Source organism: Ruegeria sp. ABM4_193 (assembly GCF_056158705.1).
In genome coordinates, this window is record NZ_JBSWTT010000003.1 from 403,193 (window position 1) to 460,863 (window position 57,671).

Genomic DNA, 57,671 nt, shown 5'->3' on the forward strand with positions numbered 1-57,671 from the left:
GGTATCCACGCGTCCCAGTTGGTCCGCAATCTGGGCAAAGGCCTTGTGTGCGGCATCCGCAGTGCGGATGTCACCGGCGGCCCAAGCGGTCTTCAACCCAGTCACACGCGCTTTGGCCAGTGCGGCCTCTGCCGACTGACCATTCACATCAATGATGCCGATCGCAGCCGCTCCGTTTTCAACGGCCATATCTGCCAGCAACAAACCAAGCCCCGCCCCACCGCCGACAATCACAACAGACAAGCCGTCCATCCTAGTCTTCCTTTTTCGCAAAACCGCCGCCACCGACAAATTGGGCCGTCGGTAGAATATCAAAGCGTGTCACATCCACGCGTGCAGGCATCTTCAGCACGGACAACAGCATCTCGGCCACTTCTTCGGGTTGCACAGCATCAAACGCCGAATACATTTCGGCGCGCTCAGAGTCGTTCAGCGCGTCGCGATACAAATTGGTCTCGACCCGGCCCGCGACAATCTCGGTCACACGCACGCCCGACCCCGAAACGTCGCAACGCAATGCCGCGGCAAAGCTGGAGATCGCCGCTTTGGACGCGCCATAGACCGCCATGTTTGGGAATGGTGCATGACCCGCCGTCGAGCCGGTGAAGAAAATGTGGCCCCGCTGCCGTGTGATCATACCCGGCAGAACCATGCGCGTGGTGGCAATCGCCGCGCTCAGATTTACTTCCAGAGTGGTGTCGATATCCGACTGCTCCATCTTGTCAAAGCCCACGACCGGAGGGATCACACCGGCATTGTTGACCAAGACATCAATCTGCTCGCCCTCCAAGGCGGTCGCCAGGGCTTCGCGGTCCGTAAGGTCAAGCGCCAAGGGTTGCACGCCAGCGGTAGCCTGCATCTGGTCAAGCGTTGTCGCGCTGCGCCCCAGCGCAATGACCCGGTATCCTGCGTCGGCCAAGGCAAAGGTGATAGCCTTGCCAATACCGCTGGTGGCACCTGTCACAAGGGCGGTTTGAGTGGGTTGGCTCATATTCTTGATACCCTTTACCTGGTGCCGTTTTAATTACGAAAGCATCTTCAACTGAATACCTGACTTCCCGCACTGGACGGGTTTCACAAGATGCCAATTGCCACTGGCAGAACTTTGGCCGAAAAGCCTGGCATCATTACATCAAGATTTTCGGCGTATTGGTAATTTATTCTTGTGCATCCACCCCGGGTAAAACGACCCCCGGGTTCAGACGGTTGTCCGGACCCAACGCGTGCTTGCGGTCGCTGAAATCGGGCTGCCCGACCGGGAGGGGGAGGTTGAACTGAGTATTCCCATCGCCCAAATGCCCGAACGGATTCATCCAAACGCCCGGCAGGATCGCGGTCAGCCTTGGTTCCATTGCCTTGATAAGCCCGCCCCACTCAGCCAAGGGAACCGAGATGTCGTGTTTGATCTGCGGGCCTTCCAGCCGTTGTCCTTCGGGCATTTCTTCGCGCAGATGCCACATTACTGCCCGCTGCGCATCGTTGGCCGCGACTGCCCCTTCGACGATCAGATCAGCCTCAAAAACCACTCCAAGTGCGGTTTCCAACATGCCCGACAGGTCGATACCGGATGCCGAGGTTGCAAGCTCGATCAGCACATAGGCTTCAGCCTGTTCGGACAGAGGATAGTCAGGCCCAGAGACGTTGCGCAACAGCATCTCAAGCCCGGTATCACAGAAGAATTCGATTGCCGCAATGAACTCACCCAGATCACGCCGCAGCGACACGCCAAGGCGCACCAGTGTCTCGTAATCCTGAACCGCCAACAGCGCCGTGGCTTGCGAAACAGGCGCAGGATAGAGGCGCAGTGCGGCGCGTGTCACGATACCCAACGTACCTTCTGACCCGCTGAACAGACGACGCAGTTGATACCCTGCAAAAGGTCTTAAACAGACCTTTTCCCGCAGTAGCACAGAGCAAATCACATGCATGGATATCGCCTTCGATACCACCGATGGCCAAAGCGAGATCTCTGTTTCGTTTATAACATGCTTCGGCTAGCGTGGATTTTGCCAAAGAATATCTGACGCAGGATCGCGGATGAAACGTTCGCTCAGAACCAAGTTAAGCAGCTTCAGCCCCGAGGTCGTAGCCCGTATAGAGCCACTTGGATTCGACCGGAACCGCGCCAGGCGCGCTCTTCCTCCGCTGCAGACATTGGTCGCCTTCGAGGCCGCCGCACGGCTGCAAAGCTTTACGCTTGCTGCATCCGAGTTGAACCTGACCCAGCCAGCGATCAGCCAGCAAGTCAAGCTGCTGGAAGAGCGGTTAAGAGTTGCGCTGTTCAAACGCCGCAACAATCAGATCATTCTGACCGAACAGGGTGAGCATTTTGCGGAATCCGTCTGTGAATTTCTGGACGGCCTCGCGGAAAGCGTACAGGATCTTGCATTGGAAACCGGGCGCACAACGTTGACGGTCAGCTTGCTGCCCTCTTTCGCGGCGACATGGTTCGCTTCGCGATCCCATCGGTTTGCGCAGGACAATCCGTCGATTGACCTTATCGCCCTGTCCACCATAGCAAGGACCGGGTTCGGTCAGGAAGAAACTGATATCGCCATCCGCTGGGGCCCCGGTGGGGCTGAAGATCTGTATGAGGAATTTCTGTTCGGTGAAAATCATCTGCTTGTGGCATCAGCGGACATCGCCGAAGCCGTAAAAGACATATCGCATGTGGATGACTTAAGCACGTTTCCAACATTTTTTGACACCAGTTTCAGCCTCTGGCGCGACGTAATTAAAAAGAACGGCGGAACACCGGAGAAATTCGAAACCGGCTGCTTTTTCGGCGACAGCAGTGCCACCTTGAACGCCATTGTCTTTGGTCGGGGTGTAGGCGTTGTTCGCGACGTGATTGCGCAGCACCTTCTGGACCGCGGCGATCTGGTCGAATCGCCCTTTGCATCGGTGGCTGGTCAATTCTCTTACTTCTTTGTCCGTCCGCAAGGTCGTGTCGGCCAACCCCGCGTTCAGGCCATGCTGAATTGGCTGCGAGAAGAAAGTAAAGCGCATAAGTAATTCTTTGGCTGCTCCTAAGGATTCACAATTTGGCGGCTGACGCAGTTTCAGTGAAACTCCCATCATCGGACATTCTATGAATTACCGAAGTAGGCTGAGGCACGCCGCGTGGTAAAACCAGAGCTGACCAAAAGAACGCACCGCCATCCGGCGAGGATCGTTGCCGGTTACGTGATGCAGAAGGCCAAGACACAGTTGGCAGCGTTCAATAGCCCTGCAAACGGCAGCCCTGGACACGCATAAACGACACACAGCAGGTAAGAGCCATGAAAGACGATCCCCTTCTCAGACCCTTCCAGCTCAAGCATTTGGAAATCCGCAATCGTATCATGTCGACGGCGCACGAACCGGCCTATACCGACGACGGGATGCCCAAGGATCGTTATCGCCTGTATCACGCGGAAAAAGCCAAGGGCGGCATCGGGCTGACCATGATCGGCGGCTCAGCTGTGGTTGCACCTGACAGCCCGCCCGGATTTGGCAACATCATGCTTTACCGCGACGAGGTGGTGAAGTGGATGAGTGAACTTGCGGATGACGTGCACAACAACGGTGCCAAGGTCATGATCCAGATCACCCATCTGGGACGTCGCAACCACTGGAACAAGAAAGACTGGCTGACACCTGTCGCTCCGTCACATATCAAGGAAGCCACGCACCGCGCCTATCCCAAAGCGATGGAAGACTGGGATATGGATCGCATCGTCGCCGCCTATGCGGATGCAGCCGAACGGGTCAAAGAGGCTGGCCTCGATGGCCTGGAGTTCGAATGTTACGGCCACCTGATCGACCAGTTCTGGTCGCCGGCAACCAACAAACGTAACGATGAATACGGCGGGTCGCTGGAAAACCGGATGCGCTTTGGCATGCGTGTGTTCGAAGCTGTGCGTGAACGTGTTGGCCCTGATTTCCTCGTCGGTGCGCGTCTGACCTGTGACGAGACGTTCGAGGGCGGTTTTGATGAGACCGAAGGCAACCGGATCGCGTTGAAACTGGCCGAAAGCGGGCTCTTTGATTTCTTCAACGTCATCCGCGGGCATGTGGACACCCACGAGGGCGTCTCGCACGTGATCCCAAATATGGGTGCAAAATCCGCACCGCATCTGGAGTTTTCCGCCCGCGTGCGCGCCAATACCGGCCTGCCTGTTTTCCACGCGGCGCGTATTCAAGACGTGGCCACCGCCCGCTATGCGATCGAAGCTGACAAGCTGGACATGGTGGGCATGACCCGCCCCCACATCGCCGACCCGCATATCGTGAACAAGCTGCGGGCCGGCCTTGAAGACCAGATCCGTCCCTGCGTTGGCATGGGCTATTGCATTGATGAAATCTACGCAGGTCAGGCGGTCTGTATCCACAACGCCGCAACGGGGCGCGAGAAAAGCATCCCCCACATCCTGAAACCGGCTGAACATAAGAAAAAGGTCGTCATCATTGGTGCAGGACCCGGCGGTCTTGAGGCGGCGCGTGTCGCGGGCGAGCGCGGGCATGAGGTTATCGTGATGGAAGCCGCCGCTCAGGCCGGGGGTCAAATCCTGCTGACGGCCGCCCTGCAACGGCATAAGGAAGTGCTGGGCATCGTCGACTGGCGTCTGGCCGAATGCGAACGGTTGGGGGTGGAATTCCGCTATAACTGCTTTGCCGAGGCCGCAGATGTTGTCGCAGAAAACCCGGATATAGTGATCGTTGCGACCGGCGGAATCCCGACGGCAGACTTCTTGAAAACGGGCGACACCCTCGCGACGACGTCCTGGGACATCCTGTCAGGCGCGGTTCCTGTCGAACAGGATGTGATCCTGTTCGACGACAGTGGGACCCACGCGGGAATGACGGCCTCGGAATTTATCGCGAAGCAGGGTGCCAACCTGCACTACTTCACGCCCGAACGCACGATGGCGCCTGAGGTCGGTGGCACCAATTACCCCGCATACCTCAAGGCATTTAGCGAACATGACGTGCGCGTGTCGCTCAACCTTAAACTCGAGGCGATCGAGCGCAGCGGCAATCGACTGGTCGGGACATTCTTTGACGAATACGCCAAAACCCGAAAGAGCTTTGAAGCCAGTCAAATCGTTGTCGAAGCCGGTGCAGCGCCGTTCGATGATTTGTATTTCGAGCTCAAACCGCAGTCATCTAACCTGGGCGAATTGGATCAGGATGCTTTGATCCGGTTTGCACCGCAAACCCTGACTACGAATCCTGAAGGATCGTACCAACTGTTCCGCATCGGCGACGCCGTCGCCAGCCGCAACATTCACGCCGCAGTCATGGATGCGGTACGTCTGATGATGCACAGCTGAACGACACAACGCCATCCGTAGCAATCAGGCCGCATCCTTCATCTTGGTCGGATTCAAGAAGAAATTTTTTAAAGCGGCCATCGAAGCTTCAATGTCGTGAACGGCCTTTTCTTTGACCGGGCCATACCCGCGTACTTCGTTTGGCAGTTTGGCCTGATCAATGGCGGGCGCACTGTTCTGATCTGTCACGTTCTTAGCAATAAACATAAGCAGCTCTGCATACTCGCGCGCCAGCCGACGTTCCATTTTGCGTTCTTCGGTATAACGAAAGGGATCAAGGGCGGTCCCGCGCAGGACCTTTCCTTTCGGCAAAACACGCACGACCTTTTGCATCCACGGACCAAACTGCTTTTTCCTGGGGCGCCCGTGTTCGTCATGTCCACCATTCAGGATGGGAGGCACCATGTGATAGTTCAGCTTGTAGTCACCTGAAAACTGATCTGCTATTTTCTGATCGAAACTGCCATCGGTGTGTAGTCTGGCGACTTTGTATTCGTAAAATTGATAATCAGTTTCTAACTGACAGTGAAAATCGCCGGGCCCCGGCTTTGACAATTGGGGTCCGGCGTTAAACTGTGACTTATCTTAGGTCTACCTGACGGGACCTGCGCAATCTCATCGATTGTCCAAAATCACGTCTTTGTAGATCCAAAGGTTATCGGTCAGGTTGGCTCCTGTCGTGTCGCCAAAGATAACTGTATGCGCGCCATTTCCATCATCAACCCAGATAACATCAACGTCTGGGAAACGTGCGCTCCACTTCGGGTTGAACACGGGATAAGGCTGCGCAGAAGATAGATTACTTTGACTAGGAGACGCCTTGGGCGACAACTCGAAGCTGCGGTCAGTCAAGTTGTTGGTATGCTGAGTATTGGTGATCTTGCCGGGCTGGTTGAATGCCTGGGAAATTGACGAGCGGACATCGTGTGTGCGCCAGTGGTTTTCATGAGCACGCGACGGTCCGGCCATGGACATTCCAACACTTGCAACAAGTGCGACTACAGTAGCGGATGCAATGATAGCCTTTTTCATCTTTTTGATCCCTTTCCTTGGTGCGTTCTTGATACGCTGTGAGTGCACTCAACTTGGCGAACTGTCGGCTGGGTTTATTGTGCGGGCACGTCAAGGTTTTGGGAAAAGGCTTCAAATAGGCGCCCTTTGGATCTGCCTGTCGCGATGAGCTAGCCTCAATGGCTTTGATACAAACATTCGGCTGGTAACAACGTCAGATGCTGCGAGTTCAAAGCCTTCGCCGAGATGGCACAATTCTTGATGAGAGATTCAAGCGCATTCGCAATTTATGCCAGCGAGAGCCCGGCTCCTTTTACGGTCTGAATGACCGTGGCGCAGCGAATTATACTGCGCGGATAGCCGAAGTCTTCAGCCGGCTTGATAAGCCATTTTAGTCAGACGTGACGACAGTCCTGACGATGGTCACGAGCAGACATCAGTCAATTAGCATTTCGGAAAGTTCACCTGCTCCTTTTTGCAGGATGTTCAGAAAAGACAGCAGACTGTTGACGTCGTGACGTTGGGTTGGAGCATGCACCGAAAGTGTGCCCACCAATCTGCCTTGTCCATCACGAATGGGCACAGCGATGGCCGTCATTCCGGCCATGAATTCCTCATCATCTGTCGCGTAACCCCTTTCAGAGATTCCGCGGATTTCGTCGCGTAGTGCTTTAGGGTCCGTTAGGGATCGTTCGCTCTGGGGTTGCAAATTGCCTGCAGAGAGAAATCCATCCAACGTCTTCTGACGCAGAGTAGACAGGTACATCTTGCCGCTAGCTGTGCAATGGAAGGGCACCTGAGTACCGATCGGCAATTGGATGCGTAGCGGCCATTTCGTTTCGACCCGGTCGAGGTAGATCATTCCTTCCCGGTCCGGGATGGCTAAGTTGCAAGTCTCACCAACGTGTTCGGCGACACTGCGCAAGATTGCCAATCGCGCCGTGCGCAGGTGTTCGGAGGACATGGTATTGACCGAAAGCAACCGCAGCCGGTGCCCAGGGCCGTATGAGCGGCCATCCAGATCTCGCTGCAGGAAACCTTCGGCCTCAGCTGTTTGGAGCAGACGGTGAACTGTGGGCTTCGCCAGCCCCAAAGTCTCGATCAGGTCTGCTGGTTTGATGGCGACCCCACGCCGCGCCACTTCCTCAAGGATAAGAAGAAGGCGCAGGTTGGTCGGGATCTGAGTTTCTTTGTCTTGGGTTTCCGTCTCGGCCATCCCGCAACATTCTAGTTATTTGGCAGCAGGATCAAGGCCAGATCGGGCACAAGCGACACCAAGATCCATACCGACAGCAAAGCCGCCAAATAGGGCACAGTGTATCGCAAGAGGCGGAAATAGGGCACACCCGTCACGCCTGATGCCACATAGAGGTTCAAACCGTAAGGTGGCGTGATGAAGCCAATAGATGCGCCCACAAGGAAGATCACCGAGAAATGGATCGGGTCTATTCCAACCGAGGCCGCGATTGGCGCGAGTATCGGCGCAAGGATGATCGTCACTGGCAGGCTTTCCAGCACCATGCCTGAAAAGAAGACAATCACCATCGAGGTAAACAGAACCGCGTGATAGCCGCCCATTGAGGTTACAAAGTTCCCAATGGTTTCTTGTGCCCCCAGCAGAGAAAGGATTTGCTGCATCACCACTGAAATTGCGATCAGCGGTGCAAGGATGCCTGTGATCTGGGCTGACCGGATCACAATTGAGGGGATTTCAGGGATCGTAAAACCTTCGACCACGAACATCTCGGCATAGGTTTTTTCGGTTGGTGAAATGTTGTTGCGAGCGCCCATCAAGCGATTGATCGGATAGCTGACCAAGCCTGCAATCACGCAAAATCCAACAGTCACACCCGCCGCTTCGGTGGGTGAGAATTTACCGGTATAGATGCCCCACAAAACCAAACCGATGGCAAAGAAGCCAAGCCAAGCGCCGAACGCGGTTTTCAACACCCGATTCAGTTGCAGCGGGATCAGATACCCCCAGCCATTCATGCGGCAGATGATCCAGCAGGCGAATTGCATCCCCATGACCATCAGCGCGCCGGGCAGGATTCCCGCAACGAACAGCTCCGAAATCGGCAGGTTCATCAGGAACCCATAGACAATGAAAATAATCGACGGCGGAATGATAATCCCCACCGTGCCCCCCGCCGCCGCCGTGGCCGCGCTGAACCGCTCATCATAACCGCCTTTGACCATCTCCGGGTGCAACATGGAACCAATGGTGGCGGTCGTGGCCGAGTTCGAGCCCGAGATAGCGGCGAACAACCCGCACGCCCCCAGCGAGGCCATCGCCAACCCGCCGCGTATCCAACCCAAACAGGCATAGGCGAAGTCGCTGAGCCTCCGGGCGATACCGGATTTGTTGATCAGGTCTCCGGTCAGGATGAACAGTGGCATCGCCAGCAGGGCGAAACCCTTGTTGAAGACGTTCAACAGCTCGGCACCCATATTGTCGAGCGTCAAGCCAAGGACAAACGAACAACCGATGACCCAGTAGCCGATGACCAGCAGAACCGGCACGCCCAGCATGAATAGAAATGTGACCCCAAGCGAGATCAGTGTGACCATGGTTCCATCTGTCATCAGTCTGCTCCGATCACGGCCTGTTTGATGAGCGGCTCACCTGTTTTCCAATTGTGCAGATCATCCGCGAGATTTTGAAACACGCGCCCTACCATCAAGAAGAAAGACAGTGGTGCAGCCAGAAGAAACCACCACTGCATGACGTTGTCGGTACCCAGTACGATCTGGAAATTTGACGCGGACAGGGCGACCAGTCGGGACGTGGTGACAATGACGATCACAGCGAAGATAAACCACAAAACTGCATCAAGCATCAGGCAAGCGAGTTGCCCTGCCCGCGGCATTGCGGTGCGGAATTCGCTAAAGCTCAAGTGCGTACGAAGGCGTACGTTGTAAGATGCGCCAAACCACGCCATGACCATAAACAGCAATGGCGGAATGGTCGTCGACCATGGTTCTTGATCATTGAACACGAAGCGGTCGATCACACCCCAGAAGATGATCAGTGCAATGGCAAGATAGGAATAAACCATCACTGATCGTTCCAAATGACGTTCTATGAAGGGCACCTTTCTATAGACCAACATGACCAGAAAACCGCCAAGCGCCGAGACGACTGCACCAAAAACCCAAGCAGCGTCAGATTCCAGAGCGGATTGAATCTCGAACGAATCCTGGCTGAGAAAGGCGCTGAAGATCGCGCCTATGTCTGCCCATAACGACATGTACCCCGTCCTCCCAGTCGGTGTGTTTTTGGAACCGGCCCGTTTGGGGCCGGTTCACATCAGCTTATCAGGCTTGGCCCATCCACCAACGGCGCGGCTCTACGTTTTCTGGCAGGGTGTCAGCCGGAATTTCACGCGCGATGTCGTAGATTTCCTGATACGTATCGATGCCGCCCGCCCATTTGTTCAGGCGTTCACGCCACTGCGCCCAAGGTTCAGGGTTATAGTTCGGTGCGCACATCTCTTCGGCCAGTTTGATCTGATCGTCCGGCAGGAAGGCCGGGCGGACACCGTTTTCGGCAAAGATCGTGTTGGGAAGCTGCGGCTCCGAGAAGCCAACAGTGTTCAACAACGCGGCCTCATTCGCACCTTGGATCAACGCCTGAGTGAAGTAGGAAGACTCCATCACTGCGTCCTGCAACTCGCCCCCGAGGCCGTCGAAGACCTTGGCCGACATCGACGTATGCTCGGTGCCACAGAAGAACTTCAGGTTCACCGACTGCGAAACCACCGGTGCCATATTGGCGTAAGCCACGGCGGAGGCCCAAGTTTCAGCCCCGTCAATCAGACCGGTTTTCAGCGCATCCAGCGTCTCTTCCCAGGCCACCGGAACCGGGTTCAGGTTCAGCAACTGCATTGCGATCCGGCCCAACTGCGTGCCGGTCACGCGGTTCTTGGTGCCGAACAACTCTTCCAGCTTGGTCACCGTAGGCTTATCGGCAAAGGTTGAGCCCATTTGCAGGCCACGCAGTTCGCAATGGGTAAAGAGGAACTTCAGCCCATGCCGTTTCTCCAGGGGTTCGCGGAGAATGCGTTGGCTCGCAGGGCTGTAGAAGAAATGGTACTGCGCCGCACGGCTTGGGAACATATAGGCGTAGTCCAGCACGTTCAGGTAAGGCGCGCCACCAGCCGAGTTTTGGGTCGAAGCAGCGTATATATCGACAATTCCCTGCTGGGTTTTCTCAACACAGCTGAGCTGTCCACAGATCTGATTGTCGCCGATAAACTCGATCCGAATCTCACCATCTGTTCGTTCTTCCAGATCGCGCGCAAACTCGATAGCTCCGGCGCGTTCGATCAGAAGGTTGCGAGTATTAAAGCCTGAAGCGCCAAACTTCAGCGTGTGTTTGGGCTCTTTCGAAAACCGTTTTTCGTACGTGGATTCAGCTGCTTGCGCCAGGTTTGCCAAGCTCATCGCCCCACCGAACCCGCCTGCTGCCAGCAGAGTCGAACTCATGCCGTAACGACCTGCCACGCGGAAGAAATCCCGCCGCGAAATCCCACTCAGTTTCTTACCGATCTCCATTGCTTACCTCCCTGATCGCAATTATTGAGACTTTTTGTATCAAAAAATGCTAGTATAATTCGATCAACTTGCATAGAGTTTTTTTCAGCGACATTGGGAGGAGGCAGTCATGGAGGTGGATTATGCGGTTGTTGGCGCGGGGTCGTCGGGCTGTGTTATCGCCAATCGGCTAAGCGCTGATCCCAACTCGACTGTTGCACTGCTAGAAGCAGGTGGCCGCGATACCAACCCGTGGATTCACATCCCCGTTGGCTACTTCAAGACTATGCACAACCCCTCGGTCGACTGGTGTTACCGCACCGAGCCTGACCCGGGTCTGAACGGTCGATCCATCGATTGGCCGCGCGGCAAGGTGCTGGGTGGGTCGTCCTCTCTGAACGGGTTGCTCTACGTGCGCGGGCAGAAAGAGGACTATGACCGCTGGCGGCAGATGGGAAACGAGGGCTGGGGCTGGGACGATGTGCTACCGCTGTTCAAACGCTGCGAAGATCAGGAACGCGGCGAGGATGAGTTTCACGGTGTGGGCGGGCCGCTTTCGGTGTCCAACATGCGCATTCAGCGACCGATCTGCGACGCCTGGGTCGCGGCGGCGCAAGCGGCAGGTTATCCGTTCAACCCAGATTACAATGGGGCCGAGCAAGAAGGCGTCGGCTATTTCCAACTGACAACCCGCAATGGCCGCCGGTGTAGTGCTGCCGTTGCCTATCTGAAACCCATTCGGGGTCGACAAAACCTGAACATCATCACGAACGCTCTGGTCACGCGCGTGGTTCTGGAAGGCAAAAAGGCAACCGGTCTGGTTTACCGGGATCGTTCCGGCGTTGAGAAGACCTTGACAGTCCGACGTGAAATCATCCTGTCCGGCGGAGCGATTAACTCGCCACAGATCCTGATGCTTTCAGGGATCGGAGACCCAGACCACCTAAAGGAAAATGGCATCGAGCCGCTACACGCCCTGACAGGTGTCGGAAAAGGGCTACAGGACCATTTGCAGGCCCGGCTCGTGTTCAAATGCAATGAGCCGACGCTGAATGATGAAGTCCGCAGCCTTTTTAATCAGGCGCGCATCGCCCTGAAATACGCACTGTTCCGTGCAGGTCCTATGACCATGGCCGCCAGCCTTGCCACCGGTTTCATGAAAACACGTCAGGATGTAGAAACTCCCGATATCCAGTTTCACGTCCAGCCTTGGTCCGCTGACAGCCCCGGCGAGGGCGTTCATCCGTTTTCTGCCTTCACCATGTCGGTCTGCCAACTGCGCCCGGAAAGCCGGGGAGAGCTTTGTCTGAACGGTCCGGATCCGACTAAACATCTCAAAATAAAACCGAACTATCTGTCCACTGAAACGGATTGCCGAACCATTGTTGACGGGGTGAACATCGCGCGCAGAATAGCCAAACAGAATCCTTTAGCCTCGAAAATATCAGAGGAGTTTCGGCCAACAGCTCAGCTGAGTTCCGACGACTACGAAGGCACGCTGGACTGGGTAAGGTCAAACACCGCATCAATCTATCATCCTACCGGCACTTGCGCGATGGGAAGCACCGAAGCATCAGTCGTAGATGCAAAACTAAAAGTACACGGCATAGCCAACTTACGTGTGGCCGACTGCTCGATCATGCCGGAAATCGTCAGTGGTAACACCAATGCGCCGGCCATCATGATCGGCGAAAAGGCCAGTGATTTGATAAGAGCGGATGCCTGAATCAACAACAAGGGTTGGGGTGTTTGATCCCTCGGCGGGATCGTGTTCTTTTCTCTTTGGGAAAGAAGGAAGACCGACGTTCAGTCTCAAATTATTGTCTTCAGCCGCCTCTGCTTTGGCTGGGATTAAACTTGTCAACGTGATCCGAAATGGTCAATTCGCACCCAGAGATCCGCCGTTTGTGCAGTTCTCTAAATTGGCAGTGTAGTTGATCCGTACAGTGACATCTTTCAGTTGCGTGATCCGGTCCAGCGTCGGACTTGAGTTGAACGACGACGACGCGGGCTTTCCTGCCTTTGGCTTTCATTTCCTCAACGTCCGCTTGCCAACTGGTAATTATCGTACTAATTCCCGGCTACGCCCCGCAAGGACGCCGGGCGATGGAGATTTTATGTCTACGATTGCGGCCCGCCGCTAAGGTCCAACTCATTGGACCGACTTGAACCAAAAGACGTCCGCGCGAGATGCCGGATGCCTTTTCGGCTGACATAAAACCACGAGACAATCCATTGAATATCTCAAAACACGAACAGCGTGTTTTGCACGTTCTGGCGCAAGGTGGAGCCATCCACTTTGAGCGCATGACGAACGGCAAAGTACGCGTAGTTTCCTGCTTTACACGCGACGGCCATGTTTTGGCTGATTGCTCGCTGAAGCTGTTTAACCGTCTGAAGAAACGGCGGTTCATTAAATCTGAAAACGGACAGCCCTATCGCGCCACAAGGCTCGGCATTCGTTCCGTGAACCCCCAGTACGACAATCGATAAGGACACACAGAAAATGACAAACCCAATCATCAAACCAACTTCAACCGATGATATTGCGGGGCTTCAGGCCGTGCTGGATGGGACAGAGCTTTTCCCGAGCGAGATGCTTGCGGAAATGCTGGCCCCTTACTTGAGAGGAGAAACAGAGGCCTTCTGGCTGACTTGCCACATCAACGGAGAAGCTGTGGGCCTGTGCTACACGGTTCCAGAAGATCTGGCCGATGGCACATGGAACATGCTCGCTCTTGCGGTGCGCCCAGATTTGCAAGGTAAACGGCTTGGGGCGGCGTTAGTACGCGCCGCCGAGCAGCACCTAAAAGACAAGGGTCAACGCATCTTGATCGTAGACACGTCTGGCACTGACGACTTCGCATTAACGCGCAAGTTCTACACTCAAAATGGCTATGAAGAAGAAGCACGTATCCGAGATTTCTGGGCTGAAGGCGATGACAAGGTGATATTCCGAAAAGCCCTCTAGAAAGCACAGCCCTCCGCCATCCTTGTGGCAGGGGGCACTTTACAACCGACATTCGCTACGATGCTACACGTTGGTTGGTCTGGACTCACTGCCGATCTCGGAGACAGCGCAACATCCTGCGATATCCCAGCTCGTCAACATCGGGGCTGCACATTTCAACACGCCAATTTGCGTGGATCGTGCGTGACTAAGTCACATCTATAGGTTTGGAGGCAAGCGCATATGGCACACATTCAATGCGGTGGGCTAAGGTTAACCTAGTTTACAACAAGACCAGAAACCTTCGGGCTGTTCAGTTCTTTCTTGGCCAAACCAAGATGGACAGCCCTGTCCGATACCCGAGTGCGAAATTCGAGGATGCACTTGCCATAACAGAGGCCATCGAAATCTGATTTCTTCAAGCCGCATTCGCTGGCGGCCCGAACCGGACATTGAACATGTGTTGTGTATTCTGCCGCACAGCTGATTGATGCAGGCTCTAGCTGCACCAGCAAACCGCACTCCAAAATCATCCCATGTTGTTCAAACCTGTCCTGGAAGCCATAGAACGATGGCAGGGAAGGCAACGAGCAGCGCGATGGTTGCGGCATCCGCCAGAAAGAAAGGCGTTACACCTTTGAAAACATCCTGAACGCTTAGGTCATCACGCACACCAGCCACTACAAAGCAATTCAGCCCAATGGGTGGGGTGATCAGGCAAAACTCGGCCATTTTGACCACCAGAATACCAAACCAAATAGCACACATAGGCCCGGACATACCAAAGGTGCTATCAGCTGCGCTTACGGCTTCTCCACCATTCAACGCCATGACGGCGGGGTAAACTACCGGCAACGTCAGCAGCAGCATGCCTATCGCATCCATGAACATGCCCAGTACAGCGTAAGCCAGAAGAATACAGATCAGGATGAGCATCGGAGACATCTCAAGCGAGGTGATCCAGTCGGAGAATGCACTTGGCAGTTCGGCAAAACCAAGAAAACGAACGTAAACCAAAACGCCCCAGATGATCGTGAAAATCATGACGCTCAGCTTGGCGGTTTCCAACAGCGCGTCTTTGAGTTCGGACCAGCGCATGCCCTGATACAGCGCCATCAGGAACACCACGAAGGCTCCGATTGCGCCGCCTTCGGTTGGTGTACCCCAGGCATCGCCGCCGAACGGGTTGTAGACAAAGAAAATGATGGTGACGACGACAATCACGATGGGCAATGCAGGCGGCAACGAGAGGAGGCGTTCCTTCCATGTAAATCCGGTGACTGCGGGACCAAATCCTTTGATCACGACGGCCATGCCGATGATCAGCAATCCATAAATCACCGCCGAGAACATGCCGGGAATAAATCCAGCCAAAAGCAGTTTGCCCACATCCTGCTCAACGATAATCGCGTAGATGACCAGAATGGCCGAAGGCGGGATTAGAGAGGCGAGCGTACCGCCTGCAGCAACGACACCTGCAGCAAAACGCTTGTCATAGCCGATCTTCAGCATCTCGGGGATGGCAATACGGGCGAACACAGCAGAAGTGGCGACCGAGGCCCCGGATACCGCCGCGAACCCAGCGGTTGCGAAAACGGTCGAAACCGCCAGCCCGCCAGGGACCCATGCCAGCCAACGTTTTGCGGCTTCGAACAATGCTTTGGTCAGGCCCGCGTAATAGGCGAGGTAGCCAATCAGGATGAAGGTCGGGATCAGACTCAACGCCTGGCTTGAAATCTTGGAGTGCGGCACCTGCCCCGCTGTTTTGACGGCCACAGTAACAGCCTTGCCGAACCGCGCCGGGTCGTACCCAAACTTGGCCCAGAAGATCCAGATCAGACCAACCATGCCAGCGGACGCGGCGGCAAAAGCCACGCGCATCCCCAACACCACAAGAACAAGCATACCGCCCGAGACGATCAGACCAATATCAATGGGTTCCATCAGATTTAACCTCAGTTGTCGTGGCCCGAGACGTGCTCGGCTTCCATCGCAGCTTGAGTGGCTGCATCGGCTATGAGCGGGACGGCAATAGGGGCCTGATCGGGGTGCCTGATCGCGCGACCATAGGCCCAGAGCTGCAGAGCAAGCCTCAGGCAAAGCACGCTGAAGGCGACGGGGGCCAACAGCTTTGCAGGCCATAGCGGGATACCTATGTCGATTGAGCTGTCGCGGCTCCAGAGTGGAGCACCAAAGTCAAAGCTGCGTGCGAAATGCGCCCAGCTCCCCCAAATCAACAGGACGATCAGCGCCAGAATGACAGCGGTCGTGATGAACTCGACGACATAGAGCATTCGGCCTTTAAGCGCTCCGACAACCATGTCCATTCGGATGTGGCCGCCATCACGCTGCGCATAGGAAATCCCCATGAAGGCGATTAACGGCATGGCCTGCTCGATCCAGTCTACGTAACCGGGAAGTGGCGCATTGGCGAAATTCCGACCACCAACGGAGACTACGGCCATGACCATCAGCGAAAAAACCGCAAGACCGCTGATCAGAGCCAGAAAGCTTTCCAGTTTGTAGAGGCGTTGATCGAGAATGCTCAGACGGCTGTCATCAGACAGCACCAGGGATGACCCGGCCATCGTTGTACTCCGCTGTCAGGGGAAAAGGCACCCGACGCCAGCTTGGCCGACGCCGGGGTGTGAGTGGATTAGCTGCCGTTTGCGATCTTCCCAGTCACAAGGTCGTAAAGCTCTTGTGCTGGTAGGCCACGCTCGGTGTTTTCTGCAATCCAGGCCTCGGCGGCGGGGGCGGCAGCGGCGTCTTTGAACGCTGCGATTTCTTCATCGCTGAAAGTGACCCGTTCTATGCCGCGTTGATCCAGCTCAGGGCCCCACGCTTCCATCGTTTTTGTCTGGTAGTGGCTCACGTAGTGATCCAGTGCCTCTTCCACCGATCCCAGCAGCGCTTCGCGGTGTTCGTCAGATAGGTCTTCCAGCGCCAGCGTGTTCACCACGACTGGGCAGTTGACGGTGCCGGGGTTGAGGTTCGTCGTCCACCACGTGCCATTCTCAATGGTGCCGAACGACATATGCGCGTGTGGTGCAAAGCTGACCGCTTTGACGATACCGCTGTTCATTGCCTGACGCACTTCGGATGCGGACATCGAGGTCGGAACGGCCCCAACCGTCTCCATCGCCTTGCCGATACCACCTGTCGCCCGTACGCTCAGACCTTCAAAATCGGTCAGAGATTTCGGCGCTTCGCCAACACCAACGAGGTTGTACTGCGGCAGTGGCGAAGGCATCAGCAGAGTCGCGTCCCAACGGGCCAGATCCTCGACAACGGCCGGATGTTGATAAACGGCCATCGACAGGTCGACTTCCTGTTCAAGGGATGTCACGCCCAGAAACGGCAGTTCCAGAACAGTGATCGAGGGATTCTTGTCGCGGTGATAGCCCGCGCAGAACTGGGCCATTTCAAAAGCGCCAATCGAAATCCCATCAAGGTTTTCTTTGTTTTTCGACAAGCCACCATAGCTGATGTTGAGTGTGAACTCACCGCCCGTCTTTTCGTTTACCAGTTCGGCAAGTTTCTCGACGTGTTCAGTAAAGGCACGACGCTTGCCCCACAGGGAAACGTTCCATTCGACAGCCAGTGCTTCGGATGCAACGGTCAGCGACAGGGCAGCAATGGCTGCCCGGTTCAGATGTTTGCGCATAGTGGCTCCTCCCAGATCACGCAATTCGTTTGGGTGGAGTATTCAGGAGGCGCAGCAGCCTGACTATGAAGGAAAGTGCGGGCAGAATTCAGGATACCCTGCGGGATTCCGCAGGGTGGTTTCACTTACAACAAAGATTCTTTGTCGAGACCGAGTTTGACGATCTTTTCGTTAAGTGTCCGACGCCCAATCCCAAGCGCTTCGGCGGCGGCATCCATGCGGCCTTTGTGCGCCTTGATGGCTTTGCCGATGAGCTCGCGTTCAAACGCAGCCACTGCTTCGCGCAATGTATCCGGGACATCGTCAATATGCTGGTCGCTTTGGATCGCCTTCGCCACCGACCCTGCTCCGCGTCGCGCCGTCAAAATACGCCGCTCGCAGACATGGCGCAGCTCACGCACATTTCCAGGCCAGTCATGTGCAAGCAAGGCAGCCAAGTCGTCCTGATCGAGTTCTGGCGCGTCTATCTCATAAACCTGCGCGTATTCGTTCAAGAAATGCGTTGCCAACAGAACCAGATCATCCCGTCGTTGTCGTAGCGGAGGTAAGGACAGAACGACAGTATTCAATCGAAACAACAGGTCCTGACGCAGGCGGCCTTCCTCAGCTGCCAGCACAACATCTTCGTTGGTTGCCGACACGACTCTGAAGCTGACCGGCACCGGCGACACTGCGCCCACCGGCAGCACCTGCTGTTCTTCGATTACCCTTAGTAGCTTGGCCTGCACCGCCGGTGGGCACGAGCAGATTTCATCCAGAAACAAGGTCCCACCTGATGCCGCCACAAGCCTTCCGTCGGATTCACCCGCGACGCCGAACATCTCCGCTTCAAACGTATCAGCCGACAATGCGGCGCAATTCAACGCCAGAAAGGGTGCCTCGGGCGAGCGGCCCAAATCATGTAAAGCATGAGCTACCAGCTCTTTCCCGGTGCCCGTATCCCCCTTCAACAAAACCGCAACCGATGTATCTGCAAGATCAAGCACGTCTTGTCGCAAGTCTGTAATGGTGTCTGTTTGGCCCAGTAGGATGCGGTCAAGACCCGACAGTTTGAACAGCCGGTCTTTGAGGCGGGCATTACTTCTTCGCATCCGGTTCTGTTCAGCCGCGTGCCTTAGCACCGTAAGCAATCGTCGTGGTTCATAAGGCTTTTCGATGAACCCATACGCCCCGTCCTGTATGGCCTGAACAGCCATCGGGATGTCGCCATGCGCCGAAATCAATACCACCGGAGGCGCCACGTCCCTGTCCAGATTGGCCAGCAATTCGAGACCCGACATGCCGGGCATACGCACATCGGACAAAACGACATCGGGCGAGGCATTGGCCAAATGTTCCGTCACCTGTGTCGCACGTGGCAAGGCGCTGACTGCCCAGTCGGCGGCTTCGAGCAACTCGACAAGGGACTGTCGCATTGCTTTGTCATCGTCAACGACCAGAACTTTGAAGGGTTGCTGCTGGGTCATGCGTCCGTTTCTTCATTAATTGAGGCTATTGGGAAACTGACACGGAAAATTGTTCCGCCGCCATCACGATTTCGGGCCGTCATTGTACCATCGTGATCTTTGACAATGCTGGTGGAAATGGCCAGTCCCAAGCCCATGCCTCTCCCGCTCTCTCTTGTGGTTACAAATGGCTCTTGCAACTCAGCCAGCGTTGCCTCACCCAACCCATGACCGTTGTCCTGAATTTCCAACACGACCTCATCATCAAGCGCCTTGACGGCGATATGGATTTCAGGCGCGTCCGCGTCATCCATGGCGTCTATGGCATTGCGTAAGAGGTTCGTGATGACCTGTTCGATCCTTAGGGCACTGCCCCGGATAAAGACCGGATCGGTCGGCGCATCAATTGAGACTTTCACCTTGCCCTGCTCGATGTTTGGCGCAACCAGAGCCAATGCAGCGTTAACCGACGTGCAGAAGTCTACGTCGTCGAACGCCTCGCTCTCTGAGCGCGCGAAGAACCGCAATTGGCGCGTGATCGCCTCCATCCTGTCCACGAGGCTTCCGATTTTTTGCGGCAGCTTGCTCTCCCCGGAAGATGAGATCTCTTCTGCCACCAGGTGATTGCGCATCGCAGCGATGGGTTGGCCCAGCTCATGTGTGACCGACGCGGATAGTTGACCCAGAGCCGCCAGTCGGCTTGCGCGCTCCAACTCGCTTTGGGTGCGTTTGAGACTCCGCTCGGCTGTCTTGCGGTCGTCGATTTCAACGGCAAGCCTTTCATTTGCCTCGCGCAACTTCACTTCTTCCTCTTCGGACCGCACCAAAGCCGCGCTTACGCGTCTTGCGCGTTGTATCTGGATGAAGATAAATGCGAGCCCCGCCAAAAGGACAAAAACTGCAGTTACAAGCCAACTGCGCGCGACGGCCTGGTCGTCACTTGCGAAATAGTGCAGCGACCAGCCATGCGGCAGGTCCGTAGCCGCAAGGTGCAGACGCTTGGCCCCCGCAATTCTGGCCTGATACCCCGGCAACTCGGCCCAATCCATTGGATCTAAGTCTTGCCCCGGAAACTGCCTTGCGTTTCGGATCCGGTCTTTCTGCTGGTCCGACAGTGGCGTCAACACACGGTATTGCCAATCCGAGTTTGAAGACAGCAAAACAACACCGTCCTCATTGGCCAATAGCACCTGTTCGCCCGAGTTTTTCCAACTGTCCTGAAGGTCCGAGAAATCTATCTTGATCGCTATGACGCCGGTTGAAACCCCTCGGTCGTTACGCACTGCGTTCGCAATGAAGTAACCCGGCAAACCCGTTGTGGCCCCGATGGCGTAGAAGCGGCCCTGTTCACCAGAAATGGCAGTTTGGAAATACGGTCGGAAAGCGTAGTTCTGTCCAACAAAGCTCCCAACGTCGCGGAAGTTCGAAGCGGCAATGGTGATGCCGTCTTCGTTCATCAGATAGATAGCATCCAGCCCCGCCTGCGCCGCAAAATCTTCGAGCCTTCGGTTCAAAGTACCAGTGCCGTCCCCTTCGGCTGTTCCAATCACAAAGGAATCCTGTGACAGCACATATGTGAGGTGGGAAAATCGTTCGAGTTCGCTGTTTACCGAGCTTTGATAGAGAGAGAGCCGGCCCTGAGCCTTAGAAAGCTCCTCTGAAACGAAGTACTGGTAAGAAACCAAATAAAGGCCAATGCTGGCGGCAATGGCTACCAATATTCCTACAATATACGAAGTTGATCGCATTGAATGCCCATGAACTGTGACCGCATAGGATCACAGTAGGTTTTAGCCGTCCATCCGGTTCTGTCGCAATTCTCATTGAAGGATGAGGAATTGACGCCAGCCGTGTTCGCTCCACTTTCGTCGAAGACAATTTTCCGTAACAAACCGTTCGCCTCAAACGCACGCGTGAAGAACTGGGTCGCAGCCGCTTTTTTCCCGCACTTGGATGGGATGAAACGCGAAGCGCCAACTACAAGACCGGCGTATCGGTTCACCCCTCGGATCAGCTTTGCGTGATCGGTAGTGTCGCAAACTTTTGGGACGACCAAAGCCAGCGATATGCTGGACGCAGTTATCCTGCGATCTCAGCAAACATCCGAAAGCCGGAAGTCGTATCACTAGAGAATTGCCGCTTCCGGATCATGTTGGCGACCTCGATGCCGTCCAAAGTGGCGGAAGCGGATTCGAACGACTTAAACCCACACATGTGCCGAACACGCCGCTTTATGAACCGATGATCTTGTTCGATCATGTTATTCAAAAATTTGGACCTGATCGTCTGTACTTTGGCTGGGCAGCCGAACCGCTTCAGGATCCTGTTCACTTCTCGAATGCCAGCTGCATTTGCTCCACTTTTGTCGATGACGATTTTGTTTGGGATCCCGTTTGACGACAGTGCTTTGGCAAAGAACCTGGTTGCTGCTGGACGATTTCGTCGCTCAGACAGCATGAAATCTAGGGTGTTTCCCGCTTTGTCGACTGCTCGATAAAGATACATCCACTTGCCGCGCACACGGAGATAGGTTTCGTCCATGCGCCAGGAACTCAGCGTTGGTCGCTTCTTCGATTGCGCGCTCGCGGCGATCATCGACGAATACTTAACGACCCACCTGTTGAGAGTGGCGTGGTCCACCTGCACGCCGCGTTCGGCCATGATCTCTTCCAAATCACGATACGACACTGTGTACCGCAAATAGAAATACACAGCGTAAAGAACTGCATCCTTGGGAAAGTGGCAGCCTTTCAGAGAGATCATACTTAAAACCTGTTCGAAAACTATTCGACGGGAACAGACTGCGAAACCTGAGTGCTCGTCAATCTCAGTTCAAAGTTTGCGACACAACCTCTTGATGCGATTGTACAACGAGACGTTCGCGATGTAGCCCAGATCGAACAGCTCGCAATCATGCCAAAACTACTGGCAGTTCTGGCAGAGCATTCTGGTCAACTGGTCAATTACTCAGGGATCGGTGCTGCCATAGGTCTGAATCACGTAACCACTCAGAAATACGTGCGGGTGTTTGAAAACCTTTTTCTCGTGCACAGTTTGCAGCCGTGGTTCACCAATCGCCTGAAGCGGCTGACCAAGTCCCCCAAGTTGCACTTCCTGGATGCAGGCCTTTTGGCGGCCATGCGCAGCATTACGCCGGACACCGTCAAAAAGGACAAGACACCCTTCGGGTCGATCCTCGAAACATTTGTGTTCAGCGAGTTGCGCAAGATTGCCACCTGGAGCGAGCAAAGATGCACGTTCTCGCATTTCCGCGACAAAGACAGAAACGAGGTGGATATCGTTCTTGAAAACAGGCGTGGCGAGATCGTTGGGATTGAGGTGAAGTCATCTGCAACAGTTACCTCCAGCGACTTTTCCGGGATGCATAGATTGGCACAGGCTTGCGGTGACAAATTCATCCAGGGGTTCGTCCTCTACGACCACGATCAGGTTGTACCCTTCGCGGACAACATGTTCGCAGCTCCAATTTCCAGCCTTTGGGCAACGAGTTGATGGACGCGCAAAGCCAAGGAAAGGCAGGGGCCTAGACCATCAATTTCTCTGATTTCGACAGGAAAAATTCAGCACAAAGGGTGGAAAGCAGGCATTCGCTGCGCTTTGTGCCAATGACCGCTGTGCGGACATTGCTGCCCTTGACAGGAAGAGCCTAAATGTCGGCTAACCGCGGTCTCTCTAGGCTGGGCGTATTCCATTCAATGGCGGACATCTGCTTTTCTGACCTTTCTCGATTTTGCAGATGACAAAGCTCCGTCGCTGCTGGTATCTGAATAAAGGCGTGCGCATCACAAATTGGAGAACCGTCAATGAACTGCGCAGGTTGGCTCATTGGCTGAGAATGGGCACTGGCACCCCAAGACTTATCCGGTCACGCAATTGCTCATTCGGAGTTGAGAATGTCAGGTTTCGCACAGACAACCCCATCGGTTCTTGGAAACGCGAACGCACCTTGGGTGTTGGACGGTAGAGCGGTCGCCGAAAACCTCGGCGTGAACCCTGAGACGGGATTGAATCCGGACGAGGTGGCCAAGCGGCTTTCAACACACGGTCCAAACCGCTTGGAAGAGACTGCAACAGTTCCGCCATGGAAGATGCTCCTGCGGCAATTCGCAAGCCCGCTGCTGATCATCCTGATAGCAGGTGCTCTTGTGTCGGCCTATACGGGGCATTGGGTTGATGCGATTGCGATATTCGCGATCGCCGTCTTTAACGCCTTCATCTCCTTCTGGCAGGAATATAAGGCCGAGCAGTCCTTGGCAGCCCTGCGGGAGATGTCTGCACCGCAGGCCTTCGTGCGCCGCGGCGGCGAGATCGTCGAGGTACCGGCGGCGGATCTCGTGCCGGGCGATATTCTGCGAGTAAAAGCCGGTGACATTCTGGCCGCCGACATTCGCTTTGTCACCGCCAGCCGGATGCAGGTCGACGAGGCCGCGTTGACGGGAGAATCCGAACCGGTCGACAAACATGCCGATCCGATCGAGGACGAAGACGTCGTTTTGGCCGATCGTCTGAATATGGGCTTCATGAGCACGCAGGTCACTGGCGGCGCTGGTGAAGGCATTGTCGTGGGCACCGGAATGGAGACCGAGGTCGGTCACATCGCTGCCCTCATGTCCTCTGCGAAAGAGCCAAAGACCCCGCTGCAACTCAAGATCGAGGGCCTTTCCAAGGTGCTGATCATGGCGGCCCTGATCGTGGTCGCCATAGTGATCGGCATTGGCGTGGTCAATGGAATGGATGCGGCTGAGATGCTGAACACGGCAATCTCGCTGTCGGTCGCGGCGATCCCGGAGGGCCTGCCGACAGTAGTCACCATCGTTCTGACGCTGGGATCACAAAACATGGTTGCCAGCAACGCCTTGGCGCGACGGCTTTCCTCTGTAGAAACGCTCGGCGCGACCTCGGTGATCTGTTCAGACAAGACCGGCACGCTCACGCAGAACCAAATGCAGGTGATGCAATGCTGGGCCGGTGGCAAGGACTGGGAAGTGACCGGCGAGGGGTTCGATCCGCATGGCGAGTTCCGTTCCGAAGACGGCAGCGTGGCCGAGATCGAGGCCGAAACGGATCTTCGGCAGATGCTGGCCGTCTCCGCCTATTGCAACGATGCGCGTATGGTCGAGGCTGACGGGCGCCCGGCGATCCAGGGCAACCCGACTGAGGGCGCTCTGGTCGTGGCCGCGGCCAAGGTCGGGATATCCCGCGAGAAGTTGACAGAAGCGCGGGTCGAGGCGCTTCAGCAATTCCCCTTCGATTCAACGCGCAAGATGATGTCTGTCTTCGCTCGATTGCCGGATGGGCGCACTGTACTCGGCGCCAAGGGGGCGCCTGATGTGATCCTGTCAAGGGCGAGCCATGTCCGCATGGCCGGGGAAACGCTTGAGATCTCCCCGGCTTTGCGGGAAGAGATCGAGGCGGTGATCGACAGTTTCGGCGAGAAGGCGCTCCGGACCCTCGCCGTGGCTTATCGGGAGGTGGCAGAAGAGGATCTGGACCATGCCGATCCCGAGCAGCGGATCGTACTGCTTGGCATTCACGGCATCATGGACCCGCCGCGCAGCGAAGTACCCATCGCCGTTTCGGAGGCAACCGGGGCCGGCATCCGAACGGTGATGATCACCGGCGACCACGCCGTGACCGCCCAAGCGATTGCGGAACAGATCGGCATTCGCACCAGCGACGCGCAGACGGTTCATACCGGGGTCGAGCTCGACCAGATGAGCGATCAGGATTTGAAAGAGATGGTGCAGCACGCGGCCGTCTTTGCCCGGGTGACCCCGGAGCACAAGCTGCGCATCGTCAATGCCATGCAGGAGAATGGCGAGGTGGCGGCAATGACCGGGGATGGCGTCAACGACGCGCCCGCTCTGCGAGCGGCGGATATTGGTGTCGCCATGGGCATCACCGGCACGCAGGTCGCCAAGGACAGCGCTGCCCTCGTGCTGCTCGATGACAATTTCTCCACCATCGTGACGGCAGTCCGCGAAGGCAGGCGCATCTTCGACAATCTGTTGAAATTCATTCGGCAGGCGCTCACCGCCAACGTGGCCGAGGTCTCAACGATCCTGTTCGCCTTCCTACTGATGGGAGCAGACCCGCTCCTGCCGATCACACCGCTGATGATCCTCTGGGTGAATCTTGTATCGGATGGGCTACCGGCTCTGACACTCGGCTTCGAGAAAGCGGAACCCGACCTGATGCAGCGCCCACCGCGCCCGCGCGACGATAATCTGTTCGGCGGCGGAATGAAGGAGCGGATCCTGATCCGGGGAACGCTGCTCGGCCTGCTGACCTTTTATGTCTTCCAGGAGTTTCTCGAACGAGGCGCCTCCTTGGAACACGCCCAGACAGCAGCGTTCATGACACTGATCTTTGCCCAGATCTGGCATATTTTCGACGCCCGATCGACCTCCACGCTCTACCGCAAGTCGCCGCTCGGCAACCGCACCTTGCTTGGAGCGGTGAGCATTTCCATATTGCTGTCTCTTCTCGCCATTTACACCGGCGCTGGACATTTCGTGCTTGGAACAGTTTCCCTGCCTCTGTCGCATTTGCTCGGAGTGTTCTTCATCGCCGCACTGCCCACGCTTCTGTTGTCTGCGCTGAAGGAAATGTTCGGACTGAAATGGCTCTGACGCTACCTTTGCTTAGAACGGCACTGAAGGTGCTAGAATGGACATCCTGAAGCACCCATTCGTTGTCAACTTCTTGGCAGAGGGTCTGCATTGTGCCTGGCCAGCATTCCGCCCACAAGGATGTCAGAGGAAGTTAAATTTTATGGCCTGATAACCCATACGCACGATCTAGTGACGCGCGGCGCGCAGTGTCGACCCCGGTGTCCCATAGAAGGCATTACAATCAACAAAGCCTATTCTTCGGGCCTAGTGAAACTGTGTTTCCCCCGCCTCTAGCGATACCGTCGTACCTTTTTCACCGCGAACGGCTGCAGGAACGTCAGCAAGCGCGCAAATAATGGCCCGACCGCCCGAGGATCGCACAAAGTCTTGTGCGGACTGCACCTTGGGACCCATTGATCCAGCGGGGAAGTCGTACTCATCCAACGCGTCGGGGGTGATCGACCGAATACCTTTTTGGTCAGGCGTTCCCCAGTTCAGGAACACGGCTTCTGCATCTGTAGCGATGACAAAGAAATCTGCGCCAAGGTTCTGCGCCAGTAGGCACGAGGCGAAATCCTTGTCGATGACGGCTTCGACCCCGACCAGTTTCCGTTCTGCGCCTGCCTGGTACATCGTCGGGATGCCGCCTCCGCCAGCAGCGATCACGGTCGCGCCCTTATCCAGGATCCAACGGATCGGTTCGACCTGAAAGATACGTTTCGGGCGGGGCGAGGGCACCACGCGCCGCCAGTACTCGCCATCCGGTTTCACCGTCCAGCCCTTGTCAGCCGCCTCTTTCTTGGCGTCCGCTTCGGAATAAACCTGCCCGATGAACTTGGTCGGATTGTCAAAGGCCGGGTCGCTCGGATCGACCTCGATCATGGTCAAGAGGGTGGCGATGTGATGCTCAAAAGGCAGGATGTTCCCAAGCTCCTGCTCGATCATGTAGCCAATCATCCCCATCGTCTCGCCCACCAGCACGTCCAGCGGGTATTCCTCGACATCCGTATACATGATCTCTTGCAGGGCCAGCATCCCGACCTGCGGACCATTGCCATGAGTGATGACGGTTTCGTGCGCTTCGCAGAGCGGGGCGAGGGCTTCGGCGGCAATCTTTGCGTTCTTGCGCTGATTGTCCGCCGTCATCGCCTCCCCCCGTTTGAGAAGCGCGTTGCCGCCAAGTGCTACAACAACGCGTCCCATGGATCAGGCTCCCAATGTCGCGACGAGGATCGCTTTGATCGTGTGCATCCGGTTTTCGGCTTGCTCGAACGCGATATTCATATCACTTTCGAAAACCTCCTCGGTGACTTCCATCTCGGTGATGCCAAACTGTTCGTGAATGTCCTGACCGACCTTGGTCTCCAGATTGTGGAAGGCGGGCAGGCAGTGCATGAACTTGACGGCTGGATTGCCGGTTTTCTTCATCAGATCCATGTTGACCTGATAAGGGCTCAGCAGCTTGATCCGCTCAGCCCAGACTTCTTTAGGCTCACCCATCGACACCCAGACATCGGTATGAATGAAATCCGCGCCCTCTACGGCCGAGGTATCGTCCGTGATGGTCACACGTGCGCCGGTCTTTTCAGCCCGCTCTATCGCCAATTCGCGCACATCGTCATGGGGCTGGGTTTCTTTCGGCGAAATCATCCGCACGTCGCAGCCCATGATCGCGCCCAACATCAGCAGCGAGTTGCCCATGTTCGACCGACAATCGCCCGAGTATGCATAAACAATGTCCTTGCGGGGTTTGTCGGCGTGCTCGATCATGGTCTGCATATCGGCAAGCATCTGGGTCGGATGCCAGTCATCCGTCAGGCCGTTATAGACCGGAACACCGGCATATTCAGACAGCGTCTCAACCATGTCCTGACCCGCACCGCGGAATTCGATCCCGTCGAACATGCGGCCCAAAACGCGCGCAGTGTCTTTCATCGACTCTTTGTGCCCGATCTGCGATCCCGACGGATCGAGATAGGTGATGTTTGCACCCTGATCGTAGGCGGCCACTTCAAATGCACAGCGGGTACGGGTCGACGTTTTCTCGAAGATCAGGCAAATGTTCTTGCCGGTCAGCGAGGGCTGTTCGGCGCGGGCATATTTCGCGCGTTTCAGGTCACGGGCCAGATCCAGCAGGTACAGCATTTCACGCTGGCTGAAATCGGCAATTTTCAGATAGCTACGGCCTTTTAGATTGAATGCCATTTTGTCTCTCCCTAACAAAAAATCAGTGGGCGCAAGGGCGCGCGCCCTTGGTAAATTCAATAGGCGGGGTCGCGGTCGATCGGGCAGGTCATGCAGTGGCCACCGCCGCGGCCGCGACCAAGTTCCTGGCCTGAGATTTCGATCACATCGACACCAGCTGCGCGCATCTTGCCGTTCGTAAACGTGTTGCGCGCATAGCCGACGACCACGCCGGGCGAGAGGGCGACGACGTTATTCCCGTCATCCCATTGTTCGCGCTCGGCCTGGAATTCGTTGCCACCGGTCGAGATGACTTCCAGCGAGTTCAGCCCAAGGGCCTCTTTGTAGACGTCGAACAGGTGCCCTTTTTCAACGTGGATATCCAAATCTCCACGGTCACCCGGACGGATCGAGATGCAGGTGATCTGGTCCGCAACTTCCGAGAATGCAGTAACTTTGTCATGGTCAAGGCAAGTGAAGACGGTATCCAGATGCATGGCCGCGCGGCTTTTTGGCATGGCACAGGCGACGACACGTTCGGCGCCGCCCTTCGTGAACAGCGCTTCCGCAACCTGAGCGACGGCCTGCCGGGTTGTGCGCTCGCCCATACCTATGAAGACAGTGCCGTTGCCCACCGGTTGAACGTCGCCACCCTCAACCGAAGCGAGGCCGAAATCGTCGTCGCTATCGCCCCACCAGAACTCGAACTCGGCGTCCTTGAACATCTTATGGTGGCGATACACCGTACGCATGATCAGGGTTTCTGGCTTACGAGCAGGCCAGAACATCGGGTTCGTCGTCACGCCATCGAAAATCCAGCAAGAGGGGTCGCGCTGGAACTGCGCGTTGGGGATGGCGGGAAGGATGAAGTCGCCCAGAGAAACCAGATCACCGAACTGTTCGTCGATCATACCCTTGGGCAGGTCTGCAAAGATGATGCCGCCAAGCATATGGCGAGCAAGCAGCTTGGCATCCATCTCGTCCAACCAGGCACGCATTTCTACGGAAAAGCCCAGGCCGACCATGTTGGGCGTGATCAGACGGTCCAGCAGGAAGGCGCGCGCTGCGGGGTCGTCTGCGATAGCTTGGGCGAGCAGATCCTGAATATCGTAGACCTCGACCCCGCGTTCCCGCATCAGGGAACAGAATTCTGCGTGGTCCTTGCGGGCCTGCTCGACCCAGATCACGTCATCGAACAAAAGCTCTTCGCAGTTTCGTGGTGTCAGACGATCATGCGCCAGTGAAGGGCGCGAGACGATCACCTTGTTGAGCTTTCCGATCTCGGAATGAACACCGAGCTTCATTGCAACTCTCCTTTCGAACTATCGGTTTTCTGAATGTCTTCAATATCATTGTCCTGACTCCAGCGGACCCAGACATGGATTGGCACGCCCATAAGCAACAGGACCGAGCCAACCAAAACGGTTTCAGCGCCTGAGCCGATGAAGGCCCAGACCGAATAAATGAACCCAAGTGCGCCCAGCACGACGACCTTGGCCAATTCCGGGCCGTGCAGGACCTGCCCGCCTTTCAGCCGGATCATAATCTCCGCCACAGAGCAGATGGCATAAGGCAACAGGCTGGCGACAACGGCGAGCAGAATGACAAAGTTGAATGCGGCGACCAGCCCTTGCGCATAGTTCATGATGATCAGAACCGAAGCCAGCGCATTTGACAGGATTAACGCATTGGCTGGCGTTCCAAATTTGGATTTTTGGCCCAAGGCTGCAGGGAAGACGCGATCCAAGGCAGCACCGTAAGGGACCTGGCCACTGAGCAGTGTAAAGCCGTTCAAAGTGCCAAAGGTCGAAATCACCGCACCCACTGCAACAAGGACACCACCAACGGGACCAAACATCACCTCACCGACGGCTGCCAGAGGTGCGGCGGAAACAGCGAGCAACTCGGCAGGAATGACGCCCATCGAAACGGCGGTTACCGAGATATAGACGCTTGCCGCGATAATCACGCCGATCACGGTGGCGCGTGGAATGGTCTTTTCCGGCTCGATAACATCACCAGAGGGAACTGTTGCAGATTCAAGGCCCAAGTAAGCCCAAAGCGTCAGAGCAGCCGCGGCGGAAATCGCCGTAAACGCCGTGGTGCCGCTTTGATTGACCGGAACATAGTTCTCAGTGTTGATCCAGAAGATACCCAATATGCCAATCAATATCAGCGGAGCGAGCTTGAGCACGGTGGTCACGATCTGAACCAAACCAGCCCCTTCGACCCCTCGGATGTTAACCAAGGTGAGCGTCCAGATTGCAACCAACGCGGTCGATAGGCCGTACATTGGCACTTCGATGATAATCGGGAACAGGAATCCCAGATATCCCACCAACGCGACAGCAACAGCTGCGTTACCAGTCCAAAGTGCGATCCAGTACCCCCAGGCAATTATGAAGCCTGCAAAGTCTCCGAATGCTTCTTGCGAATAGGCATAGGGGCCACCGGGTTTCGAAACGACGCGAGACAGCCTTCCGAAAATGATCGCGAGAACAAGCGCCCCTGCCGAAGTCAGAATCCACCCACCTATTGCGATTGGCCCGTACGGTGCAAGTGACGCTGGTAGAAGGAACACTCCCGACCCGATCATGTTTCCGACAACCAAAGCGATACAGGCCGTCAGCCCTAGCGCACCCGATGTCGAAGTCGTCTCTGGAGCGGAGCGATCGGTCATTGCGACGGCTCAGTTCGATGTTGTGTCTGAAGTCTCGGTTGTGGGCCCGTCGATCCCCGGATCAGTTATGGCCCCAACGGTAAGTGCGGCGCAGATGATCACGGCCAGAATTACGAGCAGCGGGAAAACAAAACGTAGCCACCGGTCATAGGAGACACGGCCAATGGCTAGCCCACCCATGACGACGGCAAATGTCGGGTTGAACAGGTTCACCCATCCGTTTGCTGACTGGTACGCAGTAACCACAAGGTCACGACCGACGCCTGCAAAGTCTGCCAGTGGCGCCATGATCGGCATCGAAAGCGTGGCCAGCCCAGACGAGGACGGCACCAGGAATGACATCAAGATCTGAATGCCAAACATCGCGTTGATAAAGGCGAACTCGCTCAGCCCCGAGACAAACCCCTCGGCTCCGGCGAGGATTGTGTCGGTGATTTTGCCCGCGTCCATAATCACGACCACGCCGCGCGCGACGCCAATGATCAGGGCAACGCCCAGCAAATCGCGCGCTCCGTCGACGAAGGTTTCCACAAAAGTCCCTTCGTCCATTCTAGACCCTTCATCCGTTTTCCCGACCCACCAAACGATGATGGACATCACCAGGAAGAGACCGGACATTTCCGCCATCCACCACCCCAGCGCGACAACACCATAGATCATAATGGCGAAGGTAATCCCGAAAAGAACCAGAATGATCGAACGCGTCTTGGTCATCTCGGGGAACGTATCATTGCCTTCCAAACCCTTTAGGAAATGCGCCCGGTTTTCCTCGGCCTGATCGGCCACCACGGACAATGACGGGTCGGCTTTCACGCGTGATGCGTATCGCATGACGAATGCGATGCCTGCAGCAAGACAAAGAATAAGGATAATGAACCTAAGAACGATCCCGTTCGTGAACGGAATACCCGCACCTTGCGAGGCAACAACTGTTGCAAATGCGTTGAAGGTTGAGCCCAGGGTCCCAATGCCTGCGCCAAGCATGATCACCGCGACCCCGGTCAAGGAGTCGTACCCTGCCCGAATAAAGACCGGAATAATCAGAGCGTAGAACGCCAGGGATTCTTCCGCCATGCCATAGCTTGTCCCGCCAAAGGCAAAGGCGACCATCAGGATTGGGATCATCAGGATTTCCCGCCCGGCCAACCTGTGCAGCAACCAACCGATGCCGGCGTCGATAGCTCCTGTCTTGGTGACAACCATCAGGAAACCGCCGATGACTAAAACAAACAAAGCGACATCAATCGCCGCGCTGGATGAACTTCCCAGAAGACCGGGATCGTACATACCTGCAATCGGGGCAAGGATAACTGCCGTAAGTCCTTGGGGGTTCGGCTCGACTTCGTGGTAGGTGCCCGGGACAGGCGCTTCGCTGCCCAGAGCTTCGTTCATCTGACGGTCGTACTCACCGGCCGGAATAACCCATGTAAGGGCGGCCACGACGGCAATCAGTATGAACAGAATGGTAAAGGCGGTAGGAAATTTGAACTTGGACATATGAAACTCGCGCTGGGTGAAGCTGAGAAACTGGGCAGTTAAACATTTGAATATTTATGTCTCAACTTAGTACTAACGCGGTGACTTGTCACTTTCGTAAAACGTGAGGTTGTCGAACACATTGAACAATGTCTGCCATGGGCTCTGAGCGGCCATTCGCTGCGCTTTATTCGAAAGACCGCTCTGCGGACAGAGCTGACATTTACCCCAGCTAGACAAACGACAGCTTTGCCAACTTGGGCCCAATCCGGTCGCGTTTGCCCAGGTCACAGTTCTTAACCGCAAGCTGGCATTAAATGTGTCACCGGAGCCAAAGGGCTCCAGTAAGGTGAGTTTAGAATTGAGGCCAGTTTCTCAGTTACCAGCAGCGCCCCATCTTGCGTCGATGTTGTCCCATTCGGGAATCTGGCGGATCACCTCGAACGGATCAAAGGGCAGATCATCGGGATTGATCCTTGGCTCACCGGCTGCGGCCACTTCAGGCCTTGCATCTTCGATATTGCGCAACGGATAATCTCGGTTCTGGCCTTGGTTCGGATACTTCGCCGTCCAGATTTCGTGGCGCAATTTCATTTGCAGGAACATGCCTTTTGCCGGGAACATGGGCAGCATCTGGCCGCTCACTTCTCGCTGATCGTTGTACAGGTCGTAAAATTCTGGGCCTGAGAGACCGAGTTTACCGCCAACGAGGTGACGCTTGTACCGGCCTTTCACCAGCGCGGCGAGGACATTACCTGTGTAGATGAACGCATAATCCCGTCGGCTGTGAGTATCGCCATTAAGAATCAAGGACGTCTGATCCACGCCGTCAATGATCCGGTCTGTCGGTATATGCTGTGTTGCACCGCCGAGCCGGGCAAATGTCGTGAAAAGATCGGTCTGGTGGATGATGTCACCCACGACCTGACCCGGCTCGATCACACTCGGCCACCAGGCGATGGCAGGCACCCGCACACCACCTTCGGTGTAGTCGCCCTTACCCCCAGTGTAGAGCGTTTCCGTCATTCCAGCAGGGCCGTTGTGCACCATTGGCCCATTGTCCGCCATGAGGACAAAAAGAGTGTTTTCGGCAATGCCCAGACGCTCCAGCTCGTCAGTCAGGCGACCGATACGTGCGTCCATCCGCACAAGAGCCTATTGCAGGAAGCCACCGCTGGCTGTGACACGATCCGGAAATCCTTGGAACGAGGTAAGTTGGGGCCACCACGCGACATAGAATGGCTGCTCGCCATCTGCATGGCGTTGAACGAAATCGATGGTGGCGTTTTCGAATTCATCCTCCAAAGCCATGTAGCCATCATGGTCCGTTGGAGGTGTGCCGAACTCGCGAACGGGCCCGTCTTTCTTGCCTTCCAAAGCCCAGACATAGCCCGTCGGGCGCCAGCTAGGGTCGATGTCGTAGGGGTCGTCGCCGAACATGTCAGGGAACATGACAGCACTGGTCAGCGCACCCAATTGCGCGTTTGGAACATAAAGGCTCGGCACCTGATTGTAGGGTGTCCAAATGGCTTCGTCGAAACCTTGCTTGTTGAGGTAGCTTGATTCCACGTCTCCCAGGTGCGACTTGCCAAAAAATGCAGTGGCGTAGCCAGCTTTTGACAAGACCTCAGCCATCGTGACTTCATCTTCGGCCAGACCGCCATATTCATAGGGGAAGCCGACGTTGTACATGCCGTTACGCACAGCGTGCCTGCCCGTCATCACCGCTGCACGGCTTGGGGTACAGGAAGGCTCGGTGTACATGCGCATCATGTTCATGCCTTGATCGGCGAGGCGGTTCATGACCGGCGTCTCGAAGCCCCGAACTTTCTGGATTTCCGGAATACCGATTTCGCCGACCGGCGTGTCGTCCCACATAACGTGGATGATGTTGGGCGGCTTTCCAAATTTCTCACGAAGCTCCGCCAGTTTCGCGTCAATCTCGACGTCCTCCGTCATCCACTTCTCACCATGCTGAGCGGCAAGCACGTAGTATTCTGCGTCATGAATGATGGTGGGCTCTTGAGCGGAGACAGGCAGCGGCCAAACGCCAAGTATGATGGCTGCACTCGCGGCGAGCCAACTGTGTCGTGCGATATGTGTTTTCTGTTTCACAATGTTTCCTCAGGATGGTGCGTTTTGATCGGAGAAGACGGCGGTGGGTTTCAAAGCCCCGCATTTTTGGGTGGGCGGCTTGAACTTCGTTTCAGGCGGCGTTCAATCTCTCGTCGCACGTCATCGAAGCTTGAGATCAGATCTGTTGTGGCCTGATCGATGGAGCCGAATTTCTGCGACATCTCAGTCAACAGAAGTTCCAGGTGATCGCAAAGTTCGCCAAATCCCGCATCGGTTTTACGCAGATGCTCTATGACAGACGCATCTTGCGGAAAGATCGAATTTATGAGGTGGCCTTCTGGCATAGGTGAACCCAAGTCACGAACAACAAGACGAAAATGGCGAATGTGTTGGATGCGCGACTAGGTTTGTTATAGTAATTTTACGGCGTGTAACGGTGTTTGAGCCCGGCAGTTTGGGCGGAAGACTGAAGGTTTCACTGACATAGGCGCGAGGGGGCCACTATGAACGAGAAGGTGACGCGCTCCGTTGATGATGGCCAAGTCAAACAAGCGCTTCAGTCGATCCTGGAAAGCAGTACATTCGAGGACGTTCACCGGCTCAGGGATTTTCTTGAGTACATTGTCGCCGAGGCCCTGAAGGACCGTCGTACAAAGATCCGGGCAAAGATCATCGCTGCGGATGTCTACAAACGTCAGCCATCCGAAGGCGGTGATACAGAAGCAATCGTCCGTGTCGATGCAGGCAGACTGAGGAGGCGCCTGGAAATTTACTACGCCTACGAAGGCTTGTCAGATCCGGTTATGATTTCGATCCCCAAGGGCGGCTACAGCCCAGTCTTCAATCCGAACACACCTGTCGAAAGTTCGCCGAAGACGACGCCAGGTTCGAAGTCGGCCCCGTTTTCGCGTCTCAGCGTAGTCGCGTTTGTTGCAATAGGCTTTGTTGCTTTTGGAGGCGGTTGGCTTGCAAACGATGGACGCGGTGGCGTCGAAGAAACACCGCCGGCGGCTGAGAATTCCACAGATTTTGATCCTAGTGCCGAAATCAGGCTCTCTATCAGTCAAGTCTCGTCGGCCTCGCTTCTGGCAAGAACATTTGTTGAAGAAGCGCGTCAACTAACATTTCCGTCCATAGACCCAGCCAGACCAAAGGCCGCAGAGACACTGTGTAAACGAGCGAAGGAAATGGCGCCGGACCTCGCAACAGGTCATTCCTGCGATGCTTTCGTACAAGCGTTTTTTGCGTTCTTACTCCCACCAGGCCAGGAAAAAGAGACCCGACTGAAAAACGCCCGCGTAGATGCTGACGCCGCACTGCGGATCGATCCGGCAGACCCTTTCTCACTTATGGCAGATGCTTGGACACAATTCGCGGAAGGTAAGAGACAAGGCGCCGTTGAGAAGGCCGCTACGGCGGTGAGCCTCAATCCCGACGAAGCCTTTTTGCGCAACTTCTATGGAATGATGATGACATTTGAAGGTCGTGGCGTCGATATACTCTCGTCCAGCTTGCCGAACCTAAACGGCAAGGAAGCCGACGAGTTGTTCCACCCGTTTATTTTGGCGGTATCAAAACTTCAGGCGCAGGATCATGAGGGTGTCCTCGACGCGGTCGGCGAAGCCATTGCACTGGAGGGCCGTACAAGCCGACTGATCACATCAGTACAGATTGCTGCTCTCGAAAACAACGGAGACGCCGCAGAGGCCGAAAAACTCGCGCAGATCTTGCATGACACGTGGAAAATTCGCGACGTTCGAGGCCCTCTGCGACGCCTGTTCACGAAAACCTCTGATGTCGACGCGATTGCCGGGCCTGTTGAAGCAGTTTTCGCTCGCATCGGCTTGCAAACGACGAATAACAAATGATTGCCCACTGAAACCTGACGTTCATCCAACGCGCAGAATCGGTGGGTTTGGGCTCGAAACAGCCATTCGCTACAGCTTGCATGAATGTCCGCTCTGCGGACGAAGCTGCCTTCCAGATTGTTCTCATGAACGGCAGCTTTCCTTAGTTGCGTCATCGGTTTCTGCCGAGGAAGTCGACGAGCAATCCAGAGATCTTTTCCGGCTGATCTTCCATTGAGAAATGACCACAGTTTTCCAGCACATGCAGTTCTGACCCTGGAATTGCCGCGTGTAATTTGTGCGCCCAGTCCACGACCTGCCATGCGTCATCTGCACCCCAAATCAGTTGTACTGGGTTTTGACTAAGTTCGCCGTAGCGCGGGACCATCTCGTCTGTGTGCTTCGGATCATATTGCATCACTTGGTGCTGAAAGAAGCTGCCCTGTCCGACTGGGCCGCAAATGAAATCGAGGTAGGTTTCCATCGACGTCTCCGCCAAGCGCTCCTTGTTTTGAACCGTCGAGTTGAGCCAGTTGCGAAAGTGTTCTCTGTGGTCTGTATCGGGCGCTTTGATCAGCTTTTCCAAACCGGCCTGCATCTGCTCGCGCGTGCGTTTGGATGGCCAACTGTCATAGCTTACTACGTCAATCATGGTCAAACTGCGCAGCCGTTTCGGCGACTGAATGCCGAACCTCTGGGCAACGCCGCCGCCGATATCGTGTGCGATGAAGTGGAAGTCTTTAAGGCCCCAAACATCCAGCAACCCCTCAAGGATCGGCACTTGGCCCGTGACGGACGTATCAATGCTCGGGTCTTGCGGGCACTCTGACAGGCCATAACCGAGCAGGTCATACAAATGTACTTTGTAGCCAGCTTCGACAAGCGTTGGCAGTACGTTCCGCCAAATATACGAGGAAGACGGTGTGCCATGCAGGAGAACCACGGGCTCACCCTCTCCGTGTACACCATGTGTAATACGGGTACCGTTGATGAGAACATGTTGGTCGACGAGGTGGGTCATGAGGGGAACTCCAATTTTTTTCTTTCGCAAGTCCTAGCGCTTTGATACTTGATCAAGCAAATGAATGATTGTCATGTAGCGATAGAAATTCCGAATGGCTGAGCGTTTGGACATCGAAGGTTTGCGCGCCTTGGTCGCGATCTCGACCCATGGCGGTGTAACGCGCGCCGCCGAGCATTTAGCGCTGTCTCAACCTGCAGTGAGCCACAAAATCAAGCGGCTTGAGACTGTTCTAGACTGTGAACTCCTAGCACGCCGCGCCGGTGGGCCATTGTTCACCGAGGCCGGTACACGCCTGTTAGAGTATGCGCACCGGATGATGGATTTGCATGACGAAGCGCTCGCCGCTCTTGGAAAGAAGCCTTTGGCTGGCACCATTAAATTGGGCATGACCGAAGATACAACGGGCGGTGACGTTGCGCGCATCCTTGGCCGCTTTACACGTCTGCACCCAGAGACCACGGTCAGCACGCGGGTCGCGCAAAGCCTAACACTGTCTGATTGGCTTATCGCGGGTGAAATCGACATCGCGGTTATACAGGTCATGAGAGACGAAGTCCGGAGCGATGACCTTGTACTGTATGAGGACCGGCTGCACTGGATCAAGTCTTATGATCTATCACTGAATCTTAACGCATCCGTTCCATTCCTCGCGTTCGATCAAAACTGCTTCTACAAGCACTGGGCACAATCGCAGAACTCAAGAACGGGTCATCAATTTGAAGCAGTTTTAGAATGCCCGAGCGTATCAGGTATCCTTTCGGCAACGCGCGCGGGGCTCGGTATAGCCCTAATGAATGGCTTGCACTTGCCCCAAGACTTGGAAGTTATCGAAGATGTGTTCCCGGAGCCTCCTGCGATTGCATACGTTGCGCGCTCTAACCCCAAAAGGCGTAGTGACGCCGCCCGCGCACTGCTCAGCGAAATCGCGGCCGAGGTGGGACGCCCGTCGACCCTGCGCGTAGCGTAATTGGGAAAGCGGAACTTCGCGCGAAACGCAGCATATGGGAGGTATGGGCTCTATACGGTCATCCTTGTGTTTTGCTCAGATGACGGCTATCGGTTTCTGTTGCGAGCATAAACAAGCGTGCTCGGAATATGTTTGGTACTTATGACTCTGTGACGACTGCTGTCGGCGTATAGTGTCGGTGGACATTGCCATACAACTATAGACACTTGGTCAAGTATTGGATCTCTGTTTTGCCCATCTTTTGCGTTGTGCTTCAGCGATCCGCTCTCGACCTTGCTTGGATGTCGGGCCGGTTGACAAGCCGCCATGGTATCGACACCGGCGTTTTCCTGGTGCCACGGGTAGCTGACAACTCGATCCTTTGCTCGATTTTGCGCCACAGCGAGCTCGTATATGCGTTGGAAGTGGTTGCCCCTCATTGTCCAAGCCAATGTTCTGCAGATCCTGACATTGGCCACCAGTACATTCGGAGCACGTTTTTTCTCTGCCGCGCCCAGTAACTGTCCGAAAGGGGCAAATTTGACAGCTCGGTGTCTCATCCCTAGCGAACTCTTCCTGGAGTGATAACAACACCTCGCGAAGCATTTGGGTCAAACTCAAAAACACCTCCAAATGTAAGCAATTCTAAGCATCCACCTAAGACCCCATGGACTTTCAAAGCGTCGTTAAACGCGGGCGGCATCAAATTGGACGAGCCGCCTAGGGGCCTGCTGGCAAAAGGAATAGGTCGATTGCACTATCTGCTGCCTAAGCGTGTCTTGGTGACCGGCTGGAAGCACCATGCAAAGTAGCTTTTCGTTCAGCTAAGTTCAGGAACACTCTATCAAAGTACTGCCAAGACATTATTGCTCCATCGCCTTTTCTGGCTATCACATCGTTTACGTTTGAAACGATTTGCTCATAGCTAAGTTCAAGCGCACACCACCGCTCTACCGTGCGTTTTGCCGCGTCGCTATCAAGTGCATCAGCGAGTGTATACGCACCCTTGCTCTGGACGAGATTTCTGAGAGCTGCGATCAGACGGTCAAATTCCAAGGTGAGTTCATTTTTTTCAACGTGACTCGGCAAATCTGCCACGCTGAGCGTGCTCGTAGCCTGATTAGACAGATCACAATGCACATCGTTTGCTTGCTCCAAGATTGCTTTCGGTTTTGCTCTGTCGTTTCGGCAGGAGTTTGCGAACTTGCCATTTTCGGATTTCGCTTGGAAATGATTGATCGCGTTTTCCGCGAGAGCGACCATTATTCCGTCATCTGTCGCTTTCACTTTTCCAGTCTTGATGAGCGACGATAGCAGACGCGCCAGCGACTTTTTAGATTTGCCAAGGCCGACACGATACGCAAGCCTTTCCTCGTCATGCTCCAATGAGTCCTGCGCCTCACAATTCTCGACAAGAAACGAGAATAGCAATCCGCGCTCTTCAAGCGTCAAATCCTGTATTGTTCGGCGCATATCTTGGATTGAAAGTTGGGCGAAAATCATTTGTCCAGCCATGGAGGCTCCATACAAGGTTGGCTGACCGTGTGCTAAAGAGCGTCCACCGTGAGGATACTGGTCAGTTGATATTAGAAAAGCGGAGGAAGACATATAGCCGCTCGCAAGCGTTGCTGGCCGGTTTGTTACCGGTTGGCTTTGGCTTCAGCGATGACAGCAAGGATTTCGGAACGAGGCCACCGAGAAGATCCACCAAGTTTGATTGGCTTGGGAACCGACCCATCCGCGATACGGCGCCAGAAGCTCGGCACGCTGATTGCAAGCAGCTCTGCGGCTTCCGCCACCTTAAGCAATGGATCGATTTCGGTATGAATTGAGTTGGCTTCAGCGTTCATATGACTAGATGCCTCGTTTTGATGAGCGTTGAGTCATCTAGAGGCGATCTAAGATCATGCGGGGAGGGGAGAAAAAATTTCTCCCCCCAAACTTGGCTTTTAGGCTACGCTGATCAGAGCCTTTTCTTGAACGCTCAATTTCGTGACTTTTCCTTTAAAAGTGGGAGTAAAATGCTCCGGAACGCGCCACGGGTTCCATTTCAAACTTCCTTGCGCAGAGACCCAGTCTAAAAGTTCCTCTAAGGCTTTGGCTTTCGAAAGGAACTCGTCGAATTTCTTCGGGTCATTTTCAAAGGTCTGAAACCTTGGACCGTCTGATCGATAAGCGGCTTCAAGGTGGCAAGTATTGCGAAACCGGCTGAAAGCCTTTCTCACTTGTTCAGAGACCGAGCTTTCCAATCTGGCGCCTTGTTCCTCCAGCAATGGTCGTGTAATCAGCTTAACCGCTTTGCCCAAAGTTGGCGTTACGCCGTTGAGATAGAGTCGCGCGATCTCGCGCACCACCATTGCAGCGTATCTACGCTCGGACATGTTAGATCTTACGAACTTTCTTTCGATTATTGCGTCCAAAGGGTTCAATTCAATGCTACTGTTATCCGAGATTTCTGACATGTGCCGGTAGGCCTCCCAAATGGTGCTCTCTTTTTCGTCGTCTGGAGCGCCCATTCGAACCAAAACAAAGAGATCTGGGCGAGAGATCCATTCGCCGTTTCCGTTGTACAAGGGAAGATAACGACGATCCTGATTCATGCAGTGGCCAATTTTATGATTGTATCTGTATTGTCAGTGAGGTGGGACGCCCAGCGCTCCAGCAGCACACGACGTTGGTCGAGAAAGTCGGTTCGCCGATAGGCGCGTTCGACAGAACTGCCCACAACGTGACCAAGCATGGTTTCTGCAACTTCGTGACGCGCATTGGTTGCCTCTGCCAACCACACGCGGAGACTTGAACGAAATCCGTGCGGACGGGCGCTCATGCCACGACGCTCCATCAATCGCGACATCGTAGCGTCCGAGATCACCCCTTTCCGAATACTCGGAAACAGATAGCCGTCGCGAGCATGTCGCCGCGCGTCTCCAAGGACATGAAGCGCTTCATTCGAAAGCGGAACACGGAACTCAACGGTAGCGCCCTCGCGCCCTTTCATCTGTTCCGCCGGAATAGTCCAGATATCACCGTCAATCTGCTCTTCCCTCAAATACCGTATTGGCCGTGACCGTACTCCGGTCAAAATTAGAAGTTTCAGAGCGAGGTGGGTGACTGTACCTTCGTCCAAGCTTTTGTAGAACTCAGGCACTTCACTCCATGCAAGCGACGGAATGTTGGTGGTGGCCTTACGTGGTTTGCCAAGCAATGCACGTGCCTTCCTGGGGGCCTGCAAGTCAACATCAATGCCCAGCGCGGCTGCATGCTTCAGACAAATAGATGTCCGTGTCAACGCCTTCCGAGCAGTCTCGGCTTTCTCATGCCAGATAGGCGCAAGGCAATCCCGCAGATCGATCTGAGTAATTTCAGCAACCGGCACATGACCAAGTTTGGGTATGACGTGTAACTCCAGCGGGCTAAACCAACGCCCCGCCTTTCCGCCACCCCGCAACTCAGACTTCCGCGCTTCAAACGCGTCCCGAGCGATGTCTCTAAACAGATGCAAATTGCGCTGGGCTTCCACACGCCGCTTTTGCCTCTCTCTAATCGGGTCTCGGCCTTCTCGCAATTCGCGTCGTGCTGCGTCAGCTGTTTCCCGGGCTTCCGCCAAGCCAACATCCGGCCACCGCCCGAGGCCCATTTCCCGTCGCTTACCGAAAACCGTCAGTCTAAGAACCCATTTACCGCTTTTGGAATCTGCCTTCACAAGCCAGAGCCCTGCGCCATCGCAGTGCTTTCCGCTCTCCAATGCAAGAACGCCGCGCGCGCTCAATTTGTTCTTCGCCATATAGCGCTCCACCAGCCCACCTATTGGTCCACCCCTAGGTATGGTATGTGCTGCCGTTAGTCGAGATCAATTGAGACCGAGTGAAGGAGATAAGTTAAGCTTTTCCAGACATTTAATCTCTGCATGAGATTTTCTGAGATACCTAGGTATAGGGTTTCAATGCCCTCCAGCAGCACCATTCCCAAAAAAGCAAAAAATTTGACGGTGCTGAGCGCGGTGAAACCTGTGTTTTCCTGCAGGCTCACGACCTCTCATGAGAGATCCGAAGATCGAAATTAAGGCAAAGATTAAGGAATGTGGGCACAAGAAACTCATCGATGACAAGTTCTGGTAATAGTTATGCCAATATCGCTATCTATTACTGCATCATCCTGTCGATCTGTTGACTAGTCCGGTTTTAATGAGGGGGTATCTCGGCAGGGTTAGGGGGATGCCCGCTCTGGTCCGTTTTGGACCGGGTAAGTGCGGCATCCCCTGCCGTATCGAACAGCAGAATTCTTACGTAAACGGTACTCAGTCAATCTTGTTGCGCTGCTCGTGCGGTGTGACGCCAAAGCTGGACCGGTACACACGCGAAAAATGGCCGGGGTTTTCGAACCCGCAGGCAATTGCGATCTCAGTGACCGAGGCCTCGGTTTGCAGCAGCAGCTTCTGAGCCCGCTCCAACCGCATCTCCATAAAATACTTCTTGGGTGACGTATTCAGATACTTCCCGAACAACCTTTCAAGCTGCCGAGTGGAAATTCCAAGCTCTTCGGCAATGAAGGACGGCGAGACGGGGGTTTCTATACTGTCCTGCATGATGTTGATCGCCTTGGCGAGATGCGCGTTACGCATGCCATTGCGTGATTGCAGCGATACCCGCTGTTTCGCCGTTGCATTGCGCACCGCATTGTAAACCATCTGATCGGCCACATCGATTGCCAGCTCTTCGCCATGGTCACGCTCGATCAGGTGAAGCATCAAATCTGCCGTCGCAGTACCACCGGACGCGGTAATGTGCTTTTCGTCAGCCACAAACACGCTGCGGACCAGATTAACTTCGGGAAACGCTTCCATGAAAGCGTCATGGTATTCCCAGTGGATCGCAGCCTGCATACCGTCCAAAAAACCGGCCTCGGCCAACACCCAGGCACCTGAGCAAAGAGCCCCGATCGGTGTGCCGCGGGCGCGTTCGCGTCGCAGGGTAGCCAGCAAAGGGCGCGTGACATGCTTGCGCATATGGATACCCGACAGAACAAAAAGCTGGTCACATTTGGTCAGGCTTTCCAGCCCGGAGTGCACCAATGTGACTGATCCGTTGGAACACACCGCTTGTTCGCCCTGCTCGGACACGAAGTTCCAGCTATAAAGGTCTTCCCCGCTTACAAGGTTTGCAATGCGCAGCGGTTCGACCGCGCATGAGAATGCGAGGTGCGAGAACTCTTCAACCAAGACAAATGTGATGTGCCGCGTTTTTGGCATGAGTTGTACCGTTTTGAAATTGGGGCAGCGCCCAAATGTGAGTCTATTTTGCAGGCGCCCATGCTGCACGAAAATTTTTTGTATACAAGTTGTATTTTCTTGGAATACATAGCAATCACCGCACACGATTCGAGCGCAGCGCAAAAAGAACGGATTCAGGGAATGAAAGACGAAGCCAAATCGCGTAAAGCCGCGTTACAAGAGCATCTGAAAACATCCATCCTGACGCTGCGCCTGCAGCCAGGCACAGATCTGGATGAAGCGCATTTGTCCGACGAATTTGGTCTGTCACGCACACCGCTGCGCGAGGTCTTCAGGCAATTGGCCGGAGAAGGCTATCTTGACCTGCGAACAAACCGCAGCGCACGGGTATCCGAGATGTCGTATACCACGCTGCGTGATTTCTTTCTTGCTGCCCCAATGGTGTACGGCGCAATCCTGCGTCTGGCGGCGGTGAATGCTAGCCCTGCTCAAATCGACGCCCTTAAAGACGCACAGCAAGCGTTCAAAACGGCGCTGCGCAAGGGCTCTGGCGAAGACCGAGCACTGGCCAACAACCGTTTTCACGATGTGACCGGCGAAATGTCCGGTAATGTCTACCTTCTGCCGTCGTTCAACCGACTGCTGATCGATCACGCAAGGATCGGCATGACCTTTTACCGCCCGCAAAGCGGTGAAATGTCGGAAAACCTGTCTCTTGCCAGCCAACAGCATGACGCGATCATCGCAGCCATCGAAGCGCGAGATGAAGCCGCTGCTGCGAAGCTAGCCGAAGATCACTGGAACCTGTCACGCGATCAAATTGAAATGTTCGTGATGCCTGACGCGCTGGATGTCCCAATGGGCGTCCCGCCCCTTTCGAAACCTGCATGAGGACGGAATGAACCCGATTTTCAAGTTTGAGGGTATCTATACCCCTGTGGTCACGCCCTATCACAACGATAGCAGCGTAAATTGGGACGCCCTGTCGGACGTGATCGAATACCTGATCGAGAACGGAGTGCATGGTCTGATCTCCGGCGGATCGACCGGTGAAAACTATGCCCAGACCGTGGAAGAACGGCTGGAGCTGGCCAAATTCACTCATGAGAAGCTGAATGGCAAACTGCCGTTGGTGGTTGGCACAGGCGCGATGCTAACGTCGGACTCGATTGCTTTGGCATCGGGCGCACGTGAGATTGGCGCAGATGCGATCCTGCTGGCCAGCCCGCCCTACTCGGTGCCGACCGACCGGGAAAATGCGCTGAACGCGTTAGCCATCGACAAGGCCGCCGATCTGCCCGTGATGCTGTACAACTATCCCCACCGCACCGGCACGATGATGGGAGAGGAGTTCCTTGACCGTGTAGGCCGCAGCCGAAACTTCTGCGGCATCAAGGAAAGCTCGGGCGATATTAACAGGGTGCACCTGTTGGCGCGGGACTATCCTCACATCCAGCTGGGCTGCGGTATGGACGACCAGGCGCTAGAGTTCTTCGCCTGGGGCGCACCGTTCTGGGTCTGTGGCGGGTCGAACTTCCTGCCTGCCGAGCATGTGGCGCTTTACAATGCCTGCGTGATTGAGGGGAATTTCTCCAAAGGTCGGCGGATCATGTCCGCGATGATGCCGCTGATGCGGGTACTGGAACAGGGTGGAAAGTTCATCCAGACCATCAAGCATGGCGTGACTATGAACGGGATCGATGCGGGCGCCATGCGGCCTCCGCTGAAGGGTCTGAACAAAGACGACAAACGCGCGTTGGAACAGGTGACGCGTGTGCTCAAGAAGACAATCGCTGACATTGTGGCTGAGGGGTAAGAGACATGGATCTGCTGACACAGGACGAATACAAATCCATCGCCGCAGGCTTGACGCTGCCCACTGGCGCTTTCATCGACGGTGCATTCCGTCCCGCGATTTCGGGTGAGACCTTTGAGACAGTGAACCCAGCCACTGGTGGCAAACTGGCGGATATCGCGTCTTGCGGCGCAGCGGATGTGGACTTTGCTGTCGAAAAGGCGCGCGAGGCGTTTGACGATGGCCGTTGGTCCAAGCTTCATCCGAGCGAACGCAAAGATGTGCTGATCCGGTTGTGCAAACTGATGACCCGCAATGCGCGCGAACTGGCGGTGATGGAAAGCATCGACAGCGGTAAGACCATCTTTGATTGCGAAACCGTGGACGTGCCCGAGACGATCCACTGCCTGAAATGGCACGCCGAGGCGATTGACAAGATTTACGATCAAGTCTCGCCCGCCAGCGACGATCACATCGCCATGGTGGTGCGCGAACCAATTGGCGTTGTCGGCCTAGTGCTGCCCTGGAACTTCCCGCTGCTGATGCTGGCGTGGAAAATCGGGCCTGCTCTAGCGGCAGGTTGCTCGGTCGTAGTGAAACCAGCGGCTGAGACCACGCTGACCGCCCTGCGTATGGCCGAGCTGGCGATGGAGGCTGGGTTGCCGCGCGGCGTTCTGAACATCGTTCCCGGCGGCGGCGCAGACGTCGGTGAACCCATCGGGCGGCATATGGATATAGACATGGTGTCTTTCACCGGATCGACCGTGACCGGCAAACGCTTCCTGACTTATTCCGCCGAAAGCAACGCCAAAGAAGTGGTGCTGGAGATGGGCGGTAAAAACCCGGCCATCGTCATGGATGACGCTGAAAACCTCGACCGAGTGGCCGCGCATGTCGTCAACGGCGCGTTCTGGAACATGGGCGAGAACTGCTCGGCCTCGTCGCGTCTGATCGTGCACAAGGATGTAAAGGCAGAGTTGCTGGAGCGCATCGCGCATCATGCCAAACAGTGGAATATCGGCGACCCGCTGGACCCGGAAACCCGCATGGGCGCGCTGGTGAGCGAAGGGCATTACAACAAGGTCTGCGGTTATCTGGATCAGGCCGAGAACGTGGTGATCGGCGGTAAAGCCGACAAAGGCTTTGTCGAGGCTACGGTGGTCGAAGTACCCGGCAATGACGCCACGCTGGCGCGGGAGGAGATCTTTGGCCCGGTTCTGTCGGTGATCGAAGTGTCAGGCTTTGACGAAGCCATCAAGATCGCCAATGACACCGATTATGGCCTGTGTGCCTCGATCTTCACGGCCAATGCCAAGCGTGCCATACGCGGTGCGCGGGCCATTCGGGCGGGCACTGTGACGGTCAACAGCTTTGGCGAAGGCGACATCACCACGCCATTTGGCGGCTACAAGCAGTCTGGCTTTGGCGGTCGTGACAATTCTGTCCACGCCCATGATCAGTACACCCAGTTGAAAACCATCTGGATCGATCTGGCCGACGACGCAGACGAGGCCGTGGATTGACGCGGTTCGAGGCCAAAAGACTACCCCGGCAGACGGGTCCGGCGGGATGGAATGCCATCCTGCCGCCTCAGACACCTTTGCCGGAGCTGGACAAGGACCTGACCGCCGACATCACCATTGTCGGCGGTGGGTTTGCCGGGCTCAGCACCGCGCGGCGTCTTCATCAACTGGATCCGTCACTCAAGATCGTTCTCCTGGAAGCGGGCCGATTTGCGGATGGTTCTGCGGGGCGGAACTCGGGCTTCATGATCGACCTGCCCCATGATCTGGCCTCGGACAACTACGCGGGCGATGCGTTAGAGGCAGATCGTGCTGCCATTGCGTTGAACCGCAAGGCCATAGCTTTTGCGACCGACGTAGCCTCGGAACGTGCTCTGCCGCAAGAGATGTTCGACCCTTGCGGTAAGTACAATGCCGCTGCCACCAGGGCGGGCGACGCGCATAACCGAGAATTCGCTCAGCACCTGACGAAACTGGGCGAGCCACATACGCTCTATGACCAGCAGCAGATGCAAGAGATCACGGGCAGCCCACACTACACCTCGGGGCTTTACGCGCCGGGTACAGTGATGATCCAGCCCGCAGCCTATGTGCGGGCGCTTTCAGCCCAATTGGCTGAACGAATTGACGTGTTCGAGAACTCGCCCGTTACCAGTTTCGAAAAGCAGGGCGCAGGCTGGGTGGTCAACACCGCCAAAGCCAGGGTCAGCACCGGGAGTATCATTCTGGCCAATAACGGCCATCTCGAAAGCTTTGGTTTCTACCAACGACGATTGATGCATATCTGCCTTTACGCCTCGATCTCGACCCCGCTGACCGAGGCACAGATCAAGACGCTAGGCGGTCAATCGCGCTGGTCGGTAACACCGGCCGATCCGATGGGCACATCGGTACGGCGCATTTCCGGCAGCTACGGCGATCGCATCCTGATCCGCACCGGTTCCAGCTTTCATCCAACGATCGAAACCAGCGCGACGCGGATGCGCAGTGCTGGCCGGGTACATGACCGCAAGTTCAAGGAACGTTTCCCGCACCTGCCAGGCGTCAAGATGGAGCACCGCTGGGCCGGAATGCTCTGCCTTAGCCGAAATGGGTCCGCAGCGTTTGGTGAGCTTGAAAACGGCGTATTTTCGGCCTGCTGTCAAAATGGTCTTGGCATAGCCCGAGGGACCCTGCAGGGCATGGGTATCGCGGAACTGGTGATGCAGGGCGGGTCAGAAATCGCAGATCACTTTCTAGCTCAGCCGGACCTTCCCAGATTACCGCCCGAGCCATTCGCCTCGCTTGGGGCAAACAGCTACCTGTTCTGGAAAGAATGGCGATCCGGCAAGGAATGATGTGTCGGCGTCAGGGCAAGCTGAGCTTGGCCATACGCCCGCCATCCACCGTGTAAACCTGCCCGGTGATAAAACCCGCATCTGCTGACGCCAGAAAGGCGACGAGCGCTGCAACCTCTTCGGATTGCCCGGTCCGGGCCACAGGGTGGATTTTGGCAACGTCACGACGAAATGCAGCGGGATCGGGCATGGATTCAATGAAATCCTCGTTCAGATCGGTATCGATCCATCCGGGTGCCACGGCATTGCAGCGAATACCTTCAGCCCCGTGATCCACGGCGACGGCGCGGGTCAGACCATGCAGACCCGCTTTGGTCGCGCAATAAGCCGCGTGACCGGGATTGCTGCCCAAACCTTCAATAGACCCGGTGTTGACGATGCTGCCACGGGTTTGACGCAGATGTGGCAGCGCGGCTTTGATCATCAGGAACGGAGCGGTCAGGTTGACCTTCAGATTGCGGTGCCAATCCTCAAGGCTCATGTCTTCGACCAAGGCTTCCTGCATCATACCCGCGTTGTTGACCAACACATCCAGGCGCCCAGCATCGGAAATCACTTCACTGACTACCTGTGCAGGGCTGGCGGGGTCGGTGAAATCCGCTGCCATGCCTTGAAACTCGCTGTCTTCTCCTCGTTGCGCGGTAAAGACCTGTGCGCCCTCATCCCGCAACCGACGGGCAATGGCCTGACCGATGCCACTGCGCCCGCCTGTGACCAGCGCCACTTTTCCCTCGAACCGCTTCATGAAACGGGCTTCCCACCGTTGACTTCAACCAGTGTACCGCAAACATAACGCGACGCGTCCGAGACGAGGAACATGATGACGTCGGCAATATCCTCGGGCTCGGCGATGCGGCCCAGCGGCACGGTTTGGCCCAGCTCGGCCACGGCCGTATCTGGATCAAAGCCGCGCTTTTCAAATCCTGAGCGCAGCATAGGCGTATTCACCTCATTCGGGCATACAGCGTTGATGCGGATACCCTGATGGGCGTGATCCATTCCCATACATTGGGTCAGGGACGCAATGGCCGCTTTGGTCATGCAATAAACGGCGTGATTGGGACCGGGGCGCAGCCCCCAACAAGACGCGGTGTTAACGATAGCGCCCCCTCCTGTTTCAGCCATGATCGGGATCGCCGCGCGACAGATACGAAACGGGGCTTCGACATTGACGCCCAGTGACAACGACCAATCCGCATCCGACGTGTCAGTGACAGACCCGCGCGTGATGACACCTGCGTTGTTGATCACGATATCGAGCCCGCCCAGCGCAGACGCCGCGGCCTTGGGCAATTGGTCTGCATAGTCTGGATCAAGCAGATCGCCGGGCATATACGCCTCGGCCTCAATGCCATCGATCGACCGGTCCGCAACCGCGACCCGCGCCCCGACTTCGCGCAAACGGTGAACGATTGACGCCCCGATGCCGCCAGCCGCACCAGTGACCAAAGCCGATTTTCCATTCAGGTTCATGAGATCATCCACAGTTAGAACGACGCAACAGGGGTGCCGAATTGACCTTCATCAGGCACCACACCCAGCCCCGGCCCGTTTGGTAACGCAATATGTCCGCCTTTGATCTGGATTCCATTTTCGGGATCATAGTTGCCTTCGATATAAGGCGCGGCAAGCCAGACGCCTTCCAGCAGATCGGGCCGAACCGTTGCACCGACATGAGTACAGGCAGCGGCGATGATATCCCCACCCCAACTGTCATCGCAGGTGTGCGGAAGGTTTCGGGCTTCGCAAATGTCGCGGAAAGCGCGCATGGGGTTCAACCCACCGATCCGAGTGACTTTCATCCCGAACCCATCGACCAGACCGGTCCCTGCTGCTGAGATCACAGTGTTCAGACTGGTGCTGTTTTCGTCCATGTAAATGCCGTGCGTGACCTGAGGCCGGATCTTCTGCAAATCCTCAATGGTGTTGCAGGGCTGTTCCATGATGAACGGAATTTCAGGGCATTCGCGGCTGACGCGCAAAGCGTCGCGCGTGGTCCAGCCCCGATTGCCATCCACAGCCAGACGTGTACCCGACCCTTTGACAACGTCCCAGACCTTGCGGATGGTTTCGATGTCGATCTCAACCGGGCGGCCCCCGACCTTGATCTGTAAACGCGGGTAGCCTTCGGCCATCTTTTCGGCGGCCAGACGGGCAATATCGTCCGGCGCACCAACGCCAGTGGCATAATAGGACGGCACCGTGTCCGTTGTTGCACCACCCAGCAGATCGCAGACAGGAAAGCCCAGATGTTTGCCCAACACATCATGAACTGCGATATCGATTGCTGCTTTGGCATAAGCGTGCCCGTTCAGCAGCCCATCCATCTGGCGATGCAAGGTTAGCGGAAGTGCTTCGGTTCCGATCAGGCCGGGGGCCATTTCGAGCAATGCAGCGCGGGCGCCTTTTGCGTGTGCCTCAGCATATGTCGGGCCAACCGGGCAAGTTTCGCCCCAACCCACCAGACCATTATCCGCAACAACTTTGACCAGAGTAGTATCCAGCGACCAAACCTGTGCGTTGGCCATAGTGTAGGGTCCGTTTTTAACCGGCAGGTCGTGGCTGTAGATATGGAGTTCGGCGATCTTCATGTTTCTCTGCTTGTCCTGAACGAAAAAAGGGCCCACCCGGATTGCGGGCGGGCCAGTACGGGGAGATTGCATCAGTAGGTCTGGTTCAACTCATCCGCTGCAGGGATTTCCCTTTCGCGGCGCGCGATATAGTCGAGAAGCGCCTCGTTTTTGGCTTCGTCCAGTTTTGGCTCTTGGTACTCGGCCAGCAGTTTTCGCGCGTGCTTTAAGGCGCGTTCTGTGATTTCCACTTCGCCCTCAGCCACCCATTGTTCGATCGAGTTGTTGTCAAAGAGTTCAGGCATAAAGAACGCCGTCTGGAAATTGTCCTGCGTGTGCGGATGGCCAAGGTAGTGACCACCAGGGCCTACATCCGGAACCGCCGCAAGCGCCTGATCGAAATCGTGCCATTTCGGACCTTCCGCCATGCGGTAAGCCATTGCGCATTGTTCCGCATCCACCACGAACTTGGCGACTGAACAGTGCATGCCCGCCTCATTCCAGCCTGCCGAATGCCAGATATAGTTGGCTCCGGCGTGGATAACAGCACTGAGCGTTGTGGCGGATTCGTATCCCGCTTGCGCGTCAAACGTCTTAGCCCCGCCCAACGTGTTCGAAGTGCGCCACGGCACGTCGTAATACCGCGCCATCTGACCGATCATGAAATTCATCAAGCTGATTTCAGGCGTTCCCGCCATGGGCGCACCGGATTTCATCGACACGGTCGACAGGTAGTGCCCCCAGATCGCAGGTGCACCCTTGCGGATCACCTGTGTGTAGGCCAGCGCCGACAACGCCTCGGCTGTCAGCTGCGCTACGGTCGCGGGCACCGACGCGGGTGTGTTCGCACCACCCAAAACGAAGGGCGAGCACAAAACCGGCTGGTTGCGTCGGCTAAAGGCACGCATCGCGCCCAGCATGGTTTCATCCCACACCAGAGGGCTGTTGCCGTTGCAGTTGCCGGTGGTGACAGGATGGTCGTCGATAAAGCCTTCACCAAACAGGATATCGCACATATCCATCACATCCTCGGCATTCTTGGGCGAGGTGGTCATGCCCATGAAAGTTTTGTCCGAATATTTCATCGACGAATAGGTGATGCGCAGGTGCCGCTGGCTGATCGGGTGATCATAAGGCTCGACAATATGGTGAGCCGAGCTGTGCAGCGCAGGCATCATGTGCGAAAGCTTATGGAACATCGCCAGATCATCCAGCGTCGGGTTCCGGCGCACGTCATCCAGATCGCGCAGGAAAGGCGCGCCGGTCATCGGAACAAAGATCGAATGCTTGCCACCCAGCGCAAGGTTCTTTTGCGGGTCGCGCGCATGATAGGTGAACTGCGCCGGGATCGTCGAGATCAGCTCGCGCACCATGTTGCGGTCCAGATAGACCAACTCTCCGACAACCTTGGCACCGGCTTTCTTCCAGTCTTCCAGCGCGATGGGGTCACGGAATTGAACGCCGACATTTTCCAGAATGTCCATTGCGGCGTTGTCGATCCGTTCGACCTGGCTTCCGTCCATGACTTCGCAAACGGGAATGCCTCGGGTCAGGCCCGGCAGCATGGCAAAGTTCGGAGCGGTACGTTGGGCGCGGCGGGCAGAGCGTCCACCGGACCGCGCAGCTGTGCGAGTAGTCAAAGGGCAATCCTCCAATTTTCACACAAATTGGCGGATTCGCAGGGCGATTACCTCTCTGATTGCGATATGTGCTTGCAGGAAGCGACACGGGTCACATCCCGGGATTATCGTGCGCACGCAGCGCAAGTGAACCTTTGGTTACCTTTCGTTAAGTAACCTGCTTCACTGTCAAACAGGTGCATACATCTGCAACACGTACCCGTATGTTTGTTTCAGGAGGGGCGCAGAAATGCACCACATGACGGAAATGCTGATCATCGGCGCCGGTTTTTCAGGGCTGACCATGGCGCTTGAGGCCCGCAAACGTGGCCTCTCCGATATTGCGATTCTGGAAAAGGCCGATGATATCGGCGGCACGTGGCGCGAAAATACCTATCCCGGCGTGGCCTGTGATGTGCCCTCGCACCTTTATTCCATGGCCACCCATCCGAACCCGCACTGGAGCCGTGCTTATGCCGGGGGTGCCGAAATTCAGGCCTACCTAAAAGACGTCGCGCGACAAGAGGGGCTTTATGATCTGTGCCATTTCGGGCGTGAACTGAAGTCGGCCAGATGGGATGGCGGCCGCTGGCACGTTGAAACCGTTGATGGGGATCTATGGTCGGCCCGGTTTCTGGTCTCTGCAATTGGGGCCTTGCATCATCCGAGTATTCCGAATCTTCCGGACGCAGAAAGTTTTCCCGGCCCCAGTTTTCACTCGGCCCAATGGGACCACCAAGTGGATCTGACGGACAAAGAGATTGCAGTTATAGGCACCGGGGCGTCGGCTGTGCAATTCGTGCCTGAAATTGTCAAACTCGCACGCCATGTCACCATCTTTCAGCGCAGCGCGCCATACGTGATGCCGCGTCCGGATGGCCCGATCGCGCCGTGGTTACGCAAGCTATACGCCCGCATTCCTTTGTTGCCACGTATCAGACGCAAGCTGATTTTCATGTTTTTTGAGTTCCGTCACCGCGTGTTCCGGGGCGAAGAGCGGGCGATGAATTTTGCTCTGAAGATGTGGCGAAAATCGCTGGAAACCGCGATCACCGACCCAGAGGAACGGCGCGTTCTGACACCCGACTACCAGATCGGCTGTAAACGCATTCTCAGCTCGAATGACTGGTACCCGACGCTCGCCCGCGACAATGTCAGCGTTGTCCCGCAGGGCGTTGCCCATATCGACGGGGATAAAATCATAGCATTGGACGGGACTGAGATCCGGGCTGATGTGCTGATCTGGGGCACCGGCTTTCACGTGACCAATGTGGTTGAGCGGCTGGACATCACGGGCTCTGAGGGACTGACACTGCGCAAGGCATGGGCAAACGGCATGAACGCTCATCTGGGCACATCGGTCGCAGGATTTCCCAATTTCTTTGTTTTGCTGGGTCCGCATACAGGTTTGGGCCACAACTCGGTCGTGCTGATGATCGAGGCGCAGGTCGAGCATATCGGCCGACTCCTAAGCGAGATGAAGCGCAAAGGGTTTTCCGCTATCACACCTGACGAGACGAAACAGGCGGGTTTTACGCAGGAAATGGCGGATCGTCATGCCGACAGCGTCTGGCAGTCCGGGGGTTGCACCTCGTGGTACATTGATGCGGACGGTAGAAACACGACTCTTTGGCCGGGAACTGTTGGCGAATTTCAAAAACTCATGGCACAGTCAGGGCTGGAGCAATACATTCCCGTTGGACCCGGAGATAGCTAAATGACAATTGTTCTAAGCCTGATCGCAGCTTTTATCGCCTTTCTTCTGGCCATGGCTTTGTGGACCCGAAAGATAATGCGCCAGGGTCTGAAAACCGTGCCACAGCTGGGTCAGATTGTGCCCGTTCAGGGCGGCAGCATTCACTTTGTGGAAAAGGGCGATCCCAACGCACAAACCATTGTCATGATTCACGGCCTCGCCGGGCAGTTACAGCACTTCACGTATGCGCTGGTGGATCAACTGTCCGAGGAATATCACGTCATAGCGCTGGATCGGCCTGGATGCGGGTACTCGACACGAGACAAGGCAGAACTGGCACATTTACCGCAACAAGCCGCAATGATTGCCGAATTTCTGGAGACCAAAGGCGTGGATCAAGCCGTACTGGTGGGGCACTCGCTGGGAGGCGCGGTGTCGCTGGCACTGGCTTTGGATCATCCCCAGCGGGTGTCCGGCCTGGCTTTGTTGGCCCCGCTGACGCACAGGCTGCCCGAAACGCCGGTGATCTTCAAACCGCTCGAGATCCGGACAGAATGGCTCCGCAGCCTGATCGCCAACACGATCGCTGTGCCCATGGCCTCAAAAACAGCACCACACAGTCTGGGCGTGGCCTTTGGGCCGGAAACCCCACCGGATGACTTTCTGGACCGTGCAGGTGGCGCGCTTGGGCTGCGCCCTTCGGCATTTGTCACCGCCTCGCAGGATGTTATAGGGTTGGATGCCAGCTGCGATGCACAAGTGGCCAGGTATCCCGAGCTGTCTGTGCCGGGGGGTATCCTCTATGGCCGTCAGGACGCGCTCCTGTCTCCGGCGTTTCACGGCCCTCCGATGACCAAATATGGCCTGAGTTACGAAGAACTGGACGGGCTGGGTCATATGATTCTGATTACAGAACCGGAAACATGCGCTGCGTTTATCCGCAGGATTGTAGAAACAACGACAGTCCCTCGTACGTCCATGCAGAATGCGGTGCCAGAAGCCTTGAAAGAAATCCCCGGTTAGGGTGATTTCCCTCTTGACCCTCCCCGGCCCCTCGCTTACATCGCCTCTCACTCAAGGCGGAGTAGCTCAGTTGGTTAGAGCAGCGGAATCATAATCCGCGTGTCGGGGGTTCAAGTCCCTCCTCCGCTACCAAAATTCCTCAAAACAATAAGCTGATTTTGAAAAAAATCAGAGATGTATTTGAGATCTTCCTACCATCTTTCCAGCCGGTTTGCGTTTCAAGCGCCATTTTGGAGAAAATGTGGGGGCAATTTATTCCGATATCGCGTCATTTAGGGTATGCAACCTGACTACGAAACCGACTTACACATTGGCCTTATGCGCCCTCTAAGCGAGAGAGTCGCCAGAGAAATCGCACTGCTTTCTCTGTGTGCGCGAAGTCCGAAACCCAATTCACCGCACATATCGATTTATTTTTATGTTTAGATGACGGAAAGATACTCAGAGTTCACCAACGATATTGGCCAAGAGGTACAACTCAATGGCATACCGCGTTCTTCGAGAACCATTTCTTCATTTCCTTCTGATGGGTGCGGGAATCTTCGTGCTGTTCGCACTGGTCGGAAGCAACGAACCTGACTCCGAAGCGATTGATATCACCCAAACCGATATCGAAGCATTGGAACGGCAGTTTGAAGCCATTTGGAGGCGCAAGCCCGACGGCGAAGAGTTGGATGCGCTGATTACCAATCTGGTCCTTGAAGAAGTCCTGGTGCGCGAGGCGCGCGCCTTGCGTATGGACGAACAAGACCCGATCGTCCGCAATCGCCTGCGTCAGAAGATGGAGTTTATTGCAACTTCGGCCGCAGGTGCGGCATCGCCAACACAAGAGGATCTGCAGGAGGTTTATCGCGCCCATTCGGAGGAGTTTCGAACTCCGTCTCAGATTGCGTTTGAACAGGTGGTTCTTGATCCCGCATTTGCTGCGCAGGCCGAAACCACTTTGATCGCGCTGAATGATGGACGCAAGCCTGAGGGGTTGAGGAATCTGACCCTCCTGCCCTCAGAAGTACCGCTCGCTCCGACTGTTCGTATAGACGGCGTGTTCGGAACTGGATTTGCGACAGCGCTGGAACAGCTTCCGGATGGCCTTTGGGCAGGTCCGGTACAATCCGGCTATGGGCTGCACCTGGTGCGGGTGACTGACAGAACGCCAGCCGAACTTCCCGATCTGGCAGATGTTGAAGACAAAGTGCTGGCCAAGTGGCGGGAAATTAACCAGTCAGAGGTCAGAGACGCGTTCGTGCAGGGATTGCAGGACAAGTACCAGATCACTGTCAATAATGACCTGCGGGCGGTCAACTGATGCTGCGCCACATTGCGTTCATTCTGGGTCTTGGCGTGCTGACCATCTTTCAGGCGACAGCTGTACATGCCCACGCTCTTGAACCGGGTTATCTTGAGATCACCGAAACCGGCCCAGAAAGCTATCGCATATTCTGGCGAAAACCGGATGTGCAGGGGCAACCGATGGCGATTGGCGTCAGCTTGCCCGAGCAGTGCGAAGTTGCCCATCCCCCTGCCCCGTATTTCGATGGCGCGGCCTGGGTGTCGAGTTGGGAGACCACTTGCGGCGGCGGGATCGCTGGGTCGAACCTTGCAATTCCCGGCCTTGAACACACGCAAGCGGATGTTTTGGTACGGGTGCACCTGTTGGAGTCGCTCGCGACCAGCGCACGCCTGACGCCGACAGAAACCACATTCCTCATCCCTGCCGAAACCACCCGCCTGTCGGTGCTGGTGACCTATGTGGAATTGGGGACAGAACATATCCTTGAAGGGTTCGATCACCTGTTATTCGTTTTCGCCCTGCTTTTTCTGATCCGGGACGTCTGGCGTCTGATCGGAGCAATCACCGCATTTACAGTTGCCCATAGCATCACACTGGCCTTGGCGTCGCTTGGGTTGCTTCACGTGCCTGCTCCGCCAGTTGAAGCCGTCATTGCATTGTCGATCGTGTTTCTGGCGGTCGAAATCGCCAAGCGAAACCACGACACACTGCGCCTGTCTGAACGATGGCCCTGGATCGTGTCATTCTCGTTCGGGCTGTTGCACGGTCTGGGCTTCGCAGGTGCTCTTAGCGAGATTGGTTTGCCTCAAGGCGATATTTTTGTGGCACTCCTTGGCTTCAATATCGGTGTCGAGATTGGCCAATTGCTGTTTGTTGGTGTTGTTTTGACACTTGGCATTCTATGCACACGGCTTGTTCCTGCCGCAGCCCGCATCCAAACCGAACAAAAGGGCTTGGCTGATACGATTGTCAGCTACGCGATTGGTGCAATCGCATCTTATTGGCTAGTGGAGCGTGTTGTAGGATTTTGGACGTAGACAATGGAACACAGCAGCCCGTCAATTTCGGGACCCAATTTTGCCGTGGGTTAATCTGTGGCTTTAGTGTCCAAGACAAATCTCAGCCGTCACCACGCAGAAGCCAACCACCGCCATAACAAGCACCAAGTGCTGCTATCATCCAATTTACGGCAAGGTTATGCTGCGGTTTACGCGGGTCGCTTGATGAGTTTGCGTAACCCCGCCAGCTTCGACACGGACTGACAGTTTTTCCGTCCCACTGAATTTTTTGAAATAGGCAAAATCAATTCTGTCCAGCAAGCTCATGTCCTGACATTGGACAACATAGTCCGCCTGAAACTCCGCGTGACCCTCGCTGGCGGATTTTCCAGAGGCCACATCGACCTGATCCGCAATGTCGTGTGTGAGGATGACATTGGCGGATGCGGTGAAACATCCTGCTTCTTCCGGGACAACAAACAGGTCCAAGGGCTCGGACAATTCAGAAATCGCGATAGCGACTTGCGTACGTTCGTCATCATTGGACACCGGAGCTTCAAATCCCACGATGTCCACGCTGGGCACACTGAGCTTCAACGAAAACCCTGTCTCAGTCAGGACGACGTCCAACTGACCTGTGCCACGTTGATGCGGCGTTGTCACCTGCGTTGCTTGCGCTGCAAGAGCTGCAGGAAACAGGAACATGGCCAGGACTGCACACTTCATTAACCAAACCGCCACAAACAGAATCACAACGCTGATTCTAGCGCGAATCAACTGCGGTGCAATTGCAACGG

Annotated in this window: 52 protein-coding genes and 1 tRNA gene (1 of these 53 cut by a window edge); 18 read left to right on the top strand and 35 right to left on the bottom strand. The window is 55.7% G+C overall.

Annotated elements, in window-relative coordinates; genetic code table 11:
* From ACXADZ_RS20125 to ACXADZ_RS20135, 3 genes are all read right to left on the bottom strand, one after another.
* A protein-coding gene (locus ACXADZ_RS20125) for an SDR family NAD(P)-dependent oxidoreductase (protein ID WP_475199302.1) crosses the window boundary here: on the bottom strand, nt 1–252 show its 5' portion. It extends 498 nt beyond the left edge of the window; the window shows 252 of its 750 coding nt (coding positions 1–252); its start codon is at nt 250–252; its stop codon lies beyond the left edge, outside the window.
* Nucleotide 253: 1 nt separating this feature from the next.
* Complete coding sequence (locus ACXADZ_RS20130; protein ID WP_475199304.1) at nt 254–991, bottom strand: SDR family oxidoreductase; 738 nt, start codon at nt 989–991, stop codon at nt 254–256.
* Between the two features lie 166 nt (nt 992–1,157).
* On the bottom strand, nt 1,158–1,928 hold the full coding sequence (locus ACXADZ_RS20135; RefSeq protein WP_475199305.1) for an FAD-binding oxidoreductase: 771 nt from the start codon (nt 1,926–1,928) through the stop codon (nt 1,158–1,160).
* Nucleotides 1,929–2,037: 109 nt separating this feature from the next.
* On the opposite strand from ACXADZ_RS20135, the gene ACXADZ_RS20140 reads away from it, so the two are divergent.
* Both ACXADZ_RS20140 and ACXADZ_RS20145 read left to right on the top strand, forming a co-directional pair.
* The gene (locus ACXADZ_RS20140) at nt 2,038–3,015 is read left to right on the top strand and encodes a LysR substrate-binding domain-containing protein (RefSeq protein ID WP_475199307.1); all 978 of its coding nucleotides are present in this window, start codon (nt 2,038–2,040) and stop codon (nt 3,013–3,015) included.
* A gap of 266 nt (nt 3,016–3,281) precedes the next feature.
* Nucleotides 3,282–5,315: an oxidoreductase gene (locus ACXADZ_RS20145; RefSeq protein WP_475199308.1), complete on the top strand. Its 2,034-nt coding sequence runs from the start codon at nt 3,282–3,284 to the stop codon at nt 5,313–5,315.
* Between the two features lie 24 nt (nt 5,316–5,339).
* On the opposite strand, the gene ACXADZ_RS20150 is transcribed toward ACXADZ_RS20145, so the two are convergent.
* The 6 genes from ACXADZ_RS20150 to ACXADZ_RS20175 all read right to left on the bottom strand — a co-directional run bounded on the left by ACXADZ_RS20150 (nt 5,340) and on the right by ACXADZ_RS20175 (nt 10,883).
* Nucleotides 5,340–5,870 carry a DUF6537 domain-containing protein gene (locus tag ACXADZ_RS20150; RefSeq protein ID WP_475199310.1) on the bottom strand — a complete coding sequence of 177 codons (531 nt, stop codon included), beginning with the start codon at nt 5,868–5,870 and terminating at the stop codon, nt 5,340–5,342.
* Between the two features lie 60 nt (nt 5,871–5,930).
* The gene (locus ACXADZ_RS20155) at nt 5,931–6,347 is read right to left on the bottom strand and encodes a hypothetical protein (protein WP_475199311.1); all 417 of its coding nucleotides are present in this window, start codon (nt 6,345–6,347) and stop codon (nt 5,931–5,933) included.
* A 415-nt stretch (nt 6,348–6,762) separates the two neighbouring features.
* Nucleotides 6,763–7,542: an IclR family transcriptional regulator gene (locus ACXADZ_RS20160; protein ID WP_475199313.1), complete on the bottom strand. Its 780-nt coding sequence runs from the start codon at nt 7,540–7,542 to the stop codon at nt 6,763–6,765.
* Nucleotides 7,543–7,553: 11 nt separating this feature from the next.
* The gene (locus tag ACXADZ_RS20165; RefSeq protein ID WP_171669006.1) at nt 7,554–8,912 is read right to left on the bottom strand and encodes a TRAP transporter large permease; all 1,359 of its coding nucleotides are present in this window, start codon (nt 8,910–8,912) and stop codon (nt 7,554–7,556) included.
* The gene (locus ACXADZ_RS20170; protein ID WP_475199317.1) at nt 8,912–9,577 is read right to left on the bottom strand and encodes a TRAP transporter small permease; all 666 of its coding nucleotides are present in this window, start codon (nt 9,575–9,577) and stop codon (nt 8,912–8,914) included. Before ACXADZ_RS20170 ends, ACXADZ_RS20165 begins: the two co-directional genes overlap by 1 nt.
* Before the next feature lie 67 nt (nt 9,578–9,644).
* The gene (locus ACXADZ_RS20175; protein WP_171183723.1) at nt 9,645–10,883 is read right to left on the bottom strand and encodes a TRAP transporter substrate-binding protein; all 1,239 of its coding nucleotides are present in this window, start codon (nt 10,881–10,883) and stop codon (nt 9,645–9,647) included.
* Between the two features lie 109 nt (nt 10,884–10,992).
* Between ACXADZ_RS20175 and ACXADZ_RS20180 the strand changes: the two genes are divergently transcribed.
* The 3 genes from ACXADZ_RS20180 (at nt 10,993) to ACXADZ_RS20190 (ending at nt 13,833) form a co-directional block, all read left to right on the top strand.
* Nucleotides 10,993–12,588: a GMC family oxidoreductase gene (locus tag ACXADZ_RS20180; protein WP_475199319.1), complete on the top strand. Its 1,596-nt coding sequence runs from the start codon at nt 10,993–10,995 to the stop codon at nt 12,586–12,588.
* Nucleotides 12,589–13,052: 464 nt separating this feature from the next.
* The gene (locus ACXADZ_RS20185) at nt 13,053–13,355 is read left to right on the top strand and encodes a YjhX family toxin (RefSeq protein WP_475199321.1); all 303 of its coding nucleotides are present in this window, start codon (nt 13,053–13,055) and stop codon (nt 13,353–13,355) included.
* A 13-nt stretch (nt 13,356–13,368) separates the two neighbouring features.
* Nucleotides 13,369–13,833, top strand: coding sequence for a GNAT family N-acetyltransferase (locus ACXADZ_RS20190; RefSeq protein WP_475199323.1), 465 nt, complete (start codon nt 13,369–13,371; stop codon nt 13,831–13,833).
* A gap of 522 nt (nt 13,834–14,355) precedes the next feature.
* Here ACXADZ_RS20190 and ACXADZ_RS20195 read toward each other — a convergent pair.
* From ACXADZ_RS20195 to ACXADZ_RS20220, 6 genes are all read right to left on the bottom strand, one after another.
* A complete protein-coding gene (locus tag ACXADZ_RS20195; RefSeq protein ID WP_475199325.1) occupies nt 14,356–15,756 on the bottom strand; it encodes a TRAP transporter large permease in 1,401 nt (466 codons plus the stop codon).
* Nucleotides 15,757–15,767: 11 nt separating this feature from the next.
* A complete protein-coding gene (locus ACXADZ_RS20200) occupies nt 15,768–16,400 on the bottom strand; it encodes a TRAP transporter small permease subunit (RefSeq protein WP_475199327.1) in 633 nt (210 codons plus the stop codon).
* A gap of 68 nt (nt 16,401–16,468) precedes the next feature.
* Nucleotides 16,469–17,479 carry a TRAP transporter substrate-binding protein DctP gene (gene dctP / locus ACXADZ_RS20205; RefSeq protein WP_475199329.1) on the bottom strand — a complete coding sequence of 337 codons (1,011 nt, stop codon included), beginning with the start codon at nt 17,477–17,479 and terminating at the stop codon, nt 16,469–16,471.
* A 125-nt stretch (nt 17,480–17,604) separates the two neighbouring features.
* Nucleotides 17,605–18,945 carry a sigma-54-dependent transcriptional regulator gene (locus tag ACXADZ_RS20210; RefSeq protein ID WP_475199330.1) on the bottom strand — a complete coding sequence of 447 codons (1,341 nt, stop codon included), beginning with the start codon at nt 18,943–18,945 and terminating at the stop codon, nt 17,605–17,607.
* Complete coding sequence (locus ACXADZ_RS20215) at nt 18,942–20,672, bottom strand: sensor histidine kinase (protein WP_475199331.1); 1,731 nt, start codon at nt 20,670–20,672, stop codon at nt 18,942–18,944. Before ACXADZ_RS20215 ends, ACXADZ_RS20210 begins: the two co-directional genes overlap by 4 nt.
* 331 nt (nt 20,673–21,003) lie before the next feature.
* Complete coding sequence (locus ACXADZ_RS20220; protein ID WP_475199213.1) at nt 21,004–21,687, bottom strand: IS6 family transposase; 684 nt, start codon at nt 21,685–21,687, stop codon at nt 21,004–21,006.
* A 51-nt stretch (nt 21,688–21,738) separates the two neighbouring features.
* On the opposite strand from ACXADZ_RS20220, the gene ACXADZ_RS20225 reads away from it, so the two are divergent.
* Together ACXADZ_RS20225 and ACXADZ_RS20230 are read left to right on the top strand one after the other, a co-directional pair.
* Complete coding sequence (locus ACXADZ_RS20225) at nt 21,739–22,437, top strand: ATP-binding protein (RefSeq protein ID WP_475199333.1); 699 nt, start codon at nt 21,739–21,741, stop codon at nt 22,435–22,437.
* A 401-nt stretch (nt 22,438–22,838) separates the two neighbouring features.
* Entirely contained in the window at nt 22,839–25,577 is a 2,739-nt protein-coding gene (locus ACXADZ_RS20230) for a cation-translocating P-type ATPase (RefSeq protein WP_475199334.1), read from the top strand.
* 246 nt (nt 25,578–25,823) lie between these two features.
* Here ACXADZ_RS20230 and arcC read toward each other — a convergent pair whose 3' ends face one another.
* From arcC to ACXADZ_RS20265, 7 genes are all read right to left on the bottom strand, one after another.
* Nucleotides 25,824–26,762: a carbamate kinase gene (gene arcC / locus ACXADZ_RS20235; protein ID WP_475199336.1), complete on the bottom strand. Its 939-nt coding sequence runs from the start codon at nt 26,760–26,762 to the stop codon at nt 25,824–25,826.
* 3 nt (nt 26,763–26,765) lie between these two features.
* Nucleotides 26,766–27,764, bottom strand: coding sequence for an ornithine carbamoyltransferase (argF, locus tag ACXADZ_RS20240; protein WP_170654231.1), 999 nt, complete (start codon nt 27,762–27,764; stop codon nt 26,766–26,768).
* 56 nt (nt 27,765–27,820) lie between these two features.
* Nucleotides 27,821–29,047, bottom strand: coding sequence for an arginine deiminase (locus ACXADZ_RS20245; RefSeq protein WP_170654233.1), 1,227 nt, complete (start codon nt 29,045–29,047; stop codon nt 27,821–27,823).
* Nucleotides 29,044–30,423, bottom strand: a complete 1,380-nt coding sequence (locus ACXADZ_RS20250) for an amino acid permease (protein ID WP_475199339.1) — start codon at nt 30,421–30,423, stop codon at nt 29,044–29,046. The genes ACXADZ_RS20245 and ACXADZ_RS20250 overlap by 4 nt, the downstream gene beginning before the upstream one ends.
* 9 nt (nt 30,424–30,432) lie before the next feature.
* Nucleotides 30,433–31,920 (bottom strand): YfcC family protein, encoded by a 1,488-nt coding sequence (locus tag ACXADZ_RS20255; RefSeq protein ID WP_475199341.1) that lies wholly within the window; start codon nt 31,918–31,920, stop codon nt 30,433–30,435.
* Nucleotides 31,921–32,274: 354 nt separating this feature from the next.
* Complete coding sequence (locus ACXADZ_RS20260) at nt 32,275–33,042, bottom strand: sulfatase-like hydrolase/transferase (RefSeq protein WP_475199343.1); 768 nt, start codon at nt 33,040–33,042, stop codon at nt 32,275–32,277.
* A gap of 12 nt (nt 33,043–33,054) precedes the next feature.
* On the bottom strand, nt 33,055–34,014 hold the full coding sequence (locus ACXADZ_RS20265; protein WP_475199345.1) for a sulfatase-like hydrolase/transferase: 960 nt from the start codon (nt 34,012–34,014) through the stop codon (nt 33,055–33,057).
* A 464-nt stretch (nt 34,015–34,478) separates the two neighbouring features.
* On the opposite strand from ACXADZ_RS20265, the gene ACXADZ_RS20270 reads away from it, so the two are divergent.
* Entirely contained in the window at nt 34,479–35,843 is a 1,365-nt protein-coding gene (locus ACXADZ_RS20270) for a hypothetical protein (protein WP_475199347.1), read from the top strand.
* Nucleotides 35,844–35,994: 151 nt separating this feature from the next.
* On the opposite strand, the gene ACXADZ_RS20275 is transcribed toward ACXADZ_RS20270, so the two are convergent.
* Complete coding sequence (locus ACXADZ_RS20275) at nt 35,995–36,843, bottom strand: alpha/beta fold hydrolase (protein WP_475199350.1); 849 nt, start codon at nt 36,841–36,843, stop codon at nt 35,995–35,997.
* 94 nt (nt 36,844–36,937) lie between these two features.
* On the opposite strand from ACXADZ_RS20275, the gene ACXADZ_RS20280 reads away from it, so the two are divergent.
* Nucleotides 36,938–37,813, top strand: a complete 876-nt coding sequence (locus tag ACXADZ_RS20280) for a LysR family transcriptional regulator (protein WP_475199353.1) — start codon at nt 36,938–36,940, stop codon at nt 37,811–37,813.
* Between the two features lie 210 nt (nt 37,814–38,023).
* Here ACXADZ_RS20280 and ACXADZ_RS20285 read toward each other — a convergent pair whose 3' ends face one another.
* From ACXADZ_RS20285 to ACXADZ_RS20315, 7 genes are all read right to left on the bottom strand, one after another.
* Complete coding sequence (locus tag ACXADZ_RS20285) at nt 38,024–38,398, bottom strand: HGGxSTG domain-containing protein (RefSeq protein WP_475200136.1); 375 nt, start codon at nt 38,396–38,398, stop codon at nt 38,024–38,026.
* 162 nt (nt 38,399–38,560) lie between these two features.
* Nucleotides 38,561–39,307, bottom strand: a complete 747-nt coding sequence (locus ACXADZ_RS20290) for a hypothetical protein (protein WP_475199356.1) — start codon at nt 39,305–39,307, stop codon at nt 38,561–38,563.
* Nucleotides 39,308–39,432: 125 nt separating this feature from the next.
* On the bottom strand, nt 39,433–39,642 hold the full coding sequence (locus tag ACXADZ_RS20295) for a helix-turn-helix transcriptional regulator (protein WP_475199358.1): 210 nt from the start codon (nt 39,640–39,642) through the stop codon (nt 39,433–39,435).
* Between the two features lie 99 nt (nt 39,643–39,741).
* Nucleotides 39,742–40,392 (bottom strand): hypothetical protein, encoded by a 651-nt coding sequence (locus ACXADZ_RS20300; RefSeq protein ID WP_475199362.1) that lies wholly within the window; start codon nt 40,390–40,392, stop codon nt 39,742–39,744.
* A complete protein-coding gene (locus ACXADZ_RS20305; protein ID WP_475199365.1) occupies nt 40,389–41,576 on the bottom strand; it encodes a tyrosine-type recombinase/integrase in 1,188 nt (395 codons plus the stop codon). Before ACXADZ_RS20305 ends, ACXADZ_RS20300 begins: the two co-directional genes overlap by 4 nt.
* A gap of 56 nt (nt 41,577–41,632) precedes the next feature.
* Nucleotides 41,633–41,821, bottom strand: coding sequence for a hypothetical protein (locus ACXADZ_RS20310; protein WP_475199367.1), 189 nt, complete (start codon nt 41,819–41,821; stop codon nt 41,633–41,635).
* Between the two features lie 268 nt (nt 41,822–42,089).
* On the bottom strand, nt 42,090–43,040 hold the full coding sequence (locus tag ACXADZ_RS20315; protein WP_475199369.1) for a GlxA family transcriptional regulator: 951 nt from the start codon (nt 43,038–43,040) through the stop codon (nt 42,090–42,092).
* Between the two features lie 162 nt (nt 43,041–43,202).
* On the opposite strand from ACXADZ_RS20315, the gene ACXADZ_RS20320 reads away from it, so the two are divergent.
* Genes ACXADZ_RS20320 through ACXADZ_RS20335 form a run of 4 tightly spaced genes read left to right on the top strand, consistent with a single transcriptional unit; the run spans nt 43,203 to nt 47,677 of the window.
* Entirely contained in the window at nt 43,203–43,913 is a 711-nt protein-coding gene (locus tag ACXADZ_RS20320; RefSeq protein WP_475199372.1) for a GntR family transcriptional regulator, read from the top strand.
* Nucleotides 43,914–43,920: 7 nt separating this feature from the next.
* Nucleotides 43,921–44,838, top strand: a complete 918-nt coding sequence (locus tag ACXADZ_RS20325) for a dihydrodipicolinate synthase family protein (protein WP_475199376.1) — start codon at nt 43,921–43,923, stop codon at nt 44,836–44,838.
* Nucleotides 44,839–44,843: 5 nt separating this feature from the next.
* Nucleotides 44,844–46,340, top strand: coding sequence for an aldehyde dehydrogenase (locus ACXADZ_RS20330; protein ID WP_475199379.1), 1,497 nt, complete (start codon nt 44,844–44,846; stop codon nt 46,338–46,340).
* On the top strand, nt 46,337–47,677 hold the full coding sequence (locus ACXADZ_RS20335) for an NAD(P)/FAD-dependent oxidoreductase (protein ID WP_475199382.1): 1,341 nt from the start codon (nt 46,337–46,339) through the stop codon (nt 47,675–47,677). Before ACXADZ_RS20330 ends, ACXADZ_RS20335 begins: the two co-directional genes overlap by 4 nt.
* A 10-nt stretch (nt 47,678–47,687) precedes the next feature.
* Here ACXADZ_RS20335 and ACXADZ_RS20340 read toward each other — a convergent pair whose 3' ends face one another.
* From ACXADZ_RS20340 to ACXADZ_RS20355, 4 genes are all read right to left on the bottom strand, one after another.
* Nucleotides 47,688–48,422: an SDR family NAD(P)-dependent oxidoreductase gene (locus ACXADZ_RS20340; RefSeq protein WP_475199384.1), complete on the bottom strand. Its 735-nt coding sequence runs from the start codon at nt 48,420–48,422 to the stop codon at nt 47,688–47,690.
* Complete coding sequence (locus ACXADZ_RS20345) at nt 48,419–49,150, bottom strand: SDR family NAD(P)-dependent oxidoreductase (protein ID WP_475199386.1); 732 nt, start codon at nt 49,148–49,150, stop codon at nt 48,419–48,421. The genes ACXADZ_RS20340 and ACXADZ_RS20345 overlap by 4 nt, the downstream gene beginning before the upstream one ends.
* Before the next feature lie 14 nt (nt 49,151–49,164).
* Nucleotides 49,165–50,268, bottom strand: coding sequence for a mandelate racemase/muconate lactonizing enzyme family protein (locus ACXADZ_RS20350; RefSeq protein WP_475199388.1), 1,104 nt, complete (start codon nt 50,266–50,268; stop codon nt 49,165–49,167).
* A gap of 71 nt (nt 50,269–50,339) precedes the next feature.
* Nucleotides 50,340–51,887: a trimethylamine methyltransferase family protein gene (locus ACXADZ_RS20355; protein ID WP_171091364.1), complete on the bottom strand. Its 1,548-nt coding sequence runs from the start codon at nt 51,885–51,887 to the stop codon at nt 50,340–50,342.
* 229 nt (nt 51,888–52,116) lie between these two features.
* Here ACXADZ_RS20355 and ACXADZ_RS20360 point away from each other — a divergent pair, with 229 nt between their 5' ends.
* From ACXADZ_RS20360 to ACXADZ_RS20380, 5 genes are all read left to right on the top strand, one after another.
* Entirely contained in the window at nt 52,117–53,583 is a 1,467-nt protein-coding gene (locus ACXADZ_RS20360) for a flavin-containing monooxygenase (RefSeq protein WP_475199392.1), read from the top strand.
* The gene (locus tag ACXADZ_RS20365) at nt 53,584–54,585 is read left to right on the top strand and encodes an alpha/beta fold hydrolase (RefSeq protein ID WP_171669551.1); all 1,002 of its coding nucleotides are present in this window, start codon (nt 53,584–53,586) and stop codon (nt 54,583–54,585) included.
* Between the two features lie 55 nt (nt 54,586–54,640).
* A tRNA-Met gene (locus ACXADZ_RS20370) sits at nt 54,641–54,717 on the top strand.
* 349 nt (nt 54,718–55,066) lie between these two features.
* A complete protein-coding gene (locus tag ACXADZ_RS20375) occupies nt 55,067–55,891 on the top strand; it encodes a peptidyl-prolyl cis-trans isomerase (protein ID WP_171669549.1) in 825 nt (274 codons plus the stop codon).
* Complete coding sequence (locus tag ACXADZ_RS20380) at nt 55,891–56,913, top strand: HupE/UreJ family protein (RefSeq protein WP_475199394.1); 1,023 nt, start codon at nt 55,891–55,893, stop codon at nt 56,911–56,913. Before ACXADZ_RS20375 ends, ACXADZ_RS20380 begins: the two co-directional genes overlap by 1 nt.
* A gap of 147 nt (nt 56,914–57,060) precedes the next feature.
* On the opposite strand, the gene ACXADZ_RS20385 is transcribed toward ACXADZ_RS20380, so the two are convergent.
* Complete coding sequence (locus tag ACXADZ_RS20385; protein WP_475199395.1) at nt 57,061–57,600, bottom strand: ZrgA family zinc uptake protein; 540 nt, start codon at nt 57,598–57,600, stop codon at nt 57,061–57,063.
* Nucleotides 57,601–57,671 lie beyond the last annotated feature (71 nt).

Bases quoted from the DNA above. Each gene is read 5' to 3' on its own strand.
- ACXADZ_RS20185 (WP_475199321.1), top strand. From the start codon at position 13,053: ATGCCGGATGCCTTTTCGGCTGACATAAAACCACGAGACAATCCATTG.
- ACXADZ_RS20365 (WP_171669551.1), top strand. From the start codon at position 53,584: ATGACAATTGTTCTAAGCCTGATCGCAGCTTTTATCGCCTTTCTTCTG.
- ACXADZ_RS20210 (WP_475199330.1), bottom strand. From the start codon at position 18,945: ATGACCCAGCAGCAACCCTTCAAAGTTCTGGTCGTTGACGATGACAAA.
- ACXADZ_RS20360 (WP_475199392.1), top strand. From the start codon at position 52,117: ATGCACCACATGACGGAAATGCTGATCATCGGCGCCGGTTTTTCAGGG.
- ACXADZ_RS20345 (WP_475199386.1), bottom strand. From the start codon at position 49,150: ATGAACCTGAATGGAAAATCGGCTTTGGTCACTGGTGCGGCTGGCGGC.
- ACXADZ_RS20215 (WP_475199331.1), bottom strand. From the start codon at position 20,672: ATGCGATCAACTTCGTATATTGTAGGAATATTGGTAGCCATTGCCGCC.
- ACXADZ_RS20340 (WP_475199384.1), bottom strand. From the start codon at position 48,422: ATGAAGCGGTTCGAGGGAAAAGTGGCGCTGGTCACAGGCGGGCGCAGT.
- argF (WP_170654231.1), bottom strand. From the start codon at position 27,764: ATGGCATTCAATCTAAAAGGCCGTAGCTATCTGAAAATTGCCGATTTC.
- ACXADZ_RS20200 (WP_475199327.1), bottom strand. From the start codon at position 16,400: ATGGCCGGGTCATCCCTGGTGCTGTCTGATGACAGCCGTCTGAGCATT.
- ACXADZ_RS20155 (WP_475199311.1), bottom strand. From the start codon at position 6,347: ATGAAAAAGGCTATCATTGCATCCGCTACTGTAGTCGCACTTGTTGCA.
- ACXADZ_RS20320 (WP_475199372.1), top strand. From the start codon at position 43,203: ATGAAAGACGAAGCCAAATCGCGTAAAGCCGCGTTACAAGAGCATCTG.
- ACXADZ_RS20250 (WP_475199339.1), bottom strand. From the start codon at position 30,423: ATGACCGATCGCTCCGCTCCAGAGACGACTTCGACATCGGGTGCGCTA.
- ACXADZ_RS20270 (WP_475199347.1), top strand. From the start codon at position 34,479: ATGAACGAGAAGGTGACGCGCTCCGTTGATGATGGCCAAGTCAAACAA.
- ACXADZ_RS20245 (WP_170654233.1), bottom strand. From the start codon at position 29,047: ATGAAGCTCGGTGTTCATTCCGAGATCGGAAAGCTCAACAAGGTGATC.
- ACXADZ_RS20330 (WP_475199379.1), top strand. From the start codon at position 44,844: ATGGATCTGCTGACACAGGACGAATACAAATCCATCGCCGCAGGCTTG.
- ACXADZ_RS20285 (WP_475200136.1), bottom strand. From the start codon at position 38,398: ATGCTTCGCGAGGTGTTGTTATCACTCCAGGAAGAGTTCGCTAGGGAT.
- ACXADZ_RS20160 (WP_475199313.1), bottom strand. From the start codon at position 7,542: ATGGCCGAGACGGAAACCCAAGACAAAGAAACTCAGATCCCGACCAAC.
- ACXADZ_RS20290 (WP_475199356.1), bottom strand. From the start codon at position 39,307: ATGGCTGGACAAATGATTTTCGCCCAACTTTCAATCCAAGATATGCGC.
- ACXADZ_RS20350 (WP_475199388.1), bottom strand. From the start codon at position 50,268: ATGAAGATCGCCGAACTCCATATCTACAGCCACGACCTGCCGGTTAAA.
- ACXADZ_RS20170 (WP_475199317.1), bottom strand. From the start codon at position 9,577: ATGTCGTTATGGGCAGACATAGGCGCGATCTTCAGCGCCTTTCTCAGC.
- ACXADZ_RS20220 (WP_475199213.1), bottom strand. From the start codon at position 21,687: ATGATCTCTCTGAAAGGCTGCCACTTTCCCAAGGATGCAGTTCTTTAC.
- dctP (WP_475199329.1), bottom strand. From the start codon at position 17,479: ATGCGCAAACATCTGAACCGGGCAGCCATTGCTGCCCTGTCGCTGACC.
- ACXADZ_RS20180 (WP_475199319.1), top strand. From the start codon at position 10,993: ATGGAGGTGGATTATGCGGTTGTTGGCGCGGGGTCGTCGGGCTGTGTT.
- ACXADZ_RS20145 (WP_475199308.1), top strand. From the start codon at position 3,282: ATGAAAGACGATCCCCTTCTCAGACCCTTCCAGCTCAAGCATTTGGAA.
- ACXADZ_RS20135 (WP_475199305.1), bottom strand. From the start codon at position 1,928: ATGCATGTGATTTGCTCTGTGCTACTGCGGGAAAAGGTCTGTTTAAGA.
- ACXADZ_RS20300 (WP_475199362.1), bottom strand. From the start codon at position 40,392: ATGAATCAGGATCGTCGTTATCTTCCCTTGTACAACGGAAACGGCGAA.
- ACXADZ_RS20275 (WP_475199350.1), bottom strand. From the start codon at position 36,843: ATGACCCACCTCGTCGACCAACATGTTCTCATCAACGGTACCCGTATT.
- ACXADZ_RS20165 (WP_171669006.1), bottom strand. From the start codon at position 8,912: ATGACAGATGGAACCATGGTCACACTGATCTCGCTTGGGGTCACATTT.
- ACXADZ_RS20305 (WP_475199365.1), bottom strand. From the start codon at position 41,576: ATGGCGAAGAACAAATTGAGCGCGCGCGGCGTTCTTGCATTGGAGAGC.
- arcC (WP_475199336.1), bottom strand. From the start codon at position 26,762: ATGGGACGCGTTGTTGTAGCACTTGGCGGCAACGCGCTTCTCAAACGG.
- ACXADZ_RS20195 (WP_475199325.1), bottom strand. From the start codon at position 15,756: ATGGAACCCATTGATATTGGTCTGATCGTCTCGGGCGGTATGCTTGTT.
- ACXADZ_RS20385 (WP_475199395.1), bottom strand. From the start codon at position 57,600: ATGAAGTGTGCAGTCCTGGCCATGTTCCTGTTTCCTGCAGCTCTTGCA.
- ACXADZ_RS20380 (WP_475199394.1), top strand. From the start codon at position 55,891: ATGCTGCGCCACATTGCGTTCATTCTGGGTCTTGGCGTGCTGACCATC.
- ACXADZ_RS20230 (WP_475199334.1), top strand. From the start codon at position 22,839: ATGTCAGGTTTCGCACAGACAACCCCATCGGTTCTTGGAAACGCGAAC.
- ACXADZ_RS20140 (WP_475199307.1), top strand. From the start codon at position 2,038: ATGAAACGTTCGCTCAGAACCAAGTTAAGCAGCTTCAGCCCCGAGGTC.
- ACXADZ_RS20260 (WP_475199343.1), bottom strand. From the start codon at position 33,042: ATGGACGCACGTATCGGTCGCCTGACTGACGAGCTGGAGCGTCTGGGC.
- ACXADZ_RS20190 (WP_475199323.1), top strand. From the start codon at position 13,369: ATGACAAACCCAATCATCAAACCAACTTCAACCGATGATATTGCGGGG.
- ACXADZ_RS20375 (WP_171669549.1), top strand. From the start codon at position 55,067: ATGGCATACCGCGTTCTTCGAGAACCATTTCTTCATTTCCTTCTGATG.
- ACXADZ_RS20325 (WP_475199376.1), top strand. From the start codon at position 43,921: ATGAACCCGATTTTCAAGTTTGAGGGTATCTATACCCCTGTGGTCACG.
- ACXADZ_RS20255 (WP_475199341.1), bottom strand. From the start codon at position 31,920: ATGTCCAAGTTCAAATTTCCTACCGCCTTTACCATTCTGTTCATACTG.
- ACXADZ_RS20295 (WP_475199358.1), bottom strand. From the start codon at position 39,642: ATGAACGCTGAAGCCAACTCAATTCATACCGAAATCGATCCATTGCTT.
- ACXADZ_RS20280 (WP_475199353.1), top strand. From the start codon at position 36,938: ATGGCTGAGCGTTTGGACATCGAAGGTTTGCGCGCCTTGGTCGCGATC.
- ACXADZ_RS20130 (WP_475199304.1), bottom strand. From the start codon at position 991: ATGAGCCAACCCACTCAAACCGCCCTTGTGACAGGTGCCACCAGCGGT.
- ACXADZ_RS20315 (WP_475199369.1), bottom strand. From the start codon at position 43,040: ATGCCAAAAACGCGGCACATCACATTTGTCTTGGTTGAAGAGTTCTCG.
- ACXADZ_RS20175 (WP_171183723.1), bottom strand. From the start codon at position 10,883: ATGGAGATCGGTAAGAAACTGAGTGGGATTTCGCGGCGGGATTTCTTC.